53 protein-coding genes are annotated in these 51,372 nt (G+C 65.1%); 33 read left to right on the forward strand and 20 right to left on the reverse strand.

Translation table 11 applies throughout. The annotated features are described in order from the left end of the window. On the forward strand, positions 1-573 hold a 573-nt coding region (locus QMZ05_RS23055), incomplete at its 5' end, for a GyrI-like domain-containing protein (protein ID WP_353702819.1). Between the two features lie 5 nt (positions 574-578). Further along, positions 579-1,310 (forward strand): SIMPL domain-containing protein, encoded by a 732-nt coding sequence (locus QMZ05_RS23060; protein ID WP_353702820.1) that lies wholly within the window; start codon positions 579-581, stop codon positions 1,308-1,310. A 143-nt stretch (positions 1,311-1,453) separates the two neighbouring features. Here QMZ05_RS23060 and QMZ05_RS23065 read toward each other — a convergent pair whose 3' ends face one another. Further along, positions 1,454-2,518: an MBL fold metallo-hydrolase gene (locus QMZ05_RS23065; protein WP_353702821.1), complete on the reverse strand. Its 1,065-nt coding sequence runs from the start codon at positions 2,516-2,518 to the stop codon at positions 1,454-1,456. A gap of 427 nt (positions 2,519-2,945) precedes the next feature. Here QMZ05_RS23065 and ffh point away from each other — a divergent pair, with 427 nt between their 5' ends. The 3 genes from ffh to rimM all read left to right on the forward strand — a co-directional run bounded on the left by ffh (position 2,946) and on the right by rimM (position 5,505). Then, on the forward strand, positions 2,946-4,493 hold the full coding sequence (ffh, locus tag QMZ05_RS23070) for a signal recognition particle protein (RefSeq protein WP_353702822.1): 1,548 nt from the start codon (positions 2,946-2,948) through the stop codon (positions 4,491-4,493). A 140-nt stretch (positions 4,494-4,633) separates the two neighbouring features. Beyond that, positions 4,634-4,966 (forward strand): 30S ribosomal protein S16, encoded by a 333-nt coding sequence (rpsP, locus tag QMZ05_RS23075; protein WP_050424979.1) that lies wholly within the window; start codon positions 4,634-4,636, stop codon positions 4,964-4,966. A gap of 17 nt (positions 4,967-4,983) precedes the next feature. Further along, complete coding sequence (rimM, locus tag QMZ05_RS23080) at positions 4,984-5,505, forward strand: ribosome maturation factor RimM (protein WP_353702823.1); 522 nt, start codon at positions 4,984-4,986, stop codon at positions 5,503-5,505. Positions 5,506-5,518: 13 nt separating this feature from the next. Here rimM and gcvA read toward each other — a convergent pair whose 3' ends face one another. Next, entirely contained in the window at positions 5,519-6,430 is a 912-nt protein-coding gene (gene gcvA, locus QMZ05_RS23085; RefSeq protein WP_353702824.1) for a transcriptional regulator GcvA, read from the reverse strand. A gap of 172 nt (positions 6,431-6,602) precedes the next feature. Between gcvA and QMZ05_RS23090 the strand changes: the two genes are divergently transcribed. The 6 genes from QMZ05_RS23090 to QMZ05_RS23115 all read left to right on the forward strand — a co-directional run bounded on the left by QMZ05_RS23090 (position 6,603) and on the right by QMZ05_RS23115 (position 12,401). Continuing rightward, complete coding sequence (locus QMZ05_RS23090) at positions 6,603-7,802, forward strand: MFS transporter (RefSeq protein ID WP_353702825.1); 1,200 nt, start codon at positions 6,603-6,605, stop codon at positions 7,800-7,802. A gap of 169 nt (positions 7,803-7,971) precedes the next feature. After that, positions 7,972-9,054: a zinc-binding dehydrogenase gene (locus QMZ05_RS23095; protein ID WP_353702826.1), complete on the forward strand. Its 1,083-nt coding sequence runs from the start codon at positions 7,972-7,974 to the stop codon at positions 9,052-9,054. Positions 9,055-9,063: 9 nt separating this feature from the next. Further along, on the forward strand, positions 9,064-9,825 hold the full coding sequence (gene trmD / locus QMZ05_RS23100) for a tRNA (guanosine(37)-N1)-methyltransferase TrmD (protein WP_353702827.1): 762 nt from the start codon (positions 9,064-9,066) through the stop codon (positions 9,823-9,825). Positions 9,826-9,935: 110 nt separating this feature from the next. Then, a complete protein-coding gene (gene rplS / locus QMZ05_RS23105) occupies positions 9,936-10,316 on the forward strand; it encodes a 50S ribosomal protein L19 (protein ID WP_018269387.1) in 381 nt (126 codons plus the stop codon). A gap of 361 nt (positions 10,317-10,677) precedes the next feature. Further along, positions 10,678-12,084 (forward strand): 3-isopropylmalate dehydratase large subunit, encoded by a 1,407-nt coding sequence (leuC, locus tag QMZ05_RS23110; RefSeq protein ID WP_353702828.1) that lies wholly within the window; start codon positions 10,678-10,680, stop codon positions 12,082-12,084. Between the two features lie 104 nt (positions 12,085-12,188). Beyond that, the gene (locus QMZ05_RS23115) at positions 12,189-12,401 is read left to right on the forward strand and encodes a hypothetical protein (protein ID WP_074128344.1); all 213 of its coding nucleotides are present in this window, start codon (positions 12,189-12,191) and stop codon (positions 12,399-12,401) included. Positions 12,402-12,449: 48 nt separating this feature from the next. On the opposite strand, the gene QMZ05_RS23120 is transcribed toward QMZ05_RS23115, so the two are convergent. Next, positions 12,450-13,010, reverse strand: a complete 561-nt coding sequence (locus tag QMZ05_RS23120; RefSeq protein ID WP_353702829.1) for a hypothetical protein — start codon at positions 13,008-13,010, stop codon at positions 12,450-12,452. 159 nt (positions 13,011-13,169) lie between these two features. On the opposite strand from QMZ05_RS23120, the gene QMZ05_RS23125 reads away from it, so the two are divergent. Continuing rightward, a complete protein-coding gene (locus QMZ05_RS23125) occupies positions 13,170-13,463 on the forward strand; it encodes a DUF1330 domain-containing protein (protein WP_353702830.1) in 294 nt (97 codons plus the stop codon). Between the two features lie 64 nt (positions 13,464-13,527). On the opposite strand, the gene QMZ05_RS23130 is transcribed toward QMZ05_RS23125, so the two are convergent. Next, positions 13,528-13,866, reverse strand: a complete 339-nt coding sequence (locus QMZ05_RS23130; RefSeq protein ID WP_353702831.1) for a hypothetical protein — start codon at positions 13,864-13,866, stop codon at positions 13,528-13,530. A gap of 127 nt (positions 13,867-13,993) precedes the next feature. Next, positions 13,994-14,236, reverse strand: coding sequence for a hypothetical protein (locus QMZ05_RS23135; protein ID WP_353702832.1), 243 nt, complete (start codon positions 14,234-14,236; stop codon positions 13,994-13,996). 251 nt (positions 14,237-14,487) lie between these two features. Here QMZ05_RS23135 and QMZ05_RS23140 point away from each other — a divergent pair, with 251 nt between their 5' ends. Next, entirely contained in the window at positions 14,488-14,712 is a 225-nt protein-coding gene (locus QMZ05_RS23140) for a hypothetical protein (protein WP_353702833.1), read from the forward strand. Here the strand turns inward: QMZ05_RS23140 and QMZ05_RS23145 are convergent. Beyond that, positions 14,709-15,032, reverse strand: a complete 324-nt coding sequence (locus tag QMZ05_RS23145; RefSeq protein ID WP_353702834.1) for a hypothetical protein — start codon at positions 15,030-15,032, stop codon at positions 14,709-14,711. The two genes, QMZ05_RS23140 and QMZ05_RS23145, sit on opposite strands and share 4 nt — an antisense overlap. A 101-nt stretch (positions 15,033-15,133) precedes the next feature. On the opposite strand from QMZ05_RS23145, the gene QMZ05_RS23150 reads away from it, so the two are divergent. From QMZ05_RS23150 to QMZ05_RS23160, 3 genes are all read left to right on the forward strand, one after another. Beyond that, entirely contained in the window at positions 15,134-15,532 is a 399-nt protein-coding gene (locus QMZ05_RS23150; RefSeq protein WP_353702835.1) for a metallopeptidase family protein, read from the forward strand. Between the two features lie 211 nt (positions 15,533-15,743). Beyond that, entirely contained in the window at positions 15,744-16,346 is a 603-nt protein-coding gene (gene leuD / locus QMZ05_RS23155) for a 3-isopropylmalate dehydratase small subunit (RefSeq protein ID WP_074128336.1), read from the forward strand. A gap of 190 nt (positions 16,347-16,536) precedes the next feature. Further along, positions 16,537-17,325: a hypothetical protein gene (locus QMZ05_RS23160; RefSeq protein ID WP_353702836.1), complete on the forward strand. Its 789-nt coding sequence runs from the start codon at positions 16,537-16,539 to the stop codon at positions 17,323-17,325. A 269-nt stretch (positions 17,326-17,594) separates the two neighbouring features. On the opposite strand, the gene QMZ05_RS23165 is transcribed toward QMZ05_RS23160, so the two are convergent. Both QMZ05_RS23165 and QMZ05_RS23170 read right to left on the reverse strand, forming a co-directional pair. Next, positions 17,595-17,792 carry a hypothetical protein gene (locus QMZ05_RS23165; RefSeq protein WP_353702837.1) on the reverse strand — a complete coding sequence of 66 codons (198 nt, stop codon included), beginning with the start codon at positions 17,790-17,792 and terminating at the stop codon, positions 17,595-17,597. Between the two features lie 376 nt (positions 17,793-18,168). Next, entirely contained in the window at positions 18,169-19,047 is an 879-nt protein-coding gene (locus tag QMZ05_RS23170; protein WP_353702838.1) for a CoA ester lyase, read from the reverse strand. Between the two features lie 144 nt (positions 19,048-19,191). Here QMZ05_RS23170 and QMZ05_RS23175 point away from each other — a divergent pair, with 144 nt between their 5' ends. Then, positions 19,192-19,848, forward strand: a complete 657-nt coding sequence (locus QMZ05_RS23175; protein WP_353702839.1) for a carbonic anhydrase — start codon at positions 19,192-19,194, stop codon at positions 19,846-19,848. Between the two features lie 9 nt (positions 19,849-19,857). Here the strand turns inward: QMZ05_RS23175 and QMZ05_RS23180 are convergent, their stop codons facing one another. Together QMZ05_RS23180 and QMZ05_RS23185 are read right to left on the reverse strand one after the other, a co-directional pair. Next, the gene (locus tag QMZ05_RS23180) at positions 19,858-20,409 is read right to left on the reverse strand and encodes a TIGR00645 family protein (RefSeq protein WP_353702840.1); all 552 of its coding nucleotides are present in this window, start codon (positions 20,407-20,409) and stop codon (positions 19,858-19,860) included. Between the two features lie 24 nt (positions 20,410-20,433). After that, positions 20,434-21,468, reverse strand: coding sequence for an aspartate-semialdehyde dehydrogenase (locus QMZ05_RS23185; RefSeq protein WP_050424961.1), 1,035 nt, complete (start codon positions 21,466-21,468; stop codon positions 20,434-20,436). Positions 21,469-21,584: 116 nt separating this feature from the next. On the opposite strand from QMZ05_RS23185, the gene QMZ05_RS23190 reads away from it, so the two are divergent. Together QMZ05_RS23190 and QMZ05_RS23195 are read left to right on the forward strand one after the other, a co-directional pair. Beyond that, positions 21,585-22,379, forward strand: a complete 795-nt coding sequence (locus tag QMZ05_RS23190; RefSeq protein ID WP_353702841.1) for a hypothetical protein — start codon at positions 21,585-21,587, stop codon at positions 22,377-22,379. 176 nt (positions 22,380-22,555) lie between these two features. Next, on the forward strand, positions 22,556-22,966 hold the full coding sequence (locus tag QMZ05_RS23195; protein ID WP_074128329.1) for a hypothetical protein: 411 nt from the start codon (positions 22,556-22,558) through the stop codon (positions 22,964-22,966). A gap of 153 nt (positions 22,967-23,119) precedes the next feature. Here the strand turns inward: QMZ05_RS23195 and leuB are convergent, their stop codons facing one another. Beyond that, complete coding sequence (gene leuB, locus QMZ05_RS23200; RefSeq protein ID WP_353702842.1) at positions 23,120-24,232, reverse strand: 3-isopropylmalate dehydrogenase; 1,113 nt, start codon at positions 24,230-24,232, stop codon at positions 23,120-23,122. Between the two features lie 170 nt (positions 24,233-24,402). Between leuB and QMZ05_RS23205 the strand changes: the two genes are divergently transcribed. Both QMZ05_RS23205 and QMZ05_RS23210 read left to right on the forward strand, forming a co-directional pair. Continuing rightward, positions 24,403-25,266: an EamA family transporter gene (locus tag QMZ05_RS23205; protein WP_353702843.1), complete on the forward strand. Its 864-nt coding sequence runs from the start codon at positions 24,403-24,405 to the stop codon at positions 25,264-25,266. 88 nt (positions 25,267-25,354) lie between these two features. Then, the gene (locus tag QMZ05_RS23210) at positions 25,355-26,533 is read left to right on the forward strand and encodes a YbfB/YjiJ family MFS transporter (RefSeq protein ID WP_353702844.1); all 1,179 of its coding nucleotides are present in this window, start codon (positions 25,355-25,357) and stop codon (positions 26,531-26,533) included. Positions 26,534-26,682: 149 nt separating this feature from the next. Here QMZ05_RS23210 and QMZ05_RS23215 read toward each other — a convergent pair whose 3' ends face one another. The 3 genes from QMZ05_RS23215 to QMZ05_RS23225 form a co-directional block, all read right to left on the reverse strand. Beyond that, positions 26,683-27,468 carry a molybdopterin-binding protein gene (locus QMZ05_RS23215; protein WP_353702845.1) on the reverse strand — a complete coding sequence of 262 codons (786 nt, stop codon included), beginning with the start codon at positions 27,466-27,468 and terminating at the stop codon, positions 26,683-26,685. Between the two features lie 11 nt (positions 27,469-27,479). Next, on the reverse strand, positions 27,480-28,112 hold the full coding sequence (locus QMZ05_RS23220) for a cytochrome b/b6 domain-containing protein (RefSeq protein WP_353702846.1): 633 nt from the start codon (positions 28,110-28,112) through the stop codon (positions 27,480-27,482). A gap of 181 nt (positions 28,113-28,293) precedes the next feature. After that, positions 28,294-28,848 (reverse strand): fasciclin domain-containing protein, encoded by a 555-nt coding sequence (locus QMZ05_RS23225; RefSeq protein WP_353702847.1) that lies wholly within the window; start codon positions 28,846-28,848, stop codon positions 28,294-28,296. Between the two features lie 328 nt (positions 28,849-29,176). On the opposite strand from QMZ05_RS23225, the gene QMZ05_RS23230 reads away from it, so the two are divergent. After that, a complete protein-coding gene (locus QMZ05_RS23230; protein WP_353702848.1) occupies positions 29,177-30,577 on the forward strand; it encodes an MFS transporter in 1,401 nt (466 codons plus the stop codon). A gap of 179 nt (positions 30,578-30,756) precedes the next feature. Here QMZ05_RS23230 and QMZ05_RS23235 read toward each other — a convergent pair whose 3' ends face one another. Beyond that, positions 30,757-31,518, reverse strand: coding sequence for an SDR family oxidoreductase (locus tag QMZ05_RS23235; protein ID WP_353702849.1), 762 nt, complete (start codon positions 31,516-31,518; stop codon positions 30,757-30,759). Positions 31,519-31,606: 88 nt separating this feature from the next. Between QMZ05_RS23235 and QMZ05_RS23240 the strand changes: the two genes are divergently transcribed. Then, positions 31,607-33,133 (forward strand): malonyl-CoA synthase, encoded by a 1,527-nt coding sequence (locus tag QMZ05_RS23240; protein WP_353702850.1) that lies wholly within the window; start codon positions 31,607-31,609, stop codon positions 33,131-33,133. A 104-nt stretch (positions 33,134-33,237) separates the two neighbouring features. Here the strand turns inward: QMZ05_RS23240 and QMZ05_RS23245 are convergent, their stop codons facing one another. Continuing rightward, a complete protein-coding gene (locus QMZ05_RS23245; protein WP_353702862.1) occupies positions 33,238-34,098 on the reverse strand; it encodes a sulfite exporter TauE/SafE family protein in 861 nt (286 codons plus the stop codon). Positions 34,099-34,275: 177 nt separating this feature from the next. Between QMZ05_RS23245 and QMZ05_RS23250 the strand changes: the two genes are divergently transcribed. The 5 genes from QMZ05_RS23250 (at position 34,276) to QMZ05_RS23270 (ending at position 38,843) form a co-directional block, all read left to right on the forward strand. After that, positions 34,276-35,178 (forward strand): LysR family transcriptional regulator, encoded by a 903-nt coding sequence (locus tag QMZ05_RS23250; protein WP_353702851.1) that lies wholly within the window; start codon positions 34,276-34,278, stop codon positions 35,176-35,178. A gap of 228 nt (positions 35,179-35,406) precedes the next feature. Next, positions 35,407-35,805, forward strand: coding sequence for a succinate dehydrogenase, cytochrome b556 subunit (gene sdhC, locus QMZ05_RS23255; protein WP_353702852.1), 399 nt, complete (start codon positions 35,407-35,409; stop codon positions 35,803-35,805). Between the two features lie 14 nt (positions 35,806-35,819). Continuing rightward, positions 35,820-36,194: a succinate dehydrogenase, hydrophobic membrane anchor protein gene (sdhD, locus tag QMZ05_RS23260; protein WP_353702863.1), complete on the forward strand. Its 375-nt coding sequence runs from the start codon at positions 35,820-35,822 to the stop codon at positions 36,192-36,194. Between the two features lie 3 nt (positions 36,195-36,197). Continuing rightward, positions 36,198-38,039, forward strand: coding sequence for a succinate dehydrogenase flavoprotein subunit (sdhA, locus tag QMZ05_RS23265; protein ID WP_074128317.1), 1,842 nt, complete (start codon positions 36,198-36,200; stop codon positions 38,037-38,039). Positions 38,040-38,057: 18 nt separating this feature from the next. Continuing rightward, the gene (locus tag QMZ05_RS23270; protein ID WP_050424944.1) at positions 38,058-38,843 is read left to right on the forward strand and encodes a succinate dehydrogenase iron-sulfur subunit; all 786 of its coding nucleotides are present in this window, start codon (positions 38,058-38,060) and stop codon (positions 38,841-38,843) included. A gap of 28 nt (positions 38,844-38,871) precedes the next feature. Here QMZ05_RS23270 and QMZ05_RS23275 read toward each other — a convergent pair whose 3' ends face one another. From QMZ05_RS23275 to QMZ05_RS23285, 3 genes are all read right to left on the reverse strand, one after another. Further along, the gene (locus QMZ05_RS23275) at positions 38,872-41,622 is read right to left on the reverse strand and encodes a bifunctional acetate--CoA ligase family protein/GNAT family N-acetyltransferase (protein WP_353702853.1); all 2,751 of its coding nucleotides are present in this window, start codon (positions 41,620-41,622) and stop codon (positions 38,872-38,874) included. Between the two features lie 112 nt (positions 41,623-41,734). Beyond that, on the reverse strand, positions 41,735-43,609 hold the full coding sequence (locus tag QMZ05_RS23280; protein ID WP_353702854.1) for a ferrous iron transporter B: 1,875 nt from the start codon (positions 43,607-43,609) through the stop codon (positions 41,735-41,737). Continuing rightward, positions 43,606-43,893 carry a FeoA family protein gene (locus tag QMZ05_RS23285; protein WP_353702855.1) on the reverse strand — a complete coding sequence of 96 codons (288 nt, stop codon included), beginning with the start codon at positions 43,891-43,893 and terminating at the stop codon, positions 43,606-43,608. Before QMZ05_RS23285 ends, QMZ05_RS23280 begins: the two co-directional genes overlap by 4 nt. A 384-nt stretch (positions 43,894-44,277) precedes the next feature. Here QMZ05_RS23285 and QMZ05_RS23290 point away from each other — a divergent pair, with 384 nt between their 5' ends. The 5 genes from QMZ05_RS23290 to QMZ05_RS23310 all read left to right on the forward strand — a co-directional run bounded on the left by QMZ05_RS23290 (position 44,278) and on the right by QMZ05_RS23310 (position 50,742). Further along, entirely contained in the window at positions 44,278-46,422 is a 2,145-nt protein-coding gene (locus tag QMZ05_RS23290; RefSeq protein WP_353702856.1) for an ATP-binding protein, read from the forward strand. A gap of 429 nt (positions 46,423-46,851) precedes the next feature. Then, a complete protein-coding gene (locus QMZ05_RS23295; protein ID WP_353702857.1) occupies positions 46,852-48,903 on the forward strand; it encodes an ABC transporter ATP-binding protein/permease in 2,052 nt (683 codons plus the stop codon). Positions 48,904-48,964: 61 nt separating this feature from the next. Continuing rightward, positions 48,965-49,792 (forward strand): FkbM family methyltransferase, encoded by an 828-nt coding sequence (locus QMZ05_RS23300; protein ID WP_353702858.1) that lies wholly within the window; start codon positions 48,965-48,967, stop codon positions 49,790-49,792. Between the two features lie 203 nt (positions 49,793-49,995). Continuing rightward, complete coding sequence (locus QMZ05_RS23305; RefSeq protein ID WP_353702859.1) at positions 49,996-50,379, forward strand: VOC family protein; 384 nt, start codon at positions 49,996-49,998, stop codon at positions 50,377-50,379. 129 nt (positions 50,380-50,508) lie between these two features. After that, positions 50,509-50,742 (forward strand): hypothetical protein, encoded by a 234-nt coding sequence (locus QMZ05_RS23310; RefSeq protein WP_353702860.1) that lies wholly within the window; start codon positions 50,509-50,511, stop codon positions 50,740-50,742. Between the two features lie 231 nt (positions 50,743-50,973). Here QMZ05_RS23310 and QMZ05_RS23315 read toward each other — a convergent pair. Continuing rightward, a partial coding sequence (locus QMZ05_RS23315; protein ID WP_353702861.1) for a hypothetical protein occupies positions 50,974-51,372 on the reverse strand: 399 nt, incomplete at its 5' end.

Genomic DNA, 51,372 nt, shown 5'->3' on the forward strand with positions numbered 1-51,372 from the left:
ATAAGAGACAGGGCGACGCCCGTGCCCCCGCCGGCCGAGACCAAGTCGCCGGCTGACAGCCCCGCCGCGTCACAGACCCCGGCGCCGCCGCCGGCCGCCCCGGTGCAGACCGCCGACCCGTTCGGCGAGCCGTTCACGCTGGAGCCGAAGAAGGTCGTGATGCTGAAGGGCACGGCCAATTGGGATTCCGCCTTCGACGCGCTGATCGAGGCGTTCAAGCAGCTCACCGCCCTGCTCGACAAGGACGGCATCAAGGCATCGGGCAACCCGATGATCGTCTACACCTCGACCGACGACACCGGCTTCACCTTCATCGCCGAAATCCCGGTCGATCAGGATGCGAAGAACCTCGGCAAGAACATGAGCATGGGCAATTCGCCCGACGGCAAGGCGCTGAAGTTCGTCCACCGCGGTTCCTACGACAACATGGACAACACCTATGAGGCGATCACCAATCACCTCGACGACAAGAAGCTCGAAGCCAAGGACACCTTCATCGAGGAATACATCACCGATCCGCTGAAGACCGCCGAAGACAAGCTTGTGATCAACGTCTACGTACCCCTGAAGTGAACCAGATGACCCATCGCCTTCCCCTTGGCCTCCTCTTCGCCGCCGCCCTCCTCGCAACCACCCTGCTCGCTGCACCCGCAATGGCCGATTCCGACTTCCCGCCGGCGATCTCGGTCACCGGCGAGGCCACCGTGTCGGCGGCGCCGGACCAGGCACAGCTCGACGCGGGCGTCACGACCGACGGCAAGACCGCACGCGAGGCCACCGAAGCCAACAACGTGACGATGGGCAAGGTGCTGGCGGCGCTGAAGGGCGCCGGCATCGCGGAGAAGGATTATCAGACCTCGCGGCTGTCGCTGCAGCCGCAATTCGCCAACCGTCCGCCGTCGTCGTCGAACGCGCCGCCCAGCATCGTCGGTTACCACGCGAGCAATCGCGTCACGATCAAGCTGCACGATGTCAGCAAGGTTGCCAGCGTCATCGACGTGCTGGTGGGCGCCGGCGCCAACGATATCGGCGCACTCAATTTCTCGGTGTCGCAGGCCTCGAAACTGCTCGACGACGCTCGCGAAAAGGCTGTCGCCGACGCCCGCCGCAAGGCGGAGATCTACGCCAAGGCCGCTGGCGTCACGCTCGGCGCGCCGTTGAACATCGCGGAGGTCGGTTCGGCGCCGGTGCCGATGTTCCGCGCCAAGATGGCCACGGCGGGATTCGCTGCGGCACCGACGCCGGTGGCGCAGGGCGAGGAAACCCTCACGGTCAATGTGAGTGTCTCCTGGGCGATCAAGGAGAAGTAAGTCGCTGTCGTCCCTGCGAAAGCAGGGACCCATAACCACAGGACCCAGTCGTTCTAGCGAGCGGTGGCTCCAGCGTTGTCCAACAATCGGCATTTGTGGTTATGGGTCCCGGGTCGCGCTTCGCTTGCCCGGGACGACAGCGGTTAAATCTCGAACGCCTGCCCCGGCTTCAACGCGACAAATTTCTCCCGCGGCACTTTTGCCGCATCGAGCGCTTGGCCGAGCGCGATCTCGGGCGCGTCGATCGCCTCGTCGGTCAATTGAAATGTGCCGTGGTGATGCGCCAGCGCCTGGGCGGCCCCGCAATCGGCCAGCGCCTTCACCGCATCCTCCGGGTTCATGTGCTGGTCCTGCATGAACCAGCGCGGCTCATAAGCGCCGATCGGCAGGATCGCGAGCCTTAAGGGTCCATGCGCCTCGGCAACCCGGCGGAAATGCCGGCCGTCGCCGTAGCCGGAATCGCAGACGATGTAGAGCTTGCCGGCCGGCGTCTCCACCACGAAGCTCGCCCACAGCGCCTTGTTGCGATCGAACAGGCCGCGCGCCGACCAGTGCCGCGTCGGCACCAGCGTTGCGGCAACGCCGCCGCCAAGTTCGACGCGCTGATGCCAGTCGAACGCCTCGACCTTGATCGCAGCATCGGATGCACGCATCGTCACATCATTGCCGAGCGGCGTGATGACGCGCGGCGCAAACGCGGCATGCAGCTTCGACAGCGTAGCGACATCGAGATGGTCGTAATGGCCGTGCGACACCAGCACGACGTCGATGTGAGGCAATTTGTCGAAGGCAATGCCGGGATCATTGTGCCGCTTCGGCCCGGCAAAGCTGAACGGCGAGGCGCGCATCGACCACACCGGATCGACCAGGATGTTGAGACCTGAGGTCTGGATCAGCCAGCTGGCATGGCCGACGAAGCAGAGCCGCACCTTGTCGCCCTCGACGCGCGGCGGCGGCGTATCGGCATGGGGGCTTGGCGCCCATTCCGGCCAGACCGCGCGTTTCCGGCCGCCCCCGAACTGCCAGCGCAGCACCTCGCCGAGCGATTTCGGCGGCGAGCCGTCGGGATCGAAGAAGTGTAGTCCGTCGAAATGATCCGAGACGGGGCCGTCGTAAGTTTTCATGTAGGTCATCCAGATCGAGGGCACGCCGATCGCAGCGGCGGCTCCGGTCAAGGTTGCAAGAACGCGGCGGCGGGTGATGGGCAAGCGGGTTCCCGAATAGGAGGCAGGCTCCGTTTATATGGGTGGCAGCGGCGAATTCGGCATCGACGGAGCAAAACGACGTAATTTCAACATCTTAGGGTCAGACCCAAGCGGGCTGCGGCGAAACTTTCCTTGACTTTGCCGCCCCGGCAGCGTTTAACGCCGCGACTTTCTCGGAAAGCTTCGTCTTTTCGACCCGCCGACTGGTCCTGGAGGCCAGAGGCCAACGCCCGACAGCGCGATGCGCCCTCGGGCGCGAAAGTGTTTGGATTTCCTTCTCCCTCGCCCCGCTCTTGCGGGGAGAGGGTCGGGGTGAGGGGCTCTCTCCGCGCATGATGCGCGTGGATAGTCCTGTACCCCCTCACCCGGATCGCAAGGGCGATCCGACCCCTCCCCGCAAGCGGGGCGAGGTGAAAAGAGGACAACGGCATTGTTCGACAATCTGTCGGAACGGCTTGGTGGCATTCTCGACCGTCTGACGGGGCGCGGTGCGCTGACCGAAAAGGACGTCGATGCCGCGATGCGCGAGGTGCGCCGCGCGCTGCTCGAGGCCGACGTCGCGCTCGAAGTGGTCCGCAGCTTCATCGATCGGGTCCGCGAGCAGGCGATCGGCGCAACCGTCGTCAAGTCGGTGACGCCGGGCCAGATGGTGGTGAAGATCGTCCATGACGAGCTCGTCGCCACGCTCGGCTCCGACGGCCAGACCATAGACATCAACTCCGTGCCGCCGGTGCCGATCATGATGGTCGGTCTGCAAGGCTCCGGTAAGACCACCACCACCGCCAAACTCGCGCGCCGCATGGTCCAGCGCGACAAGCGCAAGGTGCTGATGGCCTCGCTCGACGTCTACCGCCCGGCGGCGATGGAGCAGCTCGCGGTGCTCGGCCGCGATCTCGACATTCCGACGCTGCCGATCGTTGCCGGCCAGATGCCGCCGCAGATCGCGCGGCGCGCACTCGAAGCCGGCAAGCTCGGCGGCTACGACGTCGTGCTGCTCGACACCGCCGGCCGCACCACGCTCGACGAAGACATGATGAAGGAGGCGGCCGAGATCAAGGCCGCCGCCAACCCGCACGAAGTGCTGCTGGTTGCGGATAGCCTCACCGGCCAGGACGCGGTCAACCTCGCGCGCTCGTTCGACGAACGCGTCGGCCTCACCGGCATCGTGCTGACGCGCGTCGACGGTGACGGCCGCGGCGGCGCCGCGCTGTCGATGCGCGCGGTGACCGGCAAGCCGATCAAGCTGATCGGCACCGGCGAAAAAACCGACGCGCTGGAAGACTTCCATCCGAGCCGCATCGCCGGCCGCATCCTCGGCATGGGCGACGTCGTCTCGCTGGTCGAGAAGGCTGCCGCCAATATCGACGCCGAAAAGGCCGCGCGCACCGCCGAGCGCATGCGCAAGGGTCAGTTCGACCTCAACGACATGCGCGAACAGCTGCAGCAGATGGCCAACATGGGCGGCATCGGCGGCCTGATGGGCATGATGCCCGGCATCTCCAAGATGAAGAACCAGATCGCGGCGGCCGGCATCGACGACAAGATTTTGAAGCGCCAGGTCGCGATCATCGATTCGATGACCCGGCAGGAGCGCAAGAACCCGGACCTGCTGAAAGCGAGCCGCAAGAAGCGCATCGCGGCCGGCGCCGGCCAGAGCGTCGAGCACGTCAACAAGCTGCTGAAGATGCACCGGAACATGGCCGACATGATGAAGGCCATGGGAAGCGGCAAGCGCGGCCCGCTCGCCGGCATCGCGCAGGCGATGGGCTTTGGCGGCGGCATGAAGCCGCCCTCGGCCGAGGAGATGAAGGCGCTCGCCGAGAAGATGCAGGGCGGCGCCGGCGGCGGTCTGCCCAACCTGCCGAAGGATTTGCCCGCAGGACTGCGCGGCGGCCTGCCGAACGTACCGGGCCTGACCGGCCTTTCCGGCAAGCCGATGCTGCCGGGTCTCGGCGGCTTCCCGGGTAAGAAGAAATGACTCTCTTTCGTCATTGCGAGCGCAGCGAAGCAATCCATCTCACCGCCCGCGGAGACATGGATTGCTTCGTCGCTTCGCTCCTCGCAATGACGGCGTAACTGACCAATACAGACTTCAAACCAACACTTAAGGAGAACTAGATGTCCGTTGTTATCCGCCTCGCTCGCGCAGGCACCAAGAAGCGTCCGGTCTATCACGTCGTCGTCGCCGACTCGCGCTTCCCGCGCGATGGCCGCTTCATCGAGCGTCTCGGCCACTTCAACCCGCTGCTGCCGAAGGACAACGAAGCCCGCCTGAAGCTCGACATGGACAAGGTGAAGGCCTGGCTCGCCAAGGGCGCGCAGCCGTCGGATCGCGTGACCCGCTTCCTCGACGCCGCCGGCGTCAAGAAGCGCGCGCCGCGCAACAACCCGGAGAAGGCCGTGCCGCGCAAGGAGCGCAAGGCGCAGGCCGAAGCCGCCGCCAAGGCATAAGCTGAACGGCGACCACGGTGGCTGCACCGGTCTGTGTCGCCCGCATCGGCGCTGCGCATGGTGTGCGCGGCGCCGTCCGGCTGTGGACCTTCACCGAAGATCCACTGGCCGTGAAGGATTACGGCCCGCTGATGACCAAGGACGGCGCGCGCCAGTTCGAGGTCACGCACGCGCGCGAGGCCAAGGACCATCTGGTGGTGACGTTGAAGGGCGTCGCCACCCGCGATGACGCCGAACGGCTCAACGGTCTCGAGCTCTACGTGCCGCGCGACCGGCTGCCGGACACCGACGACGGCGAATATTACCACACCGATTTGATCGGGCTTGCCGCGGTGACGACGGCCGAGCAGCCGCTCGGCAAGGTGATCGCGATCCATAATTTCGGCGCCGGCGACATCATCGAGATCGCCCCGCCGCAGGGCGCGACGATGCTGCTGCCTTTCACCAATGCGGTGGTGCCGACGGTCGATCTTGCCGGCGGCCGTGTCGTGATCGACCTGCCGCAGGAAATCGACGGCGACGATCCGTCGGCGGCCTGATCTGCAATAATCTTCAGCCTGTCATTCTGCCCTGCTGCTCAAGCCAGTCGCAGAACACCGCGCTGTGCGGATCGTTGCTGCGGCCCGCCGGGAAATAAGCGAAATAGCTCCGCGCCGGCAGGCTGATCGCCGGAAACGGCGTCACCAGACGCCCGGCTGCGAGATCGTCAGCAATCAGCGCGGTCGGACCCATCGCGACGCCGAGACCATCGAGCGCGGCCTGGATCGTCAGATAGAAATGATCGAAGGTCAGCGCCGCTGCCGGCTCCAGTGCGGATTGCCCGGCCTCGGTGAGCCAGTCGCGCCACAACCGCGGCATCGACGTGACATGCAGCAGCGTGTGCCGCGAGAGGTCCGCGATCTCGCGCAGCGGCAATTGCGCGAGCAATGACGGACTGCACACCGGCAATCGCCGCTCCGACACGAGGAAGCGTGACGAGAAGCCGTGAAAGGTGTCGGGCCCGCCGCGGATCACGACATCGAAGGATTCAGGCAGCGCATCCACCGGATCGTTCGATGTGCTCAGCCGCACCTCGATGTCAGGATGCTCGGCGCGAAACCGGCTCATCCGCGGCAGCAGCCAGCGCAGACTGAAGGTCGCGAGCGCGTTGACGCGTAGCACCGCGACCGCGGCATCGCCACGCCGCTCGCGATGCTGCTGCACGGCGGCAGAGATCCGGTCGAGCGCCGGAGCGAACTCCGCCAGCAGCGCCGCACCTGCCGGCGTCAGCACCACGCGACGCACCGAGCGCCGGAACAGCGCCGGCGCGCCCAGCCATTCCTCGAGCAGGCGGATCTGCTGACTGACGGCGCCATGGGTCACGCTCAGTTCAGCAGCAGCTTCCTTGAAACTGCCAAGCCGAGCCGCGGCCTCGAAGGCGCGGACCGCATTGAGCGGCGGCAGGCTGCGGCGTGGGACGAACATGGACCACCCAATACCAGATTTTCTAACGCATGGTCCGATTATTACTGGTTTGTGACAAACGCTTTGGCGGCGCATATTGCCTTGCAAACACTTCGTACTTCTTCTCTTTCTGGAAATATCCCGTGATGCCCATCCGCCCTAACTTTAGATTTTCTTGCGCTGGGGGTCGACGATGAGCGTGTCAGCTGAAGCTGCCACCTCCCGTCCCGCCGACCGGCGGGCGACCCGCACGCTGACGGTGACCGGGCTGAACCACGCCCTCCACGACGGCTACACCGACCTGATCTATGTGCTGCTGCCGGTCTGGCAGGCCGAATTCGCGCTGAGCTACGGGCTGCTGGCGTTGCTGCGCGGGCTCTATGCCGGCGCCATGGCCGGCCTGCAAATTCCAGTCGGGCGGATTGCAGAGCGGATCGACGGCAAGATCATCCTGATCGCGGGCACGGCGCTGTCGGCGCTCGGCTACGTGTTCGCCGGCTTCTCCGGCGGAGTGATCGGCCTTGGCCTCGCGCTGGCGCTCTCCGGCGCGGGCTCCAGCACGCAGCATCCGATCGCGTCGGCTGCTGTGTCGCGCGCCTATGGCGCGGGAGCGCGCGCGCCGCTCGGCATCTACAATTTCAGCGGCGATCTCGGCAAGGCGGCAATCCCCGCTGCGACCTCGATCCTGCTCGTGATCATGTCTTGGCGGCACACGCTGCTCGTGCTTGCCTTTACAGGCTTGCTCGTCGCGGTCTGCATCGCGCTCTGGATGCCGCCGGTCGGCAAGGGCGCCGAGCACAAGACGAGCACAGCTTCACACCGCGCGAGCGCAGGCGGCGGCTTTCCCTGGCTGCTCGCGATCGGAATTCTCGACACCGCGGTGAGGATGGGTTTCCTCACCTTCCTGCCGTTCCTGTTGCGCGACAAGGGCGCCGCGCTGCCGACCAACGGTCTCGCGCTGGCGCTGGTCTTTATCGGCGGCGCCGCGGGCAAATTCACCTGCGGCTGGCTCGGCGAACGCGTCGGCACACTGCGCACCGTGCTGATCACCGAAGGCGGTACGGCGGCGCTGATCGTTGCGGTCCTCGTGTTGCCGCTGGCACCGGCCATCGTGCTGCTGCCGCTGCTCGGCGTAATGCTCAACGGCACCTCCTCGGTGCTCTATGGCACGGTGCCCGAGCTGACGCCGCAGCATCAGACCGAGCGCGCTTTCGCACTGTTCTATACCGGGACGATCGGCTCCGGCGCGATCGCGCCTGTGCTCTATGGCCTGCTCGGCGACGCGCTCGGCCCGACACTCGCCACCATGGCAACCGCGCTCACGGCACTGGCGATCTGTCCGCTTGCGGTGGCGCTGGCGCGGCATCTCGCGGACGAGCCAAAGGCGACTTGACGCACGATTAGCCTAAGCTCGTAGCCCCGATGGAGCCAACGGGTCGCGCGAATGCGCGCCCGATGACAGGCTCCGCGAAATCCGGGGCCGCTCCTCGTTGCCAGCATGATTCCCGGATTGCGCTTCGCTCCATCCGGGCTACTTAATCGGGGTGTCGAGGAGCATCCCAATGACAAGCACGCACAAGGCCTGGCGGCTGCACGCCCACAATGATCTCCGTTTCGAGGATGTCGCGACGCCGAAGCCCGCGCCCGACGGGGTCATCGTCAAGATCGAAGCCGGCATGGTGCTGTCCTACACCAACAAGCTGCTCTCAGGCGCGCTGCCCTACAGCCTGCCGCCGATGCCGTTCGTGCCGGGCACCAACGCGATCGCGCGCGTCGTCGACACCGGCGAAAACGTCACACATGTGCGGAGCGGCGACCGCGTATTCCTCAGTCCGCATCTGCGCGGCGACGTGCCGGATCGCGATCCGCCGCAGATCCTGATCGGCCTCACCGCGACCGTGACGACGCCGGAGGCGCTGGCGTTGCAGGCGCGCTGGCGCGACGGCGTGTTCGCCGAGATCGCGCATTGGCCGGCCGCCTGCGTCACGCCGCTTGCCAATCTCGACGACAAACCGGCGACCGATCTGATCGGGCTCGCCAAACTGATCGTGCCGTTCGGCGGCTTGCAGCGCTCCGGCCTGCGCGGCGGGCAGACCATCATCGTCAACGGCGCGACCGGCTATTTCGGTTCGGGCGGCGTGATGCTCGCGGTCGCGATGGGCGCGGGCCGTGTCGTCGCGGTCGGCCGCAAGCAGGCCGCGCTCGAGCAATTGCGCGACGCATTCGGCCCGCGCGTCATTCCCGCCGTCGTCACCGGCGATGCATCCGCCGATCTTCAGACCATCCGCCGCGCCGCCGGCGGCAGCGCCGATGTCGCGCTCGATCTGCTCGGTGCCGCCAAGAGCACCTCGACCACGCTGTCCTGCCTGCGCGCGCTCAAGCGTGGTGGCCGCATGGTGCTGATGGGCAGCGCCGAGGTGCCGCTCGAACTGTCGTTCCGCGAGATGCTGGCCAACGATTGGGAGGTGGTCGGGCAGTTCATGTACGATCGCACGGCACCGGGCCAGCTCGCGAGCCTCGCCGCTGAGGGCCTCCTCGACCTGCGCAAGATCAACGTCGCGAGCTTCGCCCTCGCCGACTTCCGCCGCGCGGTCGACGCCGCCGCCACGATGCAGAGCCTCGACCTGACGGCCGTGGTGCCGTAACCAGAGGCCATGACATCGCAAGAGACCCCGGCCCAAGCGACACCATGGCGCGCGACCGTGCTGACCCTGTTCCCGGACATGTTTCCGGGACCGCTCGGCGTTAGCCTCGCCGGCAAGGCGCTGGCTGGCGGCCTCTGGTCGCTGGAGGCGTGCGATATAAGGGCATCCGCGACCGACAAGCATCGCAGTGTCGACGACACGCCGGCCGGCGGCGGCCCGGGCATGGTGCTGCGGGCCGACGTGCTGGCGGCGGCAATCGACGCCGCCGAGATCGCACCTGACCGTCCGCGCCTCTTGATGAGCCCGCGAGGTCGGCCATTGACCCAGACCCATGTTGCCGAGCTAGCGGCCGGGGCCGGCCCCCTGATCGTCTGCGGCCGCTTCGAGGGTATCGACCAGCGGGTGATCGAGGCGCGAGGGCTCGAGGAGGTCTCGATCGGCGATTATGTGCTGTCCGGCGGCGAAATCGCCGCGATGGCCCTGATTGACGCCTGCGTTCGCCTGCTGCCGGGGGTGATGGGGAAGCTGGCCTCGGGAACCGAGGAGAGCTTCTCCGAAGGACTACTGGAATACCCTCAATACACCCGTCCGCAGGAGTTCGAGGGCCGCCAGATCCCCGAAATCCTGATTTCCGGCGACCATGCCAAGGTCGCGGCCTGGCGGCTGGCCCAATCCGAGGCCCTGACGGCGGTCCGGCGGCCCGATCTCTGGGCTAGGCATGCCAGCCAAAAAGCCGCTCCGCGACGGACAAAAAACACGACAGACGGGTGACAAACCCTGCGCTTTGCCTTATAGGCACGGCCTAATCCGCACACGCGCAGGATAGATGGACGTTTGCGCAGCCCCCATACAGGCTGGGCGCGCCGCCGATGGAGATTTCGATGAACCTTATTCAGCAGCTCGAAAAAGAGCAGTTCGACAAGCTTGCCGCCACCAAGGACATCCCGGAGTTCGGCCCCGGCGATACCGTCATCGTCAACGTGAAGGTGGTCGAAGGCGAGCGCACCCGCGTGCAGGCCTATGAAGGCGTTTGCATCGGCCGTTCCGGCCAGGGCCTCAACGAGAGCTTCACCGTGCGCAAGATCTCCTACGGCGAAGGCGTCGAGCGCGTCTTCCCGGTGATGTCGCCGATGATCGACTCGATCAAGGTCGTGCGTCGCGGCAAAGTTCGTCGCGCCAAGCTCTATTACCTGCGCAACCTGCGCGGCAAGTCGGCCCGCATCGTCGAGAAGCAGGACCGCCAGACCGCCGTCGGCGAGTAATTTCTCCCTTCAGGGGATGTGACCAAAAGCGCGGGGCCTGCCCCGCGCTTTTTCGTTGCGGCATACCTATCTGACTTGCAGGCCCGCGCATCGATCGATTGTCGCGGGCGCGAGCCCTGTGTTAGAAATTTAGAATGGTTCCGGATCAAGCAAGCCAGCGCTGCCCAAGTCAGTGCCCAAGTCAGACCTGCAAGCGCGTCGTGATCGACGATCGCTCGCGGCTGCCCGGCCGCTTCTTCGGGCGCTTTGCGACGTCGGCAACGTCTGAGCTTAGACGCGCAGCGTAACGCTGCCTGGACGCTTTCGCCTGCTCGCGCGCTCAACGCCATTCACCACTGAATTTCTTCTGGAGCTGAAGCTCATGTCCAAACCGACCACGCTGTACGACAAGATCTGGAACGACCACCTGGTCCATGAGGCCGAGGACGGCACCTGCCTGCTCTACATCGATCGCCATCTGGTGCACGAGGTGACCTCGCCGCAGGCGTTCGAAGGCCTGCGCGCCGCCGGCCGCAAGGTGCACGCGCCCGAGAAGACGCTCGCGGTCGTCGACCACAACATCCCGACCACCGATCGCTCGAAGCCGAACCCCGACCCCGAGAGCATCGAGCAGATGCGGGTGATGGCGGAGAACGCCAAGGAATTCGGCATCGAATATTACAACGAGTTCGACAAGCGCCAGGGCATCGTCCACGTCATCGGCCCGGAGCAGGGCTTTACGCTGCCCGGCACCACCATCGTCTGCGGTGACAGCCACACCTCGACGCATGGCGCGTTCGGCGCGCTCGCGCACGGCATCGGCACGTCAGAGGTCGAGCACGTGCTGGCGACGCAGACGCTGATCCAGAAGAAGGCCAAGAACATGCGCGCGATCGTCGACGGCAAGTTGCCGGACGGCGTGACCGGCAAGGACATCATCCTAGCGATCATCGGCGAGATCGGCACCGCCGGCGGCACCGGCTATGTGCTGGAATATGCCGGCGAGGCGATCCGTGCGCTGTCGATGGAAGGCCGCATGACGGTCTGCAACATGTCGATCGAAGGCGGCGCGCGCGCCGGCCTGGTCGCGCCCGACCAGAAGGCGTTCGACTTCCTGCGCGACCGCCCGAAGGCGCCGAAGGGCGCCGCCTGGGATGCCGCGATGCGCTACTGGGAGACGCTGCGCTCCGACGAGGGCGCGCATTTCGATCACGAGCTGCGGCTCGACGCCGCCAAGCTGCCGCCGATCGTCACCTGGGGCACTTCGCCTGAGGACGTGATCTCGATCACCGGCTTCGTGCCGGATCCCGAGAAGATCGAGGATGAGGCCAAGCGGCTCTCCAAGCACCGCGCGCTGAAATATATGGGCCTGACCGCCGGCACCAAGATCACCGACATCAAGCTCGACCGCGTGTTCATCGGCTCCTGCACCAACGGCCGCATCGAGGATTTGCGCGCAGCTGCGAAGATCGCCGAGGGCAAGACCGTCAACGCGCATGTCAACGCGATGATCGTGCCGGGCTCGGGCATCGTGAAGGAGCAGGCGGAAGCCGAAGGCCTCGACAAGATCTTCATCAAGGCCGGTTTCGAATGGCGCGAGCCGGGCTGCTCGATGTGCCTTGCGATGAACCCGGACAAGCTGAAGCCGGAAGAGCGCTGCGCCTCGACCTCGAACCGCAACTTCGAGGGCCGCCAAGGCTTCAAGGGCCGCACCCATCTGGTGTCGCCCGCGATGGCCGCGGCCGCTGCGATCGCCGGCCACTTCGTCGACGTCCGCGACTGGCGGTAAGGTAAGGTTTCGCCTCAACGTCGAGCCGTTGTGGAAACGGCTCGTTAACGGGGTGGACGCACACTGCCTCCTTGCGAAGACCAGCTTCGCAAGGAGCGCGTGCCGTGGCCGATAAACCCGAATTCGTCGACATGATCAGCGACGCGACGCGCCAGAAACGCCGTCGCCGCGCCGCACCGCGCATCATCGATCCGCTTCCCGAGGTGAAGGAGACCTCGCGGCTCAGCCACTGGCCGCCCGAGCGCTGGACGCAATGGCGGATGGAGAACCTGACGCCGTGGAAGATCAAATCCTGGAAGCTGAAGAACTGGGACTAGTGTAAGGAGTGAACGGGCGCCGCGAGGCGCCCGCTGTCATTTCAGGCCTCACCAATAGCCGTACGGCCGCCAGTAGTGACGATGGTGCCACCACGGCCGGCAGATCCGGCGCGGTCCGTAATAGGTCCAGATCACCCGGCAGCGCCGGTGATGGTAATAGGCCGGGTAATAATACGACGTTCCATAGAAGTAGCGCCGGTGATGGAAGTGCCGGCGGTAGCCGTAGCCGTAACCGCCGCCATAGAAGCGGTGGTAGCCGCCGTAATGGCGATGGAAGCCGCCATAGCGATAGCCGCCGTGAAACGCCGGCGCGCCGCGGAAGCCGCCACCATGGAAGCCGCGAAAACCACCGCCATGGAAGCCCCCGCCGTGAAATCCGCCGCCATGGAAACCGCCGCCATGAAAGCCTCCGCCGTGGCCGCCGCCACCGCCATGCCGAACCTGGGTCGTCATTCCGTCTGCCGCGGATTTCGCCGCAAGCGCGGTGCCCGGGCTCGCCAGCGACAGCGCTTCGGCGCGTTGCTGCGAGGCGATCGACAATGCGAGGACCGCGGCCGCCGCAACACCAAGGCCGCGCACCAGTCGACGCCGCAAAGAGCTCTCCCTCATCTCCGAACCTCCCTGACAACAGCAATCACAGCCGCGCTGCATGGCAGCCGGTCGTATTGCGTTCATTGCTGTCGCTCCCGGCATGACGCTAAGAATGCGCAACTGAATGCGTCATGAACGCGCAAGGCGCGTGCGACGGAAAATCCGGAGAGAAGCCCCGTGACTGTCTATGTCGTCGTGCAACTCAAGATGACCGATCGGGCCGCCTATGACCGGTATCAGGCGCGCTTCTTCGACGTGTTCAGGAAGTTCAACGGACGGCTGCTGTCGGCCGACGAACATCCCGCGGTTCTCGAAGGCAGCTGGGATCGCGACAAGCTGGTGCTGATGTCGTTCCCCGACGAAGCCGCATTCCGCGCCTGGTCGGAATCGCCTGAGTACGTCGAGATCTCCAGGGATCGCAAAGCGGGTGCGCAGGGCGTCGTGCTGCTGGCGAAGGGCTTTGCGCCGTGACGTCAGTTGGCGCAGCTCCGCTCGAGCGGAGCTGCGCGTGTGTCGGTCTGCTACGCCGCGTGCATCACCAGAACGGGCCGAACCCGAAGCCGAACGTAAACGGCGCCGGCGAAGCGTAAGGATACGGCCGATAGTAGTACGGCCGCCCGTAATAATAGGAGCCGTACGGCCGATAATAGGAATAGGGCTGATAGTACGGCCGGTAATAGGGCCGGTAGCCGTGGTGATAATGGTGACGATGGTGATGGCGATGATGGCGCTGCGCGCTGAAGTCGGTCGCCTTGCCCGCTTGCTGCCCTTGCGCCGCAGCCTGCGGCTTGGCTGATGCCGCGGCGTTCGCCGATGCCGGCGCCGTCAACGCGAATGCACAAGCGACAGCGGTGACACCGATCCATCTCATCATCATCAACTCCTGCAGATTTCGATCGATATCATCTCGCGCGCGCGAATCTGCCGGTTTGATGGCTGAGAACGACGACAGGCCCGCTGCTCACGGGCCTGTGTCTCAACTGCGCTGATACGCCGCGCGATCAGCGGCGCCAGTGGCGGCGATGGCCCCAGCCACGGTGATGTCCGCGATGCCAACCACGATGCCAGCCACGATTATGTCCACGACCCCAGCGTACCTGCGTGGTGGTCTGGTTCGCGTTGTCCTGAACCGTTGCGGCGGTGCCAGGCGTCGCCAACGACATCGCGTTCGCGCGCTCGACCGGCGCCGCCAAAACCAGTACGGCACCGACGGCCGCAAGCCCCAGAACGTTCATCACCTTCATGAGTCGTCTCCTTGATCCCTTGAGGTCACGTCTTGCAACGACGATTTGTTTTGAATCGACCCCGTTGCCGCGACGCAGATCGCGAGCTGGATGCGGACGACGTGAGTGGGAAGTGAATATCTGCGCCACGATCATGAATGCAGCAGCCGTGCTCAGGTTCCGGCACAGCCGCAGGAATTTTCGTGTCCGCGCGTAAAACCGGCATAGACAATGGTCGTATCTTGTGAGGTGCCTCTCGCAGGAGATCGCCAGTGACACAACAAGGCCCGCGCAAATGGCTTACGCTTGGCGCGGCCGCGCTCGCTGGTTCCATGACTTCAATTGACGTCGCGCTCGCCTCGCAAGGTCCGGGCGGCGGCATGGGAACGGCGAGCCATCTCACGCAAATGCTGATGGCGCTCGCGGTCTATGGAACGATGGCAGCGATTGCAGCTGTCGCAGTGATCCGTGCAGCAAGCCGACGTATGCGCAGCTAGCCGGGCCGCCAGAAGCAGTTCATGCGCGGCGTGATCACGGTGCCGCTCGGCCGGTGCTCCTGCACATAGGTCGCGGTGCACTCGCGCACGGCGTTCGGGCCGGGATTGTAGCGCGGGATCACATCCGGTTCCCAATGATCGGGCCGCGACCGGTAGATCGGCACCCGCTTCAGGTGACGGCGCTCGACGACGCGCTCGCGCACGACCGGTGCCTCGCCGATGCGCGCTTCGGCCGCCGCGCTCTGCGCGCGCGCCTCTCCGGCCGGAAGCAAGAGCCCGACTGATGCCGCCAACAGCGCTGCCGCCACGATCCTTTTCATCACGCCACCCGAGCCCCAATTATTGGCCGCACGGTCTCCCATTGCGCCGCCAAGGTCAACTGCGCTGGCGCCGCTGGAGGCACTCGCGCTAAAGGAGTGTCATGTGGACCACAGCAAAAGCCCCCTCGCTCGCCGAGATGGAGGCCATGGCGCACGAGGTTTTCGCGCGCCTGCCCGCAACGTTCCGGGCCCTCTGCGAGGGCCTGATCATCCGTGTCGACGATTTCCCGACCGACGAGGTGCTCGACGAGATGCAGGCCGAGAGCGAGTTCGACCTGCTCGGCCTGTTCCACGGCATCGGCCTGCCGCAGCAGAGCTATGGCGACGTGGCCCGGCTCCCCAACCTGGTCTGGCTGTACCGCCGGCCGATCCTGGATTACTGGGCGGAGCACGACGAGACCCTCGGCCACATCGTCCGCCACGTGCTGATCCATGAGATCGGGCACCATTTCGGCCTCTCGGACGCCGATATGGAGGCGATTGAGGCCGATGCGGGGTAAAGCGTTTTCGAGCGAAAGCCTGTCCCGGACTTGATCCGGGATGGACCCCGGTTCGCGTGAAGAAAACGCGTCAAAACAAGAAGCTGGAGCCCGTTCCGCTTCTATCGGAGCGGAATGGGCTCCAGCCCTGCAGAAATGGCTCTTTTACCGCTGTCACATTCGCGATAGACATCCGGCCCGTATCCCCATTTTTTGCCCGGGAAGAGCACCGATGGACAAGTTCACCACGCTGGAAGGCGTCGCGGCACCGCTGAAGATCATCAATGTCGACACCGACATGATCATTCCGAAGCAGTACCTGAAGACCATCAAGCGCACCGGCCTTGGCAAGGGGCTTTTCTCCGAGCAGCGCTACAAGGATGACGGCAGCGAGAACCCGGATTTCGTCCTCAACCAGTCCGCCTATCGCAACGCGAAGGTGCTGGTCGCCGGCGACAATTTCGGCTGCGGCTCGAGCCGCGAGCACGCGCCCTGGGCGCTGCTCGACTTCGGCATCCGCTGCGTGATCTCAACCTCGTTCGGCGACATCTTCTACAACAACTGCTTCAAGAACGGCATCCTGCCGATCCGCGTGTCGCAGGAGGACCTCGACAAGCTGTTCGACGACGCCGAGCGCGGTGCCAATGCGACGCTGACCATCGATCTCCCCAACCAGGAGATCCGCGGTCCCGACGGCGGCAAGGTCAAGTTCGAGATCGATCCGTTCCGCAAGCACTGCCTGATCAACGGCCTCGACGACATCGGACTGACGATGGAGAAGAAGAAGTCGATCGACACCTATGAGGCCAAGCTCAAGGAGCGTGCCTGGGCCTGAGGCCCGGCGTATCATCGCGCCCCGGTGCCCTCAGGCGCCGGGGTTTTTCTTTGATGGAGCTCCGTTCCGATGAGATCGGAACGGTGCTCTAGGTTCTAGTTTTGACGCGTTTTCTTCACGCGAACCGGTATCCACTTCGCTCGAAAACGCTTTAGTCGCCTTGTCGCAAACCTGCTGATGACTGACGCGCATGCTGCCTGACATCGTCACCTTCTGGCACGGCTCCATGGACGCGCTGCGCCAGACCTGCCTGCGCTCGCAGCTGGCGGCAGGCCACAAGGTCACGGTCTACAGCTTCGATCCAATCCCCGGCCTACCCGACGGCGTCGGCAATGCCGAGGCCGAGGCGGTGCTGCCGCATGCATTCTCCGAGAAGCTGCGTCCTGCCGAGCGCGACGGTTCGTGGCGCGACTGGACCGTCCTGCAATTCAGCGACTTCTTCCGGATGCGGCTGATGGCGCAGCGCGCAGGCGTCTGGCTCGATGCCGACGTGCTGTTGCTCAAGCCCGTCGAGATCGATCCGGCAAAGCCCTATTTTGCCTGGGAGCGGCCGCGGCAGCTCGGCAACTCGGTGCTGTATCTGCCGCACAACGATCCGATCGTGCGCGCGTTCGAAGCGCTGATGCAGCAGGACGAGCTGACGCCGGACTGGCTGGCGCTGCGTCATCGCCTGACCTTTGCGATGCGCAAGCTGCGCGGTAAATCCGGTCGCCTGTCCGACATCCGCATCGCGATCTACGGCCCCGCAGCGCTGACCGCGCTCGCGCGCCGCGAAGGCGAACTGCAATACGCGCTGCCGAAGCGTTCGTTCTACGCGGTGCACGCCGAGCCAAGACTGTTCTTCGAGCCGTCGGATTTTTCGCGCTATTTGAACGATCCGGAAATCATCGGCCTGCACATCTCACCAAAGGGACGCGGCAAGGAGGCGCCGATCCCGGGCAGCCTCTATGCCTGGGCCGCGGAGAAGTTTGGCAGCTGACGCTCACCCTCCCCTGGAGAGGGAGGGTCGGATCACATTGAGCGCAGCGAAATGTGAGACGGGGTGGGGTGATCTCTCAACACGGGCAGTGCCCGAATGGAGAGATCACCCCACCCCGCTGCGCATTCCGCTTCGCTACATGCTCAGCGACCCCCCCTCCAGGGGAGGTGAGATCAGTGTCCCATCGCGATCGCGTCGGCGATCACGATCGTGCGCTTCGCCGTCTCGGCCCGCGCACTAACCCCTGGAGCCGCCCTCCAGGGTTTTGTTCAGATGAGCTTGAAGGTGATCGCGATCCAGAAGAACACGATCAGCCCGATGCCGACCAGTTTGAAGATGTACGGGGCGTCAACATCGTCGCCAGGCCATTGGAGAGACGGCCCCCATAGGACCGTTACGACGAACCCCAGAACAAAGAGCGTGATCGACAGGATTGTGGAGGCGGTGTCGCCAATCGAGGCTCCCATCCGGACATTCCCCTCCCCGGGTTCGTGGTTCAGAAATTTTACAACATCTGCAGGTTGAGGAAGAGTTTCCGATGCCCCCAATCCAGCGCTTCCGCGACGGCACCTGCACCGGGCAGGCTCAGAGGCCCGCAGGAAGGCCGCGGCAAGGAGGCGCCGATTCCCGGCAGCCTGTATGCGCGGACGTCGCAGAAATTTGGGGGCTAGCACAAGCACCGCTGCACCCTCTCCCCTTGTGGGAGAGGGTGGCTTCGCAAAGCGAAGCCGGGTGAGGGGTTCTCTCCACACGGGAGAATTTCACAAGCGGAGAGAACCCCTCATCCGGCGCTTCGCGCCACCTTCTCCCACAAGGGGAGAAGGGAAGATCACCGCGAGCCCTTCAATGCCCCATCGCGGCGATTGCGTCGGCGATCGCGATGGTGCGCTTCGCCATCTCGGCGTGCAGGCGCTCGACCATGCGGCCGTCAAGCTGGATCGCACCGCGCGAGGCGTTCTCCGGCTGTGCGAAGGCGGCGATGATCTTGCGCGCCTCGGCGACCTCGGCCTCCGGCGGCGTGAAGATCGCGTTGCAGGCATCGATGTGGCTCGGATGGATCAGCGTCTTGCCGTCGAAGCCGAGATCGCGGCCCTGCGCGCATTCCTCCGCGAAGCCGTCGACATTGCTGATGTCGCTATAGGGCCCGTCGAGGATTTCAAGCCCGTGCGCGCGGGTCGCCAGGATGCAATGCGTGATCATCGGGATCATCGCCGCGCGGCCTGGCTTCATCCGGATCCGGGTTTCGCGCGCAATGTCGTTCGGCCCGAACACGAAGCCGGCGAGCCGGGTCTCGGAATCCTTCGAGGCCGCAGCAAGCTTGTCGGCGTCGAGCACCGCACGCGCGGTCTCGATCATCGCCCAGACCCGGATCGAGGCAGGGGCGTTGATGTCGCTGAGGCGATCGGCGACGGCGTTGAGATCGTCGACCGTGGAAATCTTCGGAACCAGGATCCCATCCGGCTGCGCCTTGCCGGCCATGCCGATGTCGTCGACCCACCAGGGCGTGTCGAGCGCGTTGATGCGGATCAGAACCTCGCGCTTGCCAAAACCCTTGGCGGCGACCGCCTTGGCGATCTGCTCGCGGGCCACCGCCTTGGCATCGGGGGCAACGGAATCCTCCAGGTCGAGGATAATGCCGTCCGCCGGCAGCGTGCGGGCCTTCTCCAGCGCCCGTGCATTCGATCCCGGCATGAACAACAGGCTGCGGCGCGGACGGGTCATCGACGTTCTCCTCGGGGCTTGGGGCTCCGTTGCTGTCCAATGTTTGAGCAGCGGGCAGGAACCATCCTTCAACGCTGCCGTACCATCTCAGGCTGGACGCCGAAAGTCTTGTTCCCGTCATTGGCATGTGGTTAGCCAGAGGCCATGAAATTCTTTCCGAAGCAGTTGATCGACGGCTACCGGACCTTCGCGACCCAGCGGTTGCCGACTGAACAGTCGCGCTACCGGGACCTGTCGGAACGCGGCCAGTTTCCCGAAACCATGGTGATCGGCTGCTGCGATTCCCGCGTCTCACCCGAGGTGATCTTCGACGCAGGCCCGGGTGAATTGTTCGTGGTCCGGAACATCGCCAATCTGGTTCCGGTCTATCAGCCCGACAGCAACGCCCACGGCGTGTCGGCCGCGCTGGAATACGCCGTGACCGTGCTGAAGGTGAAGAACATCGTGGTGCTGGGCCATGCCCAGTGCGGCGGCATCCGCGCCTTCGTCGACAAGATCAAGCCGCTGACCCCCGGCGACTTCATCGGCAAATGGATGCAGATGTTCATCAAGCCCGGCGAGGTGGTCGAGCAGCGCGACCATGAGACCATGCAGGACTTCGTCACCCGCATCGAGAAGGCGGCGGTGTTCCGCTCGCTGGAGAATCTGATGACCTTCCCGTTCGTCCGCGAACGCGTGGAGAGCGGCGAGACGCAACTGCACGGCGCCTATTTCGGCGTCGCCGAGGGCTCGCTGTTCGTGCTCGACCGGGGCGCGAAGGAATTCATCAGCGTCACCGACGCCCTGAAGGCCGGCGAGTAGCGCTGTCGGCTAAGCCTCGTCGTGAGCGTTGCCCCAGCGATCGGACAGCGCAAGCAACAGCGCCGAGATCACGAACACCAGGTGCACGGCGACGAGCCAGGTCATCCGCGTCGCGTCGAACGCGGCATCGATGTTCAGGAACGCTTCCAGCACATGGATCGCGGAGATCGCGACGATCGAGGCCAGCAGCTTCTGCTTCAGCCCGGCAAAATCGATCTTGGTGATCCAGATCGGCCAGTTCGGGTTGCCCGACGTGTCGATGCGCGAGACGAAATTCTCGTAGCCCGAGAACACCACGATGAGAATGAGATTGGCGACCAGCGTGACGTCGATCAGCGCCAGCGCATCGAGGATGACCTCCGTCGACTTATAGCCGGCCGCATGCAGCACGAACTCCCAGAGCATGCGGGCGAATTTCAGCAGCAGCACGGCGAGCGCGACGACCAGGCCGACATAGAACGGCGCCATCAGCCAGCGGCTGTTGAACAGCACATATTCGAAGCCGCGCATGATGCGCGGCGTCGCCGGACTTGCTGGGGTGGGGACCGATTGTTCCGACATGGCTCAGCCCCCGTTTGGTCTGTCTCAGGCCGCTTTTTGCTTGGCGGTGATCAGCTTGCGGTTGATCAGGACTTCCGCGATCTGCACGGCGTTCAGCGCCGCCCCCTTGCGCAGATTGTCCGACACGCACCAGAACGCGAGGCCGTTCTCGACCGTCGCATCCTCGCGGATGCGGCTGATATAGGTGGCGTCCTCGCCAGCGGCCTCGTAGGGCGTGACGTAACCGCCCGGCTCGTGCTTGTCGATCACGAGGCAGCCCGGCGCATTGCGCAGGATGTTGCGCGCCTCGTCCGCGGTGATCGGATTGGCGAACTCGACATTGACCGCTTCGGAGTGACCGACGAACACCGGCACACGCACGCAGGTCGCGGTCAGCTTGATCTTGGGATCAAGGATCTTCTTGGTCTCCGCCATCATCTTCCACTCTTCCTTGGTGAAGCCGTCTTCCATGAAGACGTCGATCTGCGGAATGACGTTGAAGGCGATGCGCTTCGGAAACTTCTTATTGATCAGCTCGTCATTGGTGTAGACGGCCTTGGTCTGCGAGAACAATTCGTCCATCGCATCCTTGCCGGCGCCCGACACCGATTGATAGGTCGAGACCACGACGCGGGTGATCGTCGCCTTGTCGTGCAGCGGCTTCAGCGCGACCACGAGCTGCGCGGTCGAGCAGTTCGGGTTGGCGATGATGTTCTTCTTGGTGAAGCCGGCGGCCGCATCTGCGTTCACCTCCGGCACGATCAGCGGCACGTCGGGATCCATGCGCCAGGCCGACGAATTGTCGATCACGACCGCGCCTGCGGCGCCGATCTTGGGCGACCATTCCTTGGAGACCGAGCCGCCGGCCGACATCAGGCAGATGTCGATGTCGGAGAAATCATAGTGCTCGAGCGCCTTCACCTTCAGGGTGCGGTCGCCATACGAGACCTCGATGCCGACGCTGCGGCGCGAGGCCAGCACGACGACCTCGTCGGCGGGGAATTTGCGCTCATCGAGAATGTTGAGCATTTCGCGCCCGACATTGCCGGTCGCACCGACCACCGCGACTTTGTAACCCATCGTTCACTCTCCGACGAAATATGCCCGTTCCCCCGCAATGCGCGGAAAGGGAAGAGGCAGCGCTTCTATGCGAGAAACCCCGTCAAGACAACGTTGCGTAGCGTTTGAGCGTTTTGATGCGTTTATTTCGGGCCGATCCGGCCGCACCCCATCATACGAGAAATCCGTCAGTGCTGACGAGCTTCGTCGACGAGGTGTACGCCATGCTCTCCGGGCTGTTCGCCTATGCCGCCGTGCTCGCGCTGTTCGTCGTCCTCGGCGTCTATCTATGGAGGCAACTGCCGGACGCAACGGCAATGCCGGCACCCGCTGCCGCGGGCTGGAGCCTGGCCGGCCGCCAGGCGCCGGCCTTCGCCATCAGCAAGCTAGATCAACGAGACAAAACAGAGACTTACGAAATCTTCCGGCATCCCGAGGGCGGCCGCAAGGACATCTTCCGCTGGGCCGATGCCAATGGCGCGCCGGCTGCAGAGCTCGAGATCTACCGCCCCGGCAGCGAGGCTGCGGGACCTGCGGCCGCCGAGATTGCCGGGCGGCTCGACCCAGGCGGCGTCCGCGAGCTCGAGGCGGCCGGCATCGTCGACAGCAAGTTCGGCAGCGTCACCCTGCTGCGCCCGGCGCGGCAGGACGGCAACCGCGCCTGCCTCGCCTTCCTCAAGCAGGCCGACGCACCCGATCTCAGAATTTCCGGCTGGACCTGCCAGGGCACGAGCCTGCCGGCCCAGCGCGCCGCAATCGTCTGCATGCTGAACCGCCTGACCCTCTTGGCCGCGGGCAATGACCCGAGGCTCGCCGCGCTGTTCGCGCATGCCGAGCTCAAGCGGACCGACTGCGTTACCTCCGGCCCGCCCGCTCTGTCGGCGGATTGGGTGATGGGCAGCGAGAACCCGCTGCTGCGCGGCGCGCTTTAATGGCGAGACCGTGGCAAGGCACTGGTTTTCATGAAACTTTTGCGCTTGGACACGCATTATCTCGCCTGGTGTGGCGCAATTGACCTAGTGACGGCCTCCCCACCATGGCTACAATGTGTTCCGAGTGATTTTGGCGGACGCGCCAGCCCCGACGGGGCCGTAATGACGAGGATGCGATGTCTTTGAAATTCCCTGCCGCGAACAAGCTCGTGGTGTTGCTTGCCGCGGCTGCCGTCACCGCAACCGCATTCGGCATGACCGCGGCCAGCGCGCAGAGCCAGACCCCGAGCAAGCGCAAGCAGCAGGAGCAGTATGACCGCGACGGCCGCCGCTATTACGGCGCGCAGGGTCCGAACCGGGTCTACCAGCAGGGCCCGCGTACCCGCGTTTACGTCACCACGCGCTCGTGGCTGGATGCCGGCACCGAAGTGCTGCCGGGCGACCGCAAGTTCAACGACTACGCCTATCCGCCTGACGTCGGCTACCCCTCGTTCGGACGCGAGAACAACAACCGCCCGATCGATCGCCAGCCGCTCAGCCCGCCGTCCGACCTTGGCGGCTATCCGCGGACCTTCCCGCTGTACTGAGAATTCCGGCGCACAGCCGATACGAAAATGCCCGGCTCCCGCCGGGCATTTTTTGTTTTTGCTTCGTCATTCCGGGGCTCGCGAAGCGAGAACCCGGAATCTCGAGATTCCGGGTTCGATGCTGCGCATCGCCCCGGAATGACGGCATAGCCGTCACGCGTGCAGCTTCTGCAATTCCTTCAGGATCGCTTCGCCCATCTGGCTCGTGCTGGCCGGCGTGGTGCCTTCCGACTTGATGTCGGCGGTGCGCAGGCCGCTGACGAGCACGGCTGCGATCGCGGCATCGACCTTGTCGGCGAGATCGCCCATGTCGAAGGAATAGCGCAGCGCCATGCCGAACGACGAGATCATCGCGATCGGGTTGGCGAGACCCTTGCCCGCGATGTCGGGCGCCGAGCCATGCACCGGCTCGAACAGCGAGCGCCGCTTCCTGGTCTTGGAATCGACTTCGCCGAGCGAGGCCGACGGCAGCATGCCGAGCGAGCCGGTCAGCATCGCCGCGATGTCGGACAGCATGTCGCCGAACAGATTGTCGGTGACGATGACGTCGAACTGCTTCGGCGCCTTGACGAGGTTCATGCCGCCGGAATCGGCGAGCTGATGCTCCAGCGTGACGTCCTTGTATTCGCGCGCGTGAACCTGGGTCATGACCTCGTTCCAGAGCACGCCCGACTTCATGACGTTGCGCTTCTCCATCGACGTCACCTTGTTGCGGCGCTTGCGCGCGAGGTCGAAGGCGACGCGGCCGATGCGCTCGATCTCGTAGGTGTCGTAAACCTGGGTGTCGACCGCGCGCTTCTGGCCGTTGCCGAGATCGGTAATGGTCTTCGGCTCGCCGAAATAGACGCCGCCGGTGAGCTCGCGGACGATCATGATGTCGAGCCCCTCGACGACGTCGCGCTTCAGGCTCGAAGCCTCCGCCAGCGCCGGGTAGCACACTGCCGGACGGAGGTTGGCGAACAGGCCGAGATCCTTGCGCAGCCGCAGCAGGCCGGCCTCGGGCCGCACCTCATAGGGCACGCTGTCCCACTTCGGACCGCCGACGGCGCCGAAGATCACGGCATCGGCCGCGGTGGCCTTGGCCATATCGCCTTCGGAGATCGACACCCTGTGCGCGTCATAGGCGGAGCCGCCGACCAGGCCCTGCTCGGTCTCGAACTTGGCGATGCCCTGCGCATTCAGCCAGTCGATCACGCGCTGCACCTCGGCCATCACTTCGGGGCCGATGCCGTCGCCGGGAAGAAGCAGCAGTTTATGGGTCGCCATGGTCGTTACCTCATTCAATCGGGCATGCCCGTCATCGTCTGGCGCGAGTGCTAAAACGCCCCGCACCGATTGGCAAGGCACCCTGAGCAGGGCCAAAATGGCCCGGAAACAGCCAGCCGCGCTCCAAGAAGCCAACAAGAAATCAAGAAGAAGCCAACAAGACGGACCTCATGACCGCAGCCATCGTCTACGCCTTCGCCTCGGCGATTTTCCTCGGCGCCGGGGTGGTGCTGGCGCAGCTCGGGCTGCGCACCGTCGAGCCGCTATCGGGCGCCGCAATCAGCGTGCCGTCCTTCACCCTGGCGTTCCTGTTGCTGTCGCCGCTGATCCTGCATGGCGAGCCGGTGGTCTGGCGGGCGCTTCCGATCTTCATGGCGATCGGGCTGTTCTTCCCGGCCTCGCTGACGCTTTTGACCTTTGCCTCGAACCGGGCGCTCGGCCCGGTCATCACCTCGACCTTGGGCAATCTGGCGCCGCTGTTCGCGGTGACCGCGGCCGTGGTGCTGCTGCACGAGCCCTTGCTGCCGCAGCAACTCATTGGCCTCGTGGTCGCGGCGGCGGGCGCTGCCGTGATCACCGTGACCCGGCCGCGCGACCTCGGCCATTGGCGCAGCTGGGCCCTCCTGCTGCCGCTCACGAGCGCGCTGGTGCGCGGCATCGTACCGCCGATCGCCAAGCTCGGGCTGGCGATCTGGCCGAGCCCGCTGTGGGCCTGCCTGGTCGGCTATGTCATGTCCTCGCTGGTGGTGCTGGTCGTGCAGCGGATCCGCAAGGGCAGCTTCGTCGTGCAGGCGCCGCGCGAGGGGCGGTTCTGGTTCGCACTGACCGGGATCAGCAATGGGCTCAGCGCGCTCAGCCTGTTCGCCGCGGTCCGCAACGGCCCGATCACGCTGGTGGCGCCGCTTGCCGCGATCTACCCGCTGTTCACGGTGGCGATGAGCGCTGTGATGCTCAAGCATGTCGAGATATCAGCGCGGATCGTCGCCGGAACCCTGCTGACCGTGATCGGCGTCGCGCTGGTCCTGATCGCGTGATTGCCCGATACGCAAGACAGTGTTGCTGTCGTCGGTGCTGGGCAGGATCGCCGCGGCCTGCCACAATGCGGCATTGCCGGAGTGAATTGTGAGAGCCCCCGCCCCATCCTATCCGCATCCCGCGCGGTTGATCCTGATTCTATCGCTCGCACCGACGGTCGGTCTCGGCATCGGCCGCTTCGCCTATTCGCTGGTGCTGCCCGACATGCGCGACCAGCTGGCCTGGTCGTATTCGGCCGCCGGCTTCATGAACACGGTCAACGCCGCCGGCTACCTGGTCGGCGCGCTGCTTGCATCGCGGCTGATCCAGCGCTTCGGGCTTGCGACGTCGGTGCGCTGGTCGACGCTGACCTGCGTGCTGTCGCTGGCGCTGTGCGCGCTCTCGGGCAATTTCGCCGTGCTGAGCTTTGCCCGCCTGCTGGTCGGCTTCGCCGCCGCGATCGGCTTTGTAGGCGGTGGTGCGCTGGCAGCAACCATCGCGCAGTCGCGGCCGGAACGCGCCAACTTCCTGCTCAGCCTGTTCTATGCCGGGCCGGGCGTCGGCATACTGGCGTCCGGCCTGATCGCACCCTTCGTGTTGCAGGGCTTCGGCGCCGGCTCATGGTGGATCGTGTGGTGGGCGATGACCTTGCTCTCGGTGATCATGACGGTGCCGCTGCTGCTCGCGCCATTCCACGCTGGAGCTGGAGCAGTCGGCATCGTACGGACCAAGTTCGCCGTCACGCCGGTGCTGATCTATCTCGCCGCCTATTTCCTGTTCGGTGCCGGCTACATCGCCTACATGACCTTCATGATCGCCTATGTCCGCGACGGCGGCGGCGGCGCGGTGGCGCAGAGCGCGTTCTGGAGCCTGATCGGCGTCAGCGCATTCGTGACGCCATGGGTCTGGCGGCGGGTGCTGGCACTCGACCGCGGCGGGCTCGCCACCACCATCATCCTCGGCGTCAACGCGCTCGGCGCGGCTCTGCCGATCTTCGGACATTCGCCGCTGCTGCTTGCGATCTCGGCGCTGGTGTTCGGCGTCGCCTTCTTCGCGGTGGTCGGCTCGACCACCGCCTTCGTGCGCTACAACTATCCGCCGGAAGCCTGGCCGACCGCCATCGCGGCGATGACCATCGCCTTCGGCGTCGGCCAGACACTCGGACCGATCGTGGTCGGCGCGATCACCGACGCCGTCGGCAGCCTGTCATTTGCGTTGAACGTCTCCGCCGCGATGCTCGCGCTCGGTGCGCTGCTGTCGGCGTTTCAGAGGAAGGTCGGGCCGTAGTCCTCGGTCGTCCCGGCCGAGTGCGCAATTGCGCACGGGGGCCGGGACCCATAACCACAAGTGGTTGTGATGGAAGGAAGCGTCTCCCCGCCTACCTATTCCCTCGGCCGCGGAGTATGGGTCCCGGCCTTCGCCGGGACGACAGCAGACTAGCTTCCGCTGAACGAATTGTAGCCCTGGTCTTCCCAGTAACCGCCCTTGTAGTCGTTGGTGACTTCCATCGAGAGCACGTATTTCGGGTTCTTGAAGCCGAGTTTTGTGGGCACCCGGATCTTCATCGGGAAACCGTAGGCGCGCGGCAGGATCTCGTCGGCGAACTTGAACGTCATCTGGGTCTGCGGGTGCAGCGCTGTGCGCATGTCTAGAGGTGAATTGTAGCCGTCCTTGTCGGCGCACTGGAACCAGACATATTTGGCGCGCGTGTCGGCACCAATGATCTTGAGGAAATCGCGTAAGGGCGTCCCGGTCCAGCTGCCGATCGCGCTCCAGCCCTCGACGCAGATATGCCGCGTCACCTGCTTGACCTGCGGCAGCTTGTACAATTCATCCAGCGTCCACGACTTCTTGTTGTCGACCAGTCCGCGCACCTCGAGCTTCCAGTCCGCGCCCGCGATCTCGGGCGCATCGTCGAGATCGTAATAGGCATTGAACGGAAACGGCTTGGTGATCATGCTCTCGGGGAAGGTCGGCGCCAGCGCGTCCGGATTGAACATCCAGGCCTGCACCGCGTCGTTGAACTTCGAGACCTTCTTCAGCAATTCCTCCGCCGACGACGAATCGACCACGTCGCAGCCGGTCAGCAGCGTCAGCGCGCCGAGGCTGGTGCCCGCCGTGATGAAACGGCGGCGCGTCAGCTCCGGCATCGTCTTGACCGCATCGCGCACCAGCAGCTTCTTGTCGACACCGGGGATCAGGAGTTTTCTGAGACGACCCATGATACCCTCCCTCAACGCCCAATGAGCATCGCGCGCAGGCTCTTCGGCACCAGCAGCGCGAGCGCGACATGGATCACCAGGAAGGCGACGATCAGCGCCATGCAGGTGAAGTGAACATAACGCGCGAAGTCGTAGCCGCCGAACAGCGAGACCAGCCAGTGCAGTTGCACCGGCTTCCACATCGACAGGCCGGACAGCACGATGACGACGCCAATCGTGATGATGCCGGCATAAAGCAGCTTCTGCACCGAATTGTACGTGCTGAGATCGTCATGCGACAGCTTGAAGGTCAGCGCCGCCTTGGTGTCGGCAATCACACCGCCGGGGGTGATCGGCAGCAGCTTCTTGCGGAAGCGGCCGGTGGCGAAACCGAGCGCCAGATAGACCAGGCCGTTGACCATCAACAGCCACATCGCGGCGAAGTGCCAGAGCAGCGCACCGCCGAGCCAGCCGCCGAGCGTGATGCTGCGGGAGAAGGTGAAACTGAACAGCGGCGAGGCGTTGTAGATCTGCCAGCCGGACATGATCATCAGGATCATCGCGAAGGCGTTGACCCAGTGCACGATCCGCACCCAGACCGGCTGGATCACCTTCGCCGGTGTTGCGGTCTCTGCCTGGTGGTCGCTGACGGCAAGGCTCGTCATGGAAGTTCTCTGCTCGTGGTCGTTACCGGCTTATACGCCGGGAACCGGCGTTCCGTTACGGGGTGGCGCATCATCAGTTTGATATAGGCCGCTTCAGGTGGTCACAAAAATGCGAGCCGGGGCGAGGCTCCGGCTCGCTATTTCGTCGGACCGGTCAGGGACTAAACCGGGCGGCCGGGTGTTACGACGCCGGCATCAGCACGGTGTCGACCACATGGATGACGCCGTTCGACTGGTTGACGTTGGAGATCGTCACCATCGAGGTGCCGCCCTTGGCATCGACGATCCAGACCTTGCCGTCCTGCCGCTTCACGGTCAGTTCCTCGCCCTCGGCGGTCTTCAGCATCTTGCCGTCGGTGAGGTCGGAGGCCGCGAGCTTGCCGGGCACCACATGGTAGGTGAGGATCTTGGTCAGCGTCGCCTTGTTCTCGGGCTTGACGAGACTGTCGACGGTTCCGGCCGGCAGCTTGCCGAACGCGGCGTTGGTCGGCGCGAACACCGTGAACGGGCCCTTGCCTTCCAGCGTGCCGACCAGGCCCGCGGCCTTCACCGCCGCGACGAGAGTGGTGTGGTCCTTCGAATTGACTGCGTTCTGAATGATGTTCTTGGACGGGAACATCGCGGCGCCGCCGACCATCACGGTCTTTTCCTCGGCGCGGACCGGCGCGATGACGGTGGCAGTGATCGCGAGCGCGCTGAAGGCGGCGGCAGCGAGATAGGCAATACGCTTCGACATGATTTCGTCTCCCGATGGGTAATCTGGCCGGCGCATCTCCGCCGGCGATGAAGGGGCAACAACGACGCGGGTTGGTTGATGAAAGCGCCGTCGTTGAGCTGAGCTACGCGAGGTTTTCCGGGCGGTTTCCGGAAATAATTCTTTGTGATTCCTGAAACCAGCGGCGCCGCGCTTCGTACTCGTGCTCATCGCACGACCTGCGCGCCATTCCATTCAGCGGAATGGACGGGTGCGCTGCCGCGAGCAATTTGCTTGCCGCCCTTGTTCGATTGGTTCAGCCTGAGATTGCGGCGCAGCTTCGCCGCGGGCGGTCGTGGGGATGCCAATCATGAGCAGCATTACGGCGGATGGGCGCGCCGCGCCTATGGTGAACGATGCCGGCAGCGACGTCGGCCCGCTCGAACAGAAACATCTGCAATACGCCAACTACCGCGCCGTCGCCGGCAGCGCCGAGCTCACAAAGACCCATTGGCACATCGCCACCGCCAACGCGCTCGGCTGGGGCTTCGACGGCATGGACGGCGTGATCTTCGCCCTGATCTCGCCGATGGTGATCAAGGACTTTGCGCTGACCCTGCCGGAATATCGCTCCGGCATGCAGATCGCGCTGTTCGTCGGCATCGCAGGGCTCTATTTCTGGCCATGGCTCGCCGACCGCTACGGTCGCCGCACGCTGCTCGCCGTCAACATCGCGCTGTTCTCGCTGCTGATGCCGGTCGCGGCGCTGTCGCCGACCTTCGCGGTCTTCGTCATCGCGCGCTCGCTGCTGTTCTTCGCGCTCAACGGCGAATGGTCGCTCGGCTCGATGCTGGTGGCGGAGACCTGGCCGGCGCGGCTGCGCGGCCGCGTTATCAGCATCACGCGCTCGGCCTGGTGCCTGGGCGCGACGCTCGCCGGTGCGATCACCGGCCTCGTCGCCGCCAATTTCGGCTGGCGTATCGCCGTGATGGTGCCCGGCGCGATCGCGCTGCTCGCGATCTATATCCGCTCGACCTGTCCGGAATCGCCCTATTGGGTGCGCGCGCAGGACCGCAAGCGGCGCATCTCGGAGACGCTGGCGCGCGGCGGCACGGTCAGCGACGACGACCGCAACTGGTTCACCAAGGCCAAGTCGGTCGGCATCAGCCAGGTGTTCATGCCCGATGTGCTGCCTTCGACATTGGTCGCGCTGTTCGTCGCCTGCGCCTCGACCTGCATCTACGGCACGGTCGGCGCCTGGATGCCGCTGTATCTGTCGACCGAGAAGCACTGGTCGACCGCCGAATACAGCCTGTTCTACGTGTTCTACGGCCTCTGCGGCTTCCTCGGCCTGTGCGTGGTCGGCTGGCTGATCGACAGGATCGGCCGCCGCCGCACGTTCATCATCACCCTGATCGAGGGCGCGATCTTCATGACGCTCTGGGTCTATTCCGAGGACCGCGTGCTGCTGTGGACGTTTGGGCTCGCCTGGTGTCTCGGCTTCCTCGGCTTCTGGGGTCCGAGCACGACGCTGACGGCGGAAATCTTCCCGACCCGGATCCGCGGTGCTGCCAACGGCGTGGTCTGGGCGATCGCCTATTTCGTCGGCTTCGTGCTGTTTCCCTTCGTCTCGATCGCACTCCAGCAGCACACCGGCTCGTTCGCGCTGGCGTTCCTCTGCATCCCCGTGCTGATGATCGCGATGGCGATCGGCGTGTTCCTGTTCGTGCCGGAGCATACCGGCAAGGAGCTGAACGAGATCAGCGAGTGAGGTCGATCGCGATGGCGATATCCATCAACGCTGTCGTCCCGGCCAAGCGAAGCGCGAGCCGGGACCCATAACCACGAAGGGTCGTTTGGCGAAGGCTGCGGCTCCAGCGTTCCCAACAACCAACATCGGTGGTTATGGGTCCCTGCTTTCGCAGGGACGACCCGTTGTGTAAGCTCGGCCTAATCCCTGTTCGCCGGAGTCTGGATGAATCCCCGGTTGTGGGTCGGGCTGATCAGGATCTCGTTCATGCAGACCCGCGCCGGCATGCTGGCGACGAAGGCGATGGTGCGGCCGCAATCCTCGGGCTGCAGCATCTTGGCCTGCTCGGCCTCGCTCGGCACCACCGGCCGCTGCTTCAGGATCGGGGTCGCGACCTCGCCCGGCGACAGGCAGCAGGCGCGCAGGCCGTTGATGCATTCGTCCATGTTGAAGGAATGGGTCAGCGCCAGCACCGCGTGCTTGGTCGTGGTGTAGGCCGGGCCCGGCATCTTCGAGACGTGACGGCCGGCCCAGGAGGCGACGTTGATGATGCAGCCGTCCTGCTGCTTGCGCATGGTCGGCAGCACCGCGCGCATGCAGTACAGCACGCCGTTGAGGTTGACCTCGACCAGCTTGTCCCAGCCTTCCAGTTCCATGTCGGCCCAGCTGCGCTTCGGCACATTGATGCCGGCGCTGTTGACCAGGAGGTCGATGCGGCCGTGCTTGGCAACGATCGCCTCGGCCGCCTTGTTGACGTCGGCCTTGCTGCTGACGTCAAGCGGGATCGCCTCGGCCTTGCCGCCCTTTTTCGTGATGTTGGCCACCACGCGGTCCAGCTCTTCCTTACGGCGGCCGGAAATCACCACCGTCCAGCCGTCCGCAGCCAGGAATTCCGCCCCGGATTCACCGATACCCGTTCCACCGCCGGTGACCCAGGCCACGCGTTTCCCATTATTTGTCATGCAAACTGTCTCCGTTGCTTTCCGAAGGGCGTTTTTGCTAATCCAGCCAGACCTTTCCGGCTCTTTTTCGCCCTTCGGGGGATGTTGCATGAACACGACCACCAACGCCAACCTGTTTTCCCGCCTGTTCGACAGCCTCGACGATCCCAATCGGCTGGCGATCGAGCAGCTCGACGGCAGCCGCATCTCCTATGGCGATTTGATCGCGCGCGCCGGCCAGATGGCGAATGTGCTGGTCGAGCGCGGCGTCAAGCCGGGCGACCGCGTCGCGGCGCAGACCGAGAAGTCGGTTTCCGCACTGGTGCTCTATCTCGCCACGGTGCGCGCCGGCGGCGTCTACCTGCCGCTCAACACCGCCTATACGCTGAACGAGCTCGAATACTTCATATCGGATGCCGAGCCGGCGCTGGTGGTCTGCGATCCTTCGAAGCTCGAAGGCATCAAGGCAATCGCCGCCAAGGTGGGTGCCAAGGTCGAGACACTCGATTCCAGCGGCAAGGGCTCGCTGACCGAAGCCGCCGACAAGGCGGCGAAGGAATTCGCCACCGTGCCGCGGGTGAACGACGATCTCGCCGCGATCCTCTACACCTCGGGCACCACCGGCCGCTCCAAGGGCGCGATGCTGTCGCACGACAATCTGGCGTCGAACTCGTATTCGCTGGTCGACTACTGGCGCTTCATCGACAAGGACGTGCTGATCCACGCGCTGCCGATCTATCACACCCACGGCCTGTTCGTGGCGAGCAACGTGACGCTGTTTGCGCGCGCCTCGATGATCTTCCTGCCGAAGTTCGATCCGGACGCGATCCTCAAGCTGATGGCGCGCGCCACCGTGATGATGGGCGTGCCGACCTTCTACACCCGCCTGCTGCAGAACCCCGGACTGAACAAGGACGCCACCAAACACATGCGGCTGTTCATCTCGGGTTCGGCGCCGCTGCTAGCCGACACCCACCGCGAATGGTCCGCCCGCACCGGACATGCCGTGCTCGAGCGCTACGGCATGACCGAGACCAACATGAACACCTCGAACCCCTATGACGGCGATCGCGTGCCCGGCGCGGTCGGCTTCGCGCTGCCCGGCGTGACGGTGCGGGTCACCGATCCCGAAACCGGCAAGGAGCTCGCGCGGGAGACAATCGGCATGATCGAGGTCAAGGGCCCGAACGTGTTCCAGGGCTACTGGCGCATGCCGGAGAAGACCAAGTCCGAATTCCGCGGCGACGGCTTCTTCATCACCGGCGATCTCGGCAAGATCGACGACAAGGGCTACGTCCACATCCTCGGCCGCGGCAAGGATCTCGTGATCTCGGGCGGCTTCAACGTCTATCCGAAGGAGATCGAGAGCGAGATCGACGCCATGCCCGGCGTGATCGAGTCGGCCGTGATCGGCGTGCCGCATGCCGATTTCGGCGAAGGCGTCACCGCCGTGCTGGTTTGCAGCAAGGGCGCCGACGTCAGCGAGGCCTCGGTGCTGAAGGCGCTCGACGGACGGCTCGCCAAATTCAAGATGCCCAAGCGGGTCTTCGTGGTCGACGAACTGCCGCGCAACGCGATGGGCAAAGTGCAGAAGAACATTCTGCGGGATACGTATAAGGATATCTACGCGAAGTAGCTCAGCTTCGTAGCCCGGATGGAGCGAAGCGAAATCCGGGAGCAGTCTATCGCTGGCAAGAATCCCGGATTGCGCTTCGCTCCATCCGGGCTACGCGCGGTGCGCTAGTGCCCGCCCAGCAGGCTGATCACGAACCGTCCGCCGACGATGAAGAGATACGCGCCGAACGCCACCTCCAGCGCGCGCTTCGACAGCGCGTGCGCGACCTTCACGCCGAGCGGCGCGGTGACGAGCGTGGTCGGCATCACCAGAATCGCACCGATCAGCGAGACATAGCCGAGCGCGAACGGTAGTTGCAGCGCGGCGACGTCGGGGAAGCGCGCGGCGGCGGGCCAGCCGGCGTAGACGTAACCCAGCGCGCCGGGGATCGAGATCAGCACGGCGAGCGCCGACGAGGTCGCGACCGCCTGATGGATCGGCCGGCCGTAGAAGGTCATCAAGAGATTGGCGAACAGGCCGCCGCCGATGCCCATCAGCGTCGACAGCAGGCCGACGAAGAAGCCGTAGACGCGCATCAGAAAACCCTTCGGCACGTCGTCGCCGAACTTCCAGGTCTCGCGCGCCAATAGCAGCCGCGCCGCGGCCGACCAGGCCACCATCACGAACACGATCTTGAACAAACGCTCCGGCGCGAAGCGCGCGGTGACGCTGCCGGCGGCGACGCCGATCACGATCGGCAGCCACCAGCGCTTCAGGATCTCCATGTCGACCGCGCCGCGGCGATAATGGGCGCGGAACGAGCTCAGCGAGGTCGGGATGATGATCGCGAGCGAGGTGCCGATGCACAGCGGCATCCGGACCTCGAGCGGCACGCCGGCGAGACGGAAGCATTCGTAGAACACCGGCACCAGGATCGCGCCGCCGCCGATGCCGAACAGGCCGGCGAGGAAGCCGGACAGCGCGCCGACCGCGACCAGCAGCAGCGCAAGCTCGAGCAATTCCTTGGGGTCCAGGCCGGCCATCATGTCCTTCGTGCAGTGTTTGGCGGGCGGTCGCAGCACATGGCTTTACCCACGCGCTGGCGCCGTCTTCAGTTGGTTCGCTGAGAGCAATAGCCCCTTTTGGGATTCGGGAGTATCTATGCTCTTGAGCAGGCCCTGTTGCGAAATACGGAAGGATTGAGCTTGGACCGGCTTGCGGCCATGACAGCCTTTGTCCGCGCGGTCGAGACCGGCAGCCTGTCGGCGGCGGCGCGGTCGCTGCCGAGCTCGCTGACCTCGGTGAGCCGCCAGATCAGCGCGCTGGAAGAGCATTTCGGCACCCGCCTGCTGCTGCGCACCACGCGCCAGCTCGCGCTGACCGACGATGGCCGAATTCTCTACGAGCGCGCGAAATCGATTCTTGGCGAGGTGAAGGAGATCGAGGCGACGCTGGCGCGCGACCCACGTCAGCCATCGGGCCGGATTCGGCTGAGCTCACCGAGCCTGGTCGGACGGCTGGTGATCGCACCGATGCTGGTCGAGTTTCTGCGCCGCTATCCGGCGGTCTCCGTCGACCTGCTGTTGATCGACCGCACGGTCGACATGGTCGAGGAGGATATCCATCTCGCTATACGCATCGGCCGCTTGCGCGACTCGCAGCTCGTCACGCGCAAGCTCACCGATTTGCAGATGATCGTGTGCGCGGCGCCGGATTATCTGGCCCGGCGCGGCGAACCACGCACGCCGGACGATCTTGCTGACCATGACTGCCTGGTGTTTTCCGATTCGCCCGGCAGCGCCGCGTGGCGCTTTGCCGACGGCACGAAGACGGGTCGCAAATTCCGCATATCCGGTCGGCTCTGGATGAATAGCCTCGATGCGCTGGTTAGTGCAGCGCGGGAGGGCGCGGGCATCGTTCGCGTGCCGTCATGGCAGGTGCAGTCCGAGCTCGCGAGCGGCCGCCTGCGACGGCTCCTGTTGGATCATGAGCCGGCCCCGACGCCGCTGCATCTCATGCTTCAACCGTCACGCCTCGCATCGCCTAAGATCAGGGCATTCGTCGACTATCTGGTGGAACAATGGGGTAAGATCGACGCGTTCCGGAGCTCGCCGGCGCACGGTTAGCGCCGTGCAGACGATAGCGGCACCGAGATTCATTCTTTGGTTCGCTGATGCTTGCATCTGGTATACCACACTGCGGATCAATCAGAATTCGGCAAAGCTAGTAATGAACTTCGGTTCGACCGAAGGCTATTTGGCCGTTGCGCGGGCTGATCCTAGTCCGTAAATAGAACTCCTCTACCGCGTTCCCCGATGGGCCGGGCGCGGTCCCTCACATCATAAAGCCCGCCGATGACCGCCAGGATCGAACGACCGCTTTCACCCCACATTCAAACCTACCGCGTGACCCTGACGATGGCGCTGTCGGTCGTCCATCGGGCCACCGGAATCGCGATGTATGTCGGCACCCTGCTGCTCGCCTGGTGGCTGATCGCGGCCGCCTCCGGCCCCACCGCCTACGCCAACGTCCAGGCCTTTACCGGCAGCATCATCGGCAAGCTGATCCTGTTCGGATACACATGGGCGCTGCTGCATCACCTGGTCAGTGGCATGCGCTACTTCGTCTGGGACCTCGGCTACGGCTTCAAGCCCAATGAGCGCGAGGCCCTGACCTGGGGCGCGCTGATCGCCGGCATCTCGCTGACCGTGCTGGTCTGGATCATAGCCTACGCCGTTGGAGGTGGACGATGAGCGGCCATTCCTCGATGCGCACGCCGCTGGCGCGCGTCCGCAATCTCGGTTCCTCGCATACCGGCACCTCCGATTTCTGGCGCCAGCGCCTCACGGCGGTCGCCATGACGCTGCTCATCGTGCCCGTTCTGGTCGTCATTCTGATGCTGATCGGCCGCAATCAGGCCGGCGCGGCGCAAATCCTCGGCTCGATCCCGATCGCCATCATCCTGCTGCTCTTCATCATCGCCAGCACCTGGCACATGAAGATCGGCATGCAGATCATCATCGAAGACTACGTCCATAACGAGAAGGCGAAGCTCGCCTGCGTGATGGCCAACAACTTCTTCTGCGTCGCGGTCGCCATGGCCTCGATCTACGCAATTCTCAAATTGTCATCGGGAGTTTGACCCATGGCCGGTGAAGGTAACGGCAAGGCCACCAACGGCAGTGGCCCGGCCACGAACGGCAAGGCCTATCCGATCCAGGACCACACCTACGACGTCGTCGTGGTCGGCGCCGGCGGCGCGGGCCTGCGCGCCGTGGTCGGCTGCTCGGAAGCGGGGCTGCGCACCGCCTGCATCACCAAGGTGTTCCCGACCCGCTCGCACACGGTTGCGGCGCAGGGCGGCATCTCGGCTTCGCTCGGCAACATGCATCAGGACGACTGGCGCTGGCACATGTACGACACCGTGAAGGGGTCGGACTGGCTCGGCGACCAGGACGCGATCGAATACATGGTGCGCAACGCGCCCGACGCGGTCTACGAGCTCGAACATTGGGGCGTGCCGTTCTCGCGCACCGAAGACGGCAAGATCTATCAGCGCCCGTTCGGCGGCATGACCATGGACTACGGCAAGGGCCAGGCGCAGCGCACCTGCGCCGCCGCCGACCGCACCGGTCACGCCATGCTGCACACCATGTATGGCCAGTCGCTGCGCCACTCGGCGGAGTTCTTCATCGAGTTCTTCGCCATCGACCTGATCATGGACGATCAGGGCGTCTGCCGCGGCGTGATCGCGCTCAAGCTCGACGACGGCACGCTGCATCGCTTCCGCGCCCAGACCACGATCCTGGCGACCGGCGGCTACGGCCGCGCCTACGCCTCCTGCACCTCGGCGCACACCTGCACCGGTGACGGCGGCGGCATGGTGCTGCGCGCCGGCCTGCCGCTGCAGGACATGGAGTTCGTCCAGTTCCATCCGACCGGCATCTACGGCTCGGGCTGTCTCGTCACCGAAGGCGCCCGCGGCGAAGGCGGCTATCTCGTCAACTCCGAAGGCGAGCGCTTCATGGAGCGCTACGCGCCGTCGGCCAAGGACCTCGCCTCGCGCGACGTCGTCTCGCGCGCGATGACGATCGAGATCCGCGAAGGCCGCGGCGTCGGCAAGAAGAAGGATCACATCTTCCTGCACCTCGATCACCTCGATCCGAAGGTGCTGCATGAACGGCTGCCTGGCATCTCGGAATCGGCGAAGATCTTCGCCAATGTCGACGTCACCCGCGAGCCGATCCCGATCGTGCCGACCGTGCATTACAACATGGGCGGCATTGCCACGAACTATCACGCCGAGGTGCTGACCAAGCGCAACGGCGACGACAATTCGGTGGTGCCGGGCCTGATGGCGATCGGTGAAGCGGCCTGCGTCTCGGTGCATGGCGCCAACCGCCTCGGCTCCAACTCGCTGATCGACCTCGTGGTGTTCGGCCGCGCCGCCGCGCTGCGCCTGGCCGACAAGCTGACCGCGAACGCCAAGCAGCCGGAGCTGCCGAAGGATTCGGCCGACCTCGCGCTCGGCCGGCTCGATCACTTCCGCCACGCCTCCGGCGGCACACCGACCGCGAAGCTGCGCGACAGCATGCAGCATGTGATGCAGAACAATTGCGCCGTGTTCCGCACCGGCGATGTGCTGCAGGAAGGCCAGAACCTGATCCACAAGGTCTATGGCGGCGTCGGCGACATCTCGGTTTCGGATCGCTCGCTGGTGTGGAATTCCGACCTGGTCGAGACGCTGGAATTCGACAATCTGATCGTGCAGGCGGTCGTGACGATGGATTCGGCGGCGAACCGCACCGAGAGCCGCGGCGCGCACGCGCGCGAGGACTTCCCGGATCGCAACGACAAGGACTGGATGAAGCACACGCTGACCTGGATCGATCCGGCCGGCAAGACCGCGATCGAGTACCGTCCGGTGCACAGCTACACGATGACCAATGACGTGCAGTACATCCCGCCGAAGGCGCGGGTCTACTGAGAACGAAGGCGAGCAAGCATGGTTGAATTCGCACTTCCGAAGAATTCGAAGATTTCCGGCGGCAAGACCTGGCCGAAGCCGGCCGGCGCCACCGAGACCCGCGAATTCCGGGTGTATCGCTGGAACCCGGACGACGGCAAGAATCCGAGCGTCGACACCTACTATGTCGACACCCACGATTGCGGTCCGATGGTGCTCGACGGTCTGATCTGGATCAAGAACCACGTCGACCCGACGCTGACCTTCCGCCGCTCCTGCCGCGAAGGCGTCTGCGGCTCCTGCGCGATGAACATCGACGGCCAGAACACGCTGGCCTGCACCAAGTCGATGCACGACGTCGGCGCCGGCGGCGCGGTGAAGGTCAATCCGCTGCCGCACCAGCCTGTCGTGAAGGACCTGGTCCCCGACCTCACCAATTTCTACGCCCAGTACGCTTCGATCGAGCCGTGGCTGAAGACCACGACGCCGACGCCGCAGAAGGAGTGGAGGCAGAGCCACGAGGACCGCGAGAAGCTCGACGGTCTCTACGAGTGCATCCTGTGCGCCTGCTGCTCGACCTCATGCCCGAGCTACTGGTGGAACAGCGAACGCTTCCTCGGCCCCGCCGCGCTGCTGCAGGCGACGCGCTGGGTCACCGATTCCCGCGATGAAGCGACCGGCGAGCGGCTCGACAATCTCGAGGATCCGTTCCGCCTCTATCGCTGCCACACCATCATGAACTGCGCCAAGGCCTGCCCGAAGGGACTCAATCCCTCCGAGGCGATCGCCGAGCTCAAGTTCAAGATGGTCGAACGCCAGATCTGATCCGACGCAGCCGCGGCTGGCGCTGGTATCAGCGGCCAGCCGCCGCTGATCGAATCAGGATATCCGAGCCGACCGCATCGACCCCCGGCTTGCGGAGGTCGAGCACGACGTCGACGATGCTGTGATCCTCCGGATCCATCGTGACGGTGAAGCCGAGATCGCGGCACATCCCGATCATCGTGGTGTTCTCGGTCAGCACCTGGCCGGACAGGCGCTTCAGCCTCTCCGACTGCGCATAGTGGATCAGGAGCTGCATCAGCGCCCAGCCAAGCCCTTTGCCCTTGAGATCGGACTGCAGCAGGATCGCGTATTCGGCGTTCTCGTACAGCGAGTCCGAATGCAACCGGACCGCGCCCATCATCTCGCCGGTGGTTGGATCGAGCGCCACAAACGCCATCGCGCGCGCATAGTCGAGCTGGGTGAGGCGCGCGATGAAGGCGTGCGAGAACTCCTTCATCGCGTGGAAGAAGCGCAGCCTGAGATCTTCGGCGGTGACGCGCCGGAAGAACGCCTCGACCATCGGCTCGTCCTCCGGCCGCATCGGGCGTACCGTGACGCGCGAGCCGTCGCGTAACGCGAGCTCACCCTCCCATTGCGACGGATAGGGCCTGACCGCGAGCCGGGTCTGACCGGCGAACAGCCGCGTGGGCTTGCGGATCGCAACCCGCGCATCGAGCGCGAGCACGCCGCTCTCGTCCGCCAGCATCGGATTGATGTCGAGCCCTGAGACCTCGGGAATGTCTGCGGCCATCTGCGCGAGCTTGACGAGGGTAAGCGGCACCAATTCGGGTGGGACGGCCGGCACATCGCCGTAGCCGCCGAGCAGCCGCGAGACGCGGGTGCGCCCGACCAGCTCATGGGCGAGATTCATGTCGAGTGGCGGCAGCGCCAACGCCTTGTCGTTGATCACCTCGACCGCCGGACCGCCGCGGCCGAACACGATCACCGGACCGAAGGTCGGATCGTCGGCGATGCCGAGGATCAGTTCGCGCGCCGCGCGCCGCACGATCATCGGCTGGATCGTCACGCCTTGCAGCGTGGCATCCGGCCGCGCGCTGCGTGCGCGTGCGATAACGGTCCTCGCGGCCTCGATGACGCTGTCCTTGGTACGCAGGTCGAGGATCACGCCGCCGACATCGGAGGCGTGCCTGATGTCGCGGGAGAATACCCTGACCACGATGGCGTGCCCCTCGGCGAGGAACGGCGCCGCCTTCGCACCCGCGTCCTCGGCACTGTCGGCGACGAGCGTCGTCACGATCGGAATGCGATAGGCCTTGAACAGGGCGACGATCTCCGCCGGATCGAGCCATGCCCGTCCCTCCGACAACGCTTTCACGACCACGTGCCGCGCCGCCGCCGTCTCCGGCGTGAACACCGACGCGACGCCAGGCGGGGTCGCGGCGAGCGCCGTGGAGGCCTCGCGATAACGCACCAGATACATGAAGGCGCGGACCGCATCATCCTCGGTCGGGAAATGCGGAATCCGCGCCGCCTCGAAGATCGCGCCGGTGCGCTCGTCGGCGCCGACCCACGCTGCAAGCACCAGTGCGGCGACCGCACTGCGTTTCGTCCTGCGGTCACGCACGCATTGCGCCACCGCCTCGGCAATCCCCACGGCCGGCGCCACCGCGGTTTCCACATTCGCAACCAGGACGGCGTCGTTGTTGGCATCATCGAGCAACGCGTTGAGCGCCACCACGTAACGGGCGGCATCGGCATCCCCCGCAATGTCGACGGGATTGGCGCACGACCAGCCCTGAGGCAGCAATTCGTCGAGCCGCGCGATGGTCTGCGGCGTCAACGTCGCAGGAACGCCGCCGAGCTCGGCCAGCCGGTCGGTCGCCAGGATGCCAAGGCCGCCGCCATTGGTCAGGATCGCGAGCCGGTTGCCGCGCGGCACGAAGCCGCGGCCGAGCAGCTCGGCACAATCGAACAGCTGGCGAAGGTCGTAGACGCGCAACATGCCGGCGCGGCGGAACGCGGCGTCATAGACCGCATCGGAGCCGGCCAGCGCGCCGGTATGGGTCGCGGCGGCCTTCGCCCCCTCTGCCATCCGTCCCGATTTGACGATGACGACCGGCTTCATACGCGCCGCGGCGCGCGCCGCCGACATGAACTTGCGCGCGTCCTTGACCGCTTCGAGGTAGATCAGGATCGCGTTGGTATGATCGTCCAGCGCGAAATAATCGAGCAGGTCGGCAACGTCGACGTCGAGCTGGTCGCCGATCGAGGCGATGCCGGAGAAGCCGAGCCGCCGCTCCGCCGCCCACTCGATCATCGCCGACGCGACCGCGCCGGACTGCGAGATCAGGGCGACATGTCCATCGGACGGTTGATGCGAGGCGAAGCTCGCATTGAGCTTGGCGCGCGGCACCATGACGCCGAGGCAGTTCGGCCCGATCAGGCGCATGCCGTGCCGCCGCGCCGTCTGCTCCACGATCTCCGCGAGCGAGCCCGCGCCATGACCGAGACCGGCCGACAGGATCGCCGCACCGGCAACACCGGCCGCACCTGCTTCCGCGACAATCTCCGGAACCGCAGCCGCCGGTGCGCTTATGACGACGAGGTCCGGCGTGAACGGCAGCGACTTAAGGTCGGGAACGGTCGGCGCGCCATCGACATCGGCATAGTGCCGGTTAACGACGCCGAGCTTGCCGGCGAAGCCGCTCGTCTTGATATTCCGGAGCACCGCCGCGCCGAGCGACGATGGGCGTGGGCTGCCGCCGACCACCGCGATGCTTCGCGGCGAAAATACCCGCTCCAGGCCGAACGTCGACATAGCGTGGTCCCGCAGGAAGCGCGTGACGCGCCTCGAATGAACTCTACTTCCTCGTTCGACCCATTGTACCCGTTGCGAGCCCTGGCTGGTATGACGGAACTCAATCCTCCGTCTAGTGCAGGCCCAACGCCTGCGCCAGGTTGAAGGTCAGCAAGCTCGCGACATAGGCCAGCGCGAGCATGTAGAGGAACGTCACCACCATCCACTTCGCGCCGCCGGTCTCGCGGCGGATCACCGCCAGCGTCGAGGCGCATTGCGGGGCGAAGATGTACCAGACCAAGAGCGACAGCGCGGTCGCCAGCGTCCATTTCTGCGCCAGCACCTGGCCGATCTGATCCGCCGCCTCCTTGCCGCCCTCGATCGAATAGACGGTGCCGAGCGCCGCGACCGCAACCTCGCGCGCCGCCATGCCCGGGATCAACGCCACCGCGATCTGCCAGTTGAAGCCGATCGGCCGCAGCAGCGGCTCGAGTGCATGGCCGATCATCGCCGCAAAGCTGTAATTGATCGCCGGTCCCTCGGCGCCGGCGGGCGCGGTCGGGAACGAGGCCAGGAACCAGATCAGCACCATCATCGAGAGGATCGTGGTGCCGGCGCGATACAGGAACATCTTGGCGCGGGTGAACACGCCGATCGCGATGCTCTTCAGCCGCGGCATCTTGTAGTCCGGCAATTCCAGCATGAACGGCGCCGGCGCATGGTCGCGCCACAGGAAGAATTTTGCGATCGCCGAGACCGTCAGCGCGCTGGTGATCCCGGCGGCATAGAGGCCGAACATCACGAGTCCTTGCAGATTGACGAAGCCCCACACCGTGGTCGCCGGAACGAAGGCCGAGATGATCAGCGTGTAGACCGGAATGCGCGCCGAGCAGGTCATCAGCGGCGCGATCAGGATCGTGGTCAGGCGGTCGCGACGGTTGTCGATCACCCGCGTCGCCATGATGCCGGGAATGGCGCAGGCGAAGCTCGACAGCAGTGGAATGAAGGCGCGGCCATGCAGCCCCGCGCCACCCATGATGCGGTCCATCAGGAAAGCCGCGCGCGCCATGTAGCCGAAATCTTCCAGCAGCAGGATGAACAGGAAGATGATGATGATCTGCGGCAGGAACACGATGACGCTGCCGACGCCGGAGATCAGGCCGTTCTGCAGGAAGCTCTGCAGCAGGCCCCAGCCTTCGGGCATCACGTCATGGATCAGTTGGCCGAGCGCGGCGAAGCCGTCGGACAATAGCTCCATCGCCGGCTGCGCCCAGGTGAACACTGCCTGGAACATCACGAACAGGATCACGGCCAGGATCACGAGACCCCAGACCGGATGCAGCACGACCGAATCGATCCGGTTGGTCAGCGTGTCCGGCTTGGTCGGCAGCGTCACTACTGCCGCGATGATGCGGTCCGCCTCGCGTTGCGCCGCCTTGAGGTCGGCAATCGTCGGCGTCGTCCACTCGCTGGCCGCCGCCTTATGCGACTTCGCCAGGAATTCGTCGGTCCGCTTCAGGAGTTCGTCGACGCCGCCCTTGCGGACCGCGACCGAGGTCACGATCGGCAGGCCGAGCTCCTGCGACATCCGGTCGAGATCGATCGTCACGCCGCGGCGCTTTGCGATGTCGATCATGTTGAGCACGAGCATCATCGGCCGGCCGACGCGCTTCAGCTCGAGCACCAGCCGCAGGGTCAGCCGCAGATTGGTGGCGTCCGCGACGCAGAGCATGAGATCGGGCACCGCCTCGCCGTCGAAGCGGCCGAGCACGATGTCGCGGGTGATCTCCTCGTCCGGGCTGCGGCCGCGCAGCGAATAGGTGCCGGGCAGATCGAGCACGGTGACGCTGCGGCCCTCCGGTGTGACGAAGCCGCCGGATTTGCGCTCGACCGTGACGCCCGGATAATTGGCGACCTTCTGGCGGCTGCCGGTCAGGCTGTTGAACAGCGACGTCTTGCCGGTGTTCGGCGCGCCCACCAGCGCCAGACGCAGGGATGCAGTTGTCATTCGACGATTACGGCCATGGCTTCGCTCCGGCGCAGCGCGATCGTGATGTTGTCGACGCGCACCGCGATCGGATCCCGCCGGATCGTGCCTTCATGCAGGATTTCCACGCGCGCGCCCTCGACAAATCCCATCTCCACCAGGCGCTGCTCCAGCTCCCGCGGAGAGAGCGATGAACCCGTCACGAGCGCATCGAGCCTGATGATCTTTCCGACAAAACCGCGATCCGCACGTCCGAGCCGGATGTCCTGAAGATTATCCTGGGAAGTGTCTGGATCGCCTGTCATGCGGCCTGTTTTTCAGCAGGTAGTCACAGGGTCAAGCATTTGCCCGTGAGAGGTTTTAGAACCCCTAAAAACAGCCTCCGCGCCCGTCATCCCGGCCGATTTTCCGCTTGACTGCCGCGCACCAGCTAACGAGGTCGTGATCCTTCCGGGTCCCTCCGGGCGTCGCCTTCCCGGCGTGGCCGGCTGGCGGAAACTCGGCAAGCCACGCCGGCGGTATCGCCCTTCCACGCCGGGCCTGAATTTGACCGGCAGCCGACCGATCGCTCCGCAAGGACTTTCGTTACCACGAATGGTGGACGAGCTTCGATACGGCCATCCGGGACGGGGATTTGCTTCCTCCGGCACAATGGTTTGCGTTAAGGTCCGCGAGGAGCCGGAGCGCCCGTGCCGACCGCACAACGCAATTCGCTGAGACTGCTGCAATGGATGATGGCCGCCTCGTTGGCCCTTCCGCTGGCGCTGTTCCTGTTCGCTTCGGCGATGTCCCGGATCTCGACCAGCGAGGCCGCCGACCAGGAGATCCAGCGGACCCTCGACGTCACCCATGAGCACGCGCTCAAGGTGTTCGAGACCATCGACCGCAGCCTGGGTGAGGTCACTGAGGTCGTCCGCGGCATGAGCGATGCCGAGATCGTCGCGCGCGAGAAGAGCCTGCACGACCGGCTGCGCCAGGTCGCCGAGGCGCTTCCCCAGGTAAAATCGATCTGGATATTCGATGCCAGCGGCCATGCCCTGGTCAACAGCCTGGTGGAGCCGGCTCCCGACATCGATTTCTCGGATCGGGACTACTTCCGGATCCATGCCGAGCGCGACATCGGCACCTATATCGGCGAGGTCTTGACCCCACGGCCGCCGTATCAGGGCGCGCGGTTCTTCAGCGTCGGCCGGCGCCGCAGCAACGCGGACGGCAGCTTTGGCGGCGTGATCCAGGCTTCGGTGCTTCCGGAGTATTTCGAGAACTTCTATGCGCGGATCGGCCGCGAGCCCGGCAGCTTCCTGGCGCTGATCCGGACCGACGGCGCGGTGCTGGCGCACTACCCGGTTGTCGACCATGAGGCTAGGTTCGAGCCGAGCGGGCCGCTCGGACAACAGATGGCCGCCAATCCGCAGGCCGGCACCATGACGATCCGCTCTCCCGTCGACGGCATCGAACGGCGCATGCGCTATGAGCGGCTGTCCGAATACCCGATCTATGTCAGCGCAGGCCTCGAAACCCTGGCGATCCGGGCGCGCTGGATCACGACCATGGCCCAGCACCTGATCTTCGGCATCCCGGCCACCGCGCTGCTGTTTGGCTTGCTGGTGCTCGCCTATCAGCGAACCGAGCGCCTGGAGGAGGAGGCCAGCAAGCGCATCGAAGCCGAGGAGGCATTGCGGCATGGCCAGCGGCTCGAGGCACTCGGGCAACTGACCGGCGGCGTCGCGCACGACTTCAACAATCTGCTCACCGTGATCCGCGCGTCGGTCGACATGTTGCGACGGCCGGACCTGCCGGAGCCGCGGCGGCAGCGTTACATCGATGCGATCTCCAACACGGTGAACCGCGCCGCCAAGCTGACCAACCAGCTGCTCGCGTTCGCGCGCCGGCAAACGCTCAAGCCCGAGGTGTTCGACGCCTGCCAGAACGTCCGCACCCTGAGCGAGATGATCGCGACCCTGATCGGCTCGCGCATCGAGATCACGGCGCAGGTGCCGGACCAGACCTGTCTCGTCAACGCCGATGCCGGCCAGTTCGAGACCGCCATCATCAATATGGCGGTGAATGCGCGCGATGCGATGGACGGCGTCGGCCGGCTCACGATCGCGGTCCGCGCCGTCGACAAACTGCCGTCCGAGGCGAGTACGCCGCCGAGCCCACACGGTCATGTCGCAGTGTCGGTGGCCGATACCGGCGTCGGAATTCCGCAGGAGCTGTTCGGCCGCATCTTCGAGCCGTTCTACACCACGAAGGAGGTCGGTCACGGCACCGGCCTCGGCCTGTCGCAGGTGTTCGGCTTCGCCAAGCAATCCGGCGGCGAGGTCACCGTCACCAGCGAAGTCGGCAAGGGCTCGACCTTCACGCTGTATCTCCCGCGCGTCGTCGGCAGACACAACGCGCAATCGCCGCTCACGGAGGATGCGCCTCCGGTCGATCCGGCCAGTGCGTCGGTCCTCATCGTCGAGGACAATGCCGAGGTCGGAAAGTTCGCGGCCGACACGCTGACCCAGCTCGGATGCACCTGCGTGCTGGTGGAGAACGCCACCCACGCGCTGGAGGAACTGGCCGTCGACCCCGGCAGGTTCGATCTTGTGTTCACCGATGTCGTGATGCCCGGCATGAGCGGCATCGAGCTTGCGGAGGAAATCCGCCGGCAGCGGCTCGACCTGCCGATCGTGCTCGCCTCCGGCTACAGCCAGGTGCTGTCGCAGCAGGGCAGCGGCGGCTTCGAGCTGCTGCAGAAACCCTATTCGGCCGAGCAGCTGGCGCGCGTGCTGCACAAGGCCGCGCGCTCGCGCCGTCTGCGAAGGGATCAGGCGCCGGCGGGGTGAATCGCGTGCACCTGCCGCACATTCGCTGTCGTCCCTGCGAAAGCAGGGACCCATACGCCGCGGCGGATGTGGTGAACGGAACCCGTCGTTCCAGCATCGCGTAACCATGACCAGCTGTGGTTATGGGTCCCTGCTTTCGCAGGGACGACGATGAGGATGGTTCTCGATCCAAAATGATGAACACGCGGTGTCATCACCCGCGAAAGCGGGTGATCCAGTATTCCAGAGGCCGTCGTTCTTGAATCGAGAGGCCGCGGCGTACTGGATCGGCCGGTCAAGCCGGGCGATGACAGAAGAGGATAGGGAAACAGCTCCGCATTCTCATCGCGAGGGATCGACAGGATTTTATTGAGTTACCCGTCGGGTCATTCTCTCGCACTGCCTCGGAACCGGAACGGAACCGTCTGATTTGCCTCGCGTTGTCGTGACATGGGCAAAGCCGCGGCAGAATCCCGATCTTCGCGCAAGCCATCTTCGGCGAACGCCGCCGCGCCTCGAAATGCGCGCGCAACGCGCGCCCGCACGGAGGACGACGGCGACGCGCCCAACGAAGCGGACGACAAGTCCGAACTCGTCGAAGTCGTCGCCGAAGACGGCGACCATGTCGAACCGCCGCCGCCGGAAATCCTCGAACCCGATCCCGAACTGTCGCCCGAAGAAGCCGAACAGGAGCGCAAGGACTATCTGCTGACGCGCTTCTGGATCACCGCGCGCGGCTACTGGGGCGAGAGCGGCGACCGGCTGGCGTGGCTGTTCACGATCGGCCTGCTGCTGCTGATCGTCGCCAACGTCGCCGTGCAGTACGGCATCAATGTCTGGAATCGCGCGATCTTCGATGCGATCGAGAAGCGCGATTCGGCGACTGTCTTCCATCTCACCGCCATCTTCTTTCCCCTCGCAATCGGCAGCGTCCTGCTGGGCGTCGCGCAGGTATTCGGCCGCATGGGGATTCAACGACGCTGGCGCGCCTGGCTGACCAACGCCGTCGTGTCGCGCTGGCTGACCAACGGCCGCTACTACCAGCTCAATTTGGTCGACGGCGATCACAAGAATCCGGAGTACCGCATCGCGGAAGACCTGCGGATCGCGACCGACTCGCCGGTCGACTTCATCGCCGGGGTGACTTCGGCGCTGCTGTCCGCCATCACATTCATCGTCGTGCTCTGGACGATCGGCGGCGCCCTGACGCTGACGCTCGGCGGCTCGTCCATCAGCATTCCCGGCTTCCTGGTCATTGCCGCGATCATCTATGCGGCGATCGCGTCGGGCTCGATCACGGCGATCGGCCGCAGCTTCGTGCAGATCTCCGAGGACAAGAACCAGGCAGAAGCGGAATTCCGCTACATCCTGACCCGCGTCCGCGAAAACGGCGAAAGCATCGCGCTGCTTGGTGGCGAAACCGAGGAGCGCGACGGCATCGACAAGACGTTCTCGAACGTGCTGCGGCAATGGGCGCGGCTCGCCGGGCAGCACATGCGCACGACGCTGGTCTCGCAGGGATCGAATCTCATTGCGCCGGTGGTACCCCTGCTGCTGTGCGCGCCAAAATTCCTCGACGGCAGCATGACGCTCGGCCAGGTGATGCAGGCGGCCTCCGCCTTCACCATCGTGCAGACCGCGTTCGGCTGGCTGGTCGACAATTATCCACGGCTTGCCGACTGGAACGCATGCGCGCGCCGCATCGCATCGCTGATGATGTCGCTCGACGGACTCGAACGCGCCGAGACCGGCGACGGCTTCGGACGCATCGAACGCGCCGAGACTGAGGGGGAGGCGATGCTGAGCCTCAACGACCTATCGGTCACACTCGATGACGGCACCGCCGTGGTCGCCGAGACCGAGGTCGTCGTCGAGCCTGGAGAACGGCTATTGGTCGCCGGCGAATCCGGCACCGGCAAGAGCACGCTGGTCCGCGCCATCGCCGGCCTGTGGCCGTGGGGCGGCGGCAGTGTCGGCCTGCATGCGGACCGCCGCCTGTTCATGCTGCCACAAAAGCCCTATGTGCCCTCGGGCACGCTGCGGCGCGCGGTGGCCTATCCCGGCGCGGCTGAGGATTGGAGCGTCGAGGAGATCGGCGATGCCCTGCACAAGGTCGGCCTCGACCATCTCAAGGACAAGATCGAGGAGGATGCGCCGTGGGACCAGACCCTGTCCGGCGGCGAGAAGCAGCGGCTCGCCTTTGCCCGCCTGCTGCTGCACAGCCCCGACATCGTCGTGCTCGACGAGGCGACCTCGGCGCTCGACGAGAAGAGCCAGGACAAGATGATGGAGACCGTGACGACGGAATTGCCGAAGGCGACCATCGTCAGCGTCGCCCATCGCGTCGAGCTCGAAGCGTTCCATAGCCGCAAGATCGTGCTGGAGCGCCGCAAAGGCGGCGCCAAGCTGGTCAGCGACGTCGACCTGATCCCGCGCAGGGGCAAGCGAAAGCTGCTCGGCCGCTTCCTGGGCCAGCGGCAGGCATCGGACAAGGCCGCGTAACGGGCGTTGGCGCTCCGGTCAAAACCGGCTATGCATGCGCCGCTTTTGACGAGGGCAGTGCGTGATCCCCAGCAACGACATTTCGCCGGCGCCGTTCGGCGCCCTGGCGCCCAATGCGGCACAGGCCGCCATCATTCGGCTTGCGCATGGCACCGGATTGAAACGCGGCGCGTTCCGGCCGTGGCTGTCGCGGCTGGTCAATCTGTTCGGTTCGGGACCGCTTGATGTGACCTACCAGGGTGCATCGTTCCGCTTCTATCACCAGCACAGCGCGACCGAGCGCGGCGCGCTGTTCAATCCCGACTATAACCTCGAAGAGCTCGCGTTCCTGCGCAGCCATGTCGGCGCTGGCGGCACCTTCGTCGATCTCGGCGCCAATGTCGGCACCTATGCGCTGGCGCTGGCGCGCGATGTTGGCCCCGATGGCAAGGTGATCGCGATCGAGCCGCATCCGATGACGCATGCGCGGCTCAAATTCAACACGCAGGCCTCCGGCTTTCCGCAGGTGCGCCTGGTTGCGGCAGCGGCAGGCCCCACCGACGGCGAGCTGATGATCGAGACCGACGGCGACAATCTCGGCGCCAGCCACATCGTTACTGGCACGCCCACGGGCAAGGCATTCAAGGTGCCGTCGCTGCGGCTGCAACGGATCCTCGAGGAAGCCGGCGCTGACAAGGTCGATGCGCTGAAGATCGACGTCGAAGGTTTTGAGGATCGCGTGCTGATCGCCTTCTTCCGCGACGCGCCGGAGCAACTCTGGCCGCGCGCGGTCGTGATCGAACATCTGTCGAAGGACGAATGGACCGACGACTGCATCGCGGACATGCACACGCGTGGTTACGTCGATCAGGGCCGGACGCGAAGCAACACGCTGCTGGTGCGGAGTTGAGCTGCGCGCGCGGCCGAGCTCGGTCGCGCCGGAAGACTGGTCGTAGCCCGGATGAAGCGCAGCGAAATCCGGGACCGGACCATCCGCGGTTAGAGCAGCCCCGGATTGCGCTTCGCTTCATCCGGGCTACACCTTCACTCCCCTTTAAGGGAAGGTGAAACGAGAACGCAGATACCAATGCGGCACAACTAGGGAGGCTCGCGATGATCGACCATATCGGCTTTTCGGTCTCTGATTACGAACGCGCGAAGGCGTTCTACCAGGCGGCGCTGGCGCCGCTTGACTACGGCCTGATCATGGAAGTGCCTGCGGAAGTAACCGGGCATGCGCCGGCGGCGGGCTTCGGCGCCAACGGCAAGCCGGATTTCTGGATCGGCGGCGAAGGCGCGATGAACAAGCCGGTGCACATCGCCATCACGGCCAAGGACCGTGCCACGGTCGACGCCTTCTACAAGGCTGCGATCGCGGCCGGCGGCCGCGACAACGGCGCGCCGGGCATTCGCGCGCATTATCATCCGAACTATTACGGCGCGTTCGTGCTCGATCCCGACGGCCACAACATCGAGGCGGTCTGCCACGCGCCCTGATGAGTCGCACAGGAACGGCATCGCGCGCGATTCGTTGTCGCTTCGAACTGCGATGGAGCGATCGATGCGCGTGACGCGACCTGATAGCGACAGATTTGGCATCGGCATCAGCCGACTGGTATCGATGTGATGCCGATCGAGCCTCCGGACATTCCGCCGGCAACTCCTGGCACGCCGAGCGAGCCGCCGCCGGGAATTCCGCCCGGCAATCCGCAGCCGGAGATTCCTCCGCCGACGCGCGACCCCGGCGAGCCACCGCGACCGGACGAGTTGCCCGGCAAGACGCCCGACGAATCACCTGTGCGCGGACCACCTGGACCATCGGGGCCGCCGCCTGCGACAGATCGACCCGCAGCGCGGTGAATCACCCTCGCGCCTCAGTTCCACATCGATTGCGACTGTGTCGAAGCGTTTCTTCTGAATGTCCAGTGAACAAAGGCACATGCAACTCGTTATAATGTCGAAATAAACTTCGCCGATGATTCGGCGCTCGCCACAATCCGGCCTAACGGCTGGCAATTCATCGTCCTGCCGAATTGTTCGGTTCTGACTTTCTTTCCTTCCTGCCCAGACTTTCTGCCGGGGACTCCAAGATCATGACAAAGCTTCGTCTCGTGCTGCTTGCCACGACTGCGCTGACGGTGATGCAATTCGCCACCTCAGCGTCGCACGCCCAAACTTCGCCGCTGGTCGTCGCACAGGCGCAGCAAAAGGAAGAGCTCGGACCTGACGGAAAGCCGAAGCCAAAGCCGGCACCGGGCGCACCCGCACATCCTGCACCGCCGGCTGCCGCGCCGCATCCGCAAGCACCGCCTCCGGCAGCCGCACCGCCTGCGCATCCGGCCCCGCCGCCGGCTGCAGCACCCGCGAAGCCGACCCCACCTGCTGCACCTGCTCGGCCCGAGCCGCCCGCAGCTGCTCCCGCAAAGCCGACGCCACCCCCGGCAGCTGCACCGCATCCGGCGCCGCCCCCGGCTCCCGCACGGCCTGAAC

This window comes from Bradyrhizobium sp. INPA03-11B (genome assembly GCF_040446015.1).
Classification (GTDB): Bacteria; Pseudomonadota; Alphaproteobacteria; order Rhizobiales; family Xanthobacteraceae; genus Bradyrhizobium; species Bradyrhizobium macuxiense_A.

Coding starts and splice junctions, on each gene's coding strand:
- QMZ05_RS23190 (WP_353702841.1), top strand. CDS start 21,585: ATGCGTTTATTTCGGGCCGATCCGGCCGCACCCCATCATACGAGAAAT.
- QMZ05_RS23160 (WP_353702836.1), top strand. CDS start 16,537: ATGCTGCCTGACATCGTCACCTTCTGGCACGGCTCCATGGACGCGCTG.
- QMZ05_RS23230 (WP_353702848.1), top strand. CDS start 29,177: ATGAGCAGCATTACGGCGGATGGGCGCGCCGCGCCTATGGTGAACGAT.
- QMZ05_RS23195 (WP_074128329.1), top strand. CDS start 22,556: ATGTCTTTGAAATTCCCTGCCGCGAACAAGCTCGTGGTGTTGCTTGCC.
- leuB (WP_353702842.1), bottom strand. CDS start 24,232: ATGGCGACCCATAAACTGCTGCTTCTTCCCGGCGACGGCATCGGCCCC.
- QMZ05_RS23130 (WP_353702831.1), bottom strand. CDS start 13,866: ATGATGAGATGGATCGGTGTCACCGCTGTCGCTTGTGCATTCGCGTTG.
- leuD (WP_074128336.1), top strand. CDS start 15,744: ATGGACAAGTTCACCACGCTGGAAGGCGTCGCGGCACCGCTGAAGATC.
- rpsP (WP_050424979.1), top strand. CDS start 4,634: ATGTCCGTTGTTATCCGCCTCGCTCGCGCAGGCACCAAGAAGCGTCCG.
- QMZ05_RS23150 (WP_353702835.1), top strand. CDS start 15,134: ATGTGGACCACAGCAAAAGCCCCCTCGCTCGCCGAGATGGAGGCCATG.
- QMZ05_RS23180 (WP_353702840.1), bottom strand. CDS start 20,409: ATGTCGGAACAATCGGTCCCCACCCCAGCAAGTCCGGCGACGCCGCGC.
- QMZ05_RS23120 (WP_353702829.1), bottom strand. CDS start 13,010: ATGAGGGAGAGCTCTTTGCGGCGTCGACTGGTGCGCGGCCTTGGTGTT.
- QMZ05_RS23170 (WP_353702838.1), bottom strand. CDS start 19,047: ATGACCCGTCCGCGCCGCAGCCTGTTGTTCATGCCGGGATCGAATGCA.
- QMZ05_RS23215 (WP_353702845.1), bottom strand. CDS start 27,468: ATGGGTCGTCTCAGAAAACTCCTGATCCCCGGTGTCGACAAGAAGCTG.
- sdhA (WP_074128317.1), top strand. CDS start 36,198: ATGGCCGGTGAAGGTAACGGCAAGGCCACCAACGGCAGTGGCCCGGCC.
- QMZ05_RS23270 (WP_050424944.1), top strand. CDS start 38,058: ATGGTTGAATTCGCACTTCCGAAGAATTCGAAGATTTCCGGCGGCAAG.
- QMZ05_RS23275 (WP_353702853.1), bottom strand. CDS start 41,622: ATGTCGACGTTCGGCCTGGAGCGGGTATTTTCGCCGCGAAGCATCGCG.
- QMZ05_RS23165 (WP_353702837.1), bottom strand. CDS start 17,792: ATGGGAGCCTCGATTGGCGACACCGCCTCCACAATCCTGTCGATCACG.
- QMZ05_RS23095 (WP_353702826.1), top strand. CDS start 7,972: ATGACAAGCACGCACAAGGCCTGGCGGCTGCACGCCCACAATGATCTC.
- sdhC (WP_353702852.1), top strand. CDS start 35,407: ATGACCGCCAGGATCGAACGACCGCTTTCACCCCACATTCAAACCTAC.
- QMZ05_RS23090 (WP_353702825.1), top strand. CDS start 6,603: ATGAGCGTGTCAGCTGAAGCTGCCACCTCCCGTCCCGCCGACCGGCGG.
- QMZ05_RS23175 (WP_353702839.1), top strand. CDS start 19,192: ATGAAATTCTTTCCGAAGCAGTTGATCGACGGCTACCGGACCTTCGCG.
- QMZ05_RS23135 (WP_353702832.1), bottom strand. CDS start 14,236: ATGAAGGTGATGAACGTTCTGGGGCTTGCGGCCGTCGGTGCCGTACTG.
- trmD (WP_353702827.1), top strand. CDS start 9,064: ATGACATCGCAAGAGACCCCGGCCCAAGCGACACCATGGCGCGCGACC.
- QMZ05_RS23305 (WP_353702859.1), top strand. CDS start 49,996: ATGATCGACCATATCGGCTTTTCGGTCTCTGATTACGAACGCGCGAAG.
- QMZ05_RS23235 (WP_353702849.1), bottom strand. CDS start 31,518: ATGACAAATAATGGGAAACGCGTGGCCTGGGTCACCGGCGGTGGAACG.
- QMZ05_RS23310 (WP_353702860.1), top strand. CDS start 50,509: ATGCCGATCGAGCCTCCGGACATTCCGCCGGCAACTCCTGGCACGCCG.
- gcvA (WP_353702824.1), bottom strand. CDS start 6,430: ATGTTCGTCCCACGCCGCAGCCTGCCGCCGCTCAATGCGGTCCGCGCC.
- sdhD (WP_353702863.1), top strand. CDS start 35,820: ATGCGCACGCCGCTGGCGCGCGTCCGCAATCTCGGTTCCTCGCATACC.
- QMZ05_RS23145 (WP_353702834.1), bottom strand. CDS start 15,032: ATGAAAAGGATCGTGGCGGCAGCGCTGTTGGCGGCATCAGTCGGGCTC.
- QMZ05_RS23295 (WP_353702857.1), top strand. CDS start 46,852: ATGGGCAAAGCCGCGGCAGAATCCCGATCTTCGCGCAAGCCATCTTCG.
- QMZ05_RS23205 (WP_353702843.1), top strand. CDS start 24,403: ATGACCGCAGCCATCGTCTACGCCTTCGCCTCGGCGATTTTCCTCGGC.
- QMZ05_RS23285 (WP_353702855.1), bottom strand. CDS start 43,893: ATGACAGGCGATCCAGACACTTCCCAGGATAATCTTCAGGACATCCGG.
- QMZ05_RS23245 (WP_353702862.1), bottom strand. CDS start 34,098: ATGATGGCCGGCCTGGACCCCAAGGAATTGCTCGAGCTTGCGCTGCTG.
- QMZ05_RS23240 (WP_353702850.1), top strand. CDS start 31,607: ATGAACACGACCACCAACGCCAACCTGTTTTCCCGCCTGTTCGACAGC.
- QMZ05_RS23250 (WP_353702851.1), top strand. CDS start 34,276: ATGACAGCCTTTGTCCGCGCGGTCGAGACCGGCAGCCTGTCGGCGGCG.
- QMZ05_RS23220 (WP_353702846.1), bottom strand. CDS start 28,112: ATGACGAGCCTTGCCGTCAGCGACCACCAGGCAGAGACCGCAACACCG.
- leuC (WP_353702828.1), top strand. CDS start 10,678: ATGTCCAAACCGACCACGCTGTACGACAAGATCTGGAACGACCACCTG.
- QMZ05_RS23225 (WP_353702847.1), bottom strand. CDS start 28,848: ATGTCGAAGCGTATTGCCTATCTCGCTGCCGCCGCCTTCAGCGCGCTC.
- QMZ05_RS23280 (WP_353702854.1), bottom strand. CDS start 43,609: ATGACAACTGCATCCCTGCGTCTGGCGCTGGTGGGCGCGCCGAACACC.
- QMZ05_RS23185 (WP_050424961.1), bottom strand. CDS start 21,468: ATGGGTTACAAAGTCGCGGTGGTCGGTGCGACCGGCAATGTCGGGCGC.
- QMZ05_RS23060 (WP_353702820.1), top strand. CDS start 579: ATGACCCATCGCCTTCCCCTTGGCCTCCTCTTCGCCGCCGCCCTCCTC.
- rplS (WP_018269387.1), top strand. CDS start 9,936: ATGAACCTTATTCAGCAGCTCGAAAAAGAGCAGTTCGACAAGCTTGCC.